Genomic DNA, 47,550 nt, shown 5'->3' on the forward strand with positions numbered 1-47,550 from the left:
TCATCGCCTCCATTCGACGGCCTTATCCCTGGTTGCGCCATCTATTCGCCGACGGCGGCTATGCCGGAGAAAAACTGTCGCAGGCACTGGCCAATCTCGGCACATGGACCATCGAAATCATCAAGCGCTCCGACGCGGCCAAGGGCTTTGAGGTGCTGCCACGACGATGGGTCCTCGAGCGAACTTTCGCCTGGCTGGGACGTTGTCGCCGGCTCGCCAAAGACTTCGAGGCGACCATCGCCAGCGCCGAGGCATGGATCTTCATCGCCTCGATCCGCCTCATGCTTCGCCGCATGGCAGCTCCACGTCGTGCGTCGAGTTTCGAGTCAGGCTCTTACAGGCATGCGCAGGACGCGCGAAGCCGCTCAAATCTCCCCAGATGGGTCAGCCATCGAAGACCGGCATCACTTGCCCGTTGAGCGGCTATACGATAATGCTCCGCGCTAAGCAGCAAGCGCCAAAAATTCGAGCGGCGACTTCATTCTCCTATTCAGGAAGGAACTATGAGGCGGCAGACGCGACCATTCACCGTGGAAGTCAAACAAAAGCGCAATTATCAAAAATCCGCACGTTCCATCTGGGGCAATTTCGACATCGCCGCGGCGATGGCCGAGACAACAAAGGAAGTCGAGCCGTTAAATCGTCAGCTTGTTGACTCTACTATAGTGGCCCTTGATGCTGAACCTTTGCAAAAACCGCGAGTGGAGCATTTCATGGCCAATCCCCTGGAAACCGAGTCAGCACTAGTTCCTAGCGCACCGGCAGACAAAGCGGAAACGCCAAAACCGAAGACGAGAGCGCGGCGGTCGAGGAAGCCAGAAGCTGAGGCGAGCGCGCCTGCCCGCAAGGAGGGCGCCAAGCCGATATCCGCGACCACTGAAGCACCGCCGTCAGCGCGAACAGGCCGAAAGAGCTACTCCGCGAAGGATCGTGCCCAGAAGCTGGCGCAGATCGAGACCTCGATCGGCGGCGGCGCTACTCTCAAGAGCGCGGTGAAGCAAGCCGGCATCTCGGAACAGACATATTATCTTTGGAAGAAGGCGGCGGCGCCGGCGGCGGACAGTGACGGGCTGAAGGATCTCGTCGCGCTCGAGGAAGAAAACAAGCGGCTAAAGAGCCTGCTTGCCGATCGTCTCCGCAAGGAGAATGCGGAACTGAAGAAAAGGCTCGGGCTGGATTAAGGAGGCTGGGCAGCTGGTTCTTGGCTCGCCACCTACAGCAATCCCACCTGCTCCGCCTCTCGGCGCAGATTTTGCCGTGGCCTTGGGCCGATTTGCTGGATGACCAGCCCGGCTGCCAGCGAGCCGAGATCGCCACAATCCTTGAGGCTGCGGCCTTGCGTGTAGCCGTAGAGGAAGCCGGCGGCATAGAGGTCGCCGGCGCCGGTGGTGTCGACCAGCTCGCGGATCCTGGTCGCATTGATGGTCACGGTCTCGTCGCCGCGCACGATCACCGAGCCCTTTTCCGAGCGGGTGACGGCGGCGATCTTGCAATCCTTGCGGATCTGGGCCAGCGCCTCGTCGAAGGACGCGGTCTGGTAGAGCGACTTGATCTCGTGGCTGTTGGCAACGACGATGTCGACCGTGCCCGAGCGCATCAGGTCGAGGAACTCGTCGCGGTAGCGGTCGACGCAGAACGAGTCCGACAATGTCATCGACACTTCGCGCCCGGCGGCGTGGGCGAGCTTAGCCGTCTGCCTGATCGCCTCCTTGGCGCGCGGCGGGTCCCACAGATAGCCCTCGAAATAGGTGACGGCGGCGCCCGACGCCTTGTCGGCCTCGACGTCCTCCGGGCCGAGCTCGACGCAGGCGCCGAGATAGGTGTTCATCGAGCGCTCGCCGTCCGGCGTGACGAAGATCATCGAGCGCGCTGTCGGCGGTTCGCCATTAAGCGGCCTGGTGTCGAAGGCGACGCCCTGGGCATGGATGTCATGCGCGTAGATTTCGCCGAGCGCGTCGTTGGAGACCTTGCCGAAGAAAGCGGCGCGACCGCCGAAGGAGGCGACGCCCGCCGCCGTGTTGCCGGCGCTGCCGCCCGAGGCTTCAATGGCCGGGCCCATGCGGCTGTAGAGCAGTTCGGCGCGCCTCGTGTCGATCAAATTCATCGCGCCCTTGATGATGCCGTTGGTCTCCAGGAACGCCTCGTCGCATTGGGCGATGATGTCGACGATGGCATTTCCGATACAAAGCACGTCATAGTCCGGCATCAATTCATGTCTCCGCCAAAAACCCACCGGCTTTCTGCCACGCCGGGCGCGGGCGGGTCTGGCCAGTGGGAATGGGCTTTGCGCTTGCCAATCCGTTCGGCGCCAGCCCTCACGGGGCGGCAAGTCCTGCCTCGCGACGCAATTCGTCGGCCCTGTCTGTCTTCTCCCAGGTGAAATCAGGCTCTTCACGGCCGAAATGGCCATAGGTCGCGGTCTTGCGGTATATAGGGCGTAAGAGATCAAGCATCTTGATAATGCCCTTCGGTCTGAGATCGAACAACTCAAGAATGAGGCGCTCGATCCTTCTTTCCTCAACCCTCGCTGTTCCGAACGTGTTGACCATGACAGAAACCGGACTGGCCACGCCGATTGCGTAAGCAAGCTGCACCTCGCAGACGTCCGCAAGTCCGCTAGCGACGATATTCTTTGCGACATACCGGGCCGCATAGGCAGCTGAGCGGTCAACCTTGGACGGGTCCTTGCCCGAAAAGGCGCCGCCGCCGTGACGACCCATCCCACCATAGGAATCGACGATGATCTTGCGTCCAGTGAGACCGCAGTCGCCGCGCGGCCCGCCGACTACGAACCTCCCCGTCGGGTTGACCAGAATTCTGATGCCTTCCGTCTCCAGGTGGGTCGGCAGGACAGGCTTTATGATTTCCTCAATGACGCCCTCGCGGACCGTCTCTTGCGAGACCTGCTCGTCATGTTGGGTCGATACGACGATCGTATCAAGGGCGACCGGGCGCAACCCCTCATAGCGCACTGAGACTTGGGATTTCATATCAGGACGCAACCAGCCAAGCTGTCGTGCTTTCCGGACATCTGCCTGTCGTTTCGTCAAGCGATGCGCGAGCTGGATCGGCAAAGGCATCAGGGTATCGGTTTCGCGGCATGCGTAGCCGAACATGAGGCCCTGATCTCCCGCTCCCTGCTGGAGGTCCTGCCCTCGTCCCTCGTCAACGCCCTGGCTAATGTCGGGCGATTGCTCGGTGAGTGCATGAACGACGGAGCAACGCCGGCCGTCAAAGCCGACAGCCTCATCGTCGTATCCAATATCGAGAATCGTATCGCGCGCAACTTGGCTATAATCCACCCGCGCATCGCTAGTAATCTCGCCAGCCACAACGACTATCCCTGATTTTACCAACGCTTCACAGGCGACGCGTGCCTTGGGATCGGTGCGGAGGATGGCGTCGAGGATGGCATCCGAGATGTTGTCGGCCAACTTATCCGGGTGTCCCGCGCCAACCGATTCGGAAGAGAACACGAACTGCCTAGCCATGAAATGCCTCGTTTCGGGTGTTGGAGTTGTATGGTGCATTTTGCTTAGCCCACCTTACCTGTTGGTGATGCCCGGGACCTCGAACGCAGCGCACAAATCGGCAACGTCTCTTCGCACGCAGGCATGGAGATCTTCGTCATCAGGCCGCCGGAGGACGCAGTCAATGAAGCCAGCAATTTGCACCATTTCCACATCGCGCATGCCCATTGACGTCACTGCTGGCGACCCCAGGCGAATTCCGCTTGTGACCGCCGGATCCCGCGGGTCGCCAGGCACCATATTAAAGTTTGTGATGATGCCTGCCTTTGCTAGCCGCTCGGCATAGGCCTTGCCCGATAGTGGTCGATCGCGCAGATCAAGGATCAGCATGTGATTGTCCGTCCCCCCGGTAACCAGGTCATACCCTCGCTCGATCAGTGCCTGTGCAAGAGCCTTGGCATTCTTGACGGTCTGTTGGCCGTAGCTTCGGAAGGACGGGTTCGCGGCTTCGTGCAAGGCAACTGCTAGCGCAGCGATGGCATTCATATGAGGCCCGCCTTGCAGGTGAGGAAAGACCGCCCGGTCTATTCGTCTGGCGAGATTGTATTTGCTCTTTGTATGATACAGGGCCTGATAGCGATCTTCGTTCCTGGACAAAATGAAACCACCGCGGGGACCGCGGATCGATTTGTGGGAGGTGCTGCTGACCACGTCGCAATGGCGCACGGGATTCGGGTGCGCTCCCGCGGCAATCAGTCCGCTGATGTGCGCAATGTCGGCTACGAGATAGGAGTTCGCTTCCAGGGCGATTTCTGCCATTGCCGCGTAGTCAAAGACACGCGGGTAAGCAGTTCCGCCGACCCAAATGAGCCGCGGCCGTTCCCGCTTGGCTGTCTCGCGCAAGCGGTCATAGTCAATCTGCTGTGTCTTTTCATCTAGTCCATAGGGGACGCGTTGATAGTCAGTTCCGGAAAAGTTGATGGCCCAACCATGAGTCAGATGGCCCCCTTCCGGGAGGGGCAAGCCCATGACTTTGTCACCGGGGCTCAAAAGCGCACGATAGACAGCCTGGTTGGCCGGCGAGCCGGAATAAGGCTGGACGTTGGCATGCTCGCTGCCAAATAGTGTTTTCAAGCGCTCAATGGCTAGATTCTCAAGCTCATCAACGATCTCATTTCCAGCGTAGTAGCGCGCACCGGGGTACCCCTCGGCGTACTTGTTCGTGAAAATCGAGCCGTTCGCTTCCAGCACGGCCGAGGACGCAAAGTTCTCTGAGGCGATGAGCTTAAGGGTCGTCCGCTCCTGCCGCTCCTGTCTCAGAAGCAGTTCGTGAACGCGGCAATCAACCGCGGCCAATCGAGACCGTCCGTAAGTGTCGCGCGGCGCGATGGCGCCGTCGGCGGAGTTGTACATGGTGGTTTCGCGCTCCAATTGGACTGATCTATTTCACGGTCAAGCATGCGATCCCCTTCGACGGCGCGTCTTGTGTGGCTTCGAGCCGTTGAAGGTCTCGTTTGTGATAGCCATCGCCGTGGGGCAGGAGATCAACCAACAATTGAACCAGCCCGCCGTCCTTACCTCCTGTTTTGAGATTGTACGAGCACCACGGACGTTGTTCGTTGCAGTAAAGAAAGTCGGCTCTGGCGAGCAGCCGGACGTGTCGTACAACGTGCTCACGACGCAGACCCAGAATCTCCGCTAGCTGGCAGACAGTTAGGTCCGCGTGCGCGCAAAGGCCTAGAATTCGAAGGCGATCTAAATGCGCTGCCGTCCGTAGGCGACTGACCAGTGTCAGCATTGGTCAGGACCAAGCCACTTGGAAAGCCTGGGCACTCGTCCTACTGAATTTGTCATTTCGCGTTCTCCACAGATGTTGCAGCTTTCGAACCAAATAATATGGTTGCTGGTCCACCGACCGGACAATCTCGGTGGCCGTGAAGATACTGTTTTGAGCCGATATGGCTGTGTCGAACAAACAAGATGGGCGCTCTTCTTGCCATTGCCTTTAGCCGAAATTGCACGCAGTTCGGCGGTCGGAGAATAAGCCACGGTTCGGACCCCACTGACTCAAACGTTGCAATAAGCCTACCATTCACAGCGAACCGGAGTTGCTAAGAGTCTATGAATTTCCTTGAAGGATCTGTTGCAACGTTTGCGCAGCCCGGTCTTGCTCCCGGCTTGCAGCGGTCAATCTCGTGCAGACTGACCGTGATGCAAAGATGACAAGGAAGGTTCGCTTTCAATCCGATCTTCTTCCTGGCCAAGTAGTTCGTAGTCTCATAACTGTGGCCTAGACAAAAGCTGGGCTAATCAGCGAGGTATGATGTCGTTAGCGTGGTTGGGCCACCAGCAGGTCGACGCCAAGATCGACACGCGCAATTTCCCGCGCTCCGAGAATGTCAGTGACTGCGCGCTCTTCCTCGGGCGGTCTGGCTGCGCCGTCTAGAATCTGAATGCGTCTCGCGCCGACCCGTTCAGCAATGAGCTGTTCGGCTTGCCGCATTGACGGCGAAGCAAGCTCAAGTACGTTTTCGCGCATCTCACGCGCCGCCTCGCCGACTTCCGCAAAACGCTTCTCGGCGAACTGCTCCTTAAAGAGCGCAGCGAGATCATCAAATGTTTGAACTTTGGTGGGCTTGGGTTTCGAGCAAAAATATCCAGTTGCCAGTCCAGGTTTATAGGCAAGGCTGTACGCTTTGTCGTCTGGCAAGGGCCCAATATCCCCTGGTGAGACGAAAATGGACTGCCGTGCTACGGTTGCTCCATTATAAGAGCGGTCGAAATCGCTGATGTTTGCAATACAAGGAGCCGCATAGAAGACGTTTGACGGATAGCGCGCCTCAAGCCGAAGAAGCAGTTCATGCTGACGCGACACATCCCTGCGCATCATCGCAATCCGAAAAAATGGTATCGACAAACCGGGACAATGTCCGCTCGCAATCTCAAACGCAGTTCCTCGCTTCATCAGCTCCGGAAGCTTGTACTGGAAAAACAGCGGAACCCCTGGGAAATTGATGCGGATGTCAAAGCCAGAATGCCCCTCCTGTATGAGGTTTGGAAAGACCGGCGCGCCTACAGGTGCGGCTGACGATGACCGGATAAGGTTTTCGGTGAAGGCATACCCAAATGAGAACTCCATGTAGCCAACCTTCATTCAATTCTGCTTTCGTGCTGAAGTTTATCCTGGATATTTGCCTGCAGCCGAGCAGACTCTATAACAAAAAAACTATGTATACTTGCGAGACAGTCTGAGCTTATCGATTCCTCGGATAGATATTTAAGAGCTCACCCACTCTTCTGGCTGCTAGAATGGGAATGGGAAGCTTCTGGTTGATCTGGGTCGAGTTCCAGTTGATTTTGGTAAGCGAAAAACCTCCTGCGCTATCTCAGCGATTCCCGGCCAGATCGCCGATAAGTTTCGGGCTTCGCGAACAGCGCCAGAGTGCGTAGCCGATATCATCAACCGGGGCGGCGGCTTCTCCCTCGCCAGTGCCGAGCGCGATCACATGCGTTGCGCATTCGGCCAGCGCGCCGTCAAGGCGCCCCGCTTCCGTCGCGCTGCCGTAAAGGTCCAGGAACCACGCCAGCGAATAAGACCAGTCGGCAGGCAAGTCCTGCCCATTGTGATCCCTTGCGACGACGGCCACGACGGCGTTGCGGCCTTCGGGCGTGCGGGGCTCTATCCCAAGGATCGGGTATAATTCGGGTGTCGGCTGCTGAAGGATACGCGCCGGCACGAGCGACAGTGCTTTCTCCAGCGAGGGAGGAAAATCCTCCAGTTCTTCGGCCAGTTCGGCAGCTTCTCTCCTTCGTCCCTCGCGGCGCGCTTCTACATATTCTGCCGCAACCACGGCAACGGTGCGCTGCGCCCGTTCAGCGGTGCCGGTGGCAATCAGCTCGGCCGGAATGTCACCATCCTTGATCGCCCAGTGCGTACGGTGCTGTTCGAACTGTTGAATGCCCAGCCGGTCCGCAATTCTCAACACCGCTGACCGGTCGAGAAAGGCATGTTCCGGATCGGGCTCGAAGGTGAAGGCCAGTTCGTGTCCGCGCCGAACGATATTGCGTATGCGGCCGTGCCGGACCACGCGCGCGTGCGGGCCTCCCGCCCCGACTTCGTACATCAACAGCGCCGGGATTTCCTCCAGCCGGCGCAATGTTTCAGGGCGCGCGAGGTCGATAGCCTCGGCCTCGGCGCCGCTATATTCCTTGAACCGGTCAATGGTTGACGTGAACGGCGGCGTTTCCCACCACTCGCCGTGGCCCGAGACAAGCAAGTTAAACATGGCACACCACCGACCTCACGCCGCCTTCTCCATAGACCACTTCACCCGTTCGGCGAGAAAGGCGGCGAACGTTTTCACATTCATATTGCCGCTCGCCTCCTCCAGCCCTGCGAGGTAGGCCTTCCGGTCATCGACTCTGACGACTGTCCAGGGGTAACCGCCTGAAGCCAGCATCGCGTTCATGAGGAACCGCGCCATTCGTCCGTTGCCGTCCGGATAGGGGTGCACATAGCCCACAAGCCAATGCCCCAGCACGGCACGCACGGAGGCCTCCTTCTCCGCCTCCAGCAGGTCGAACAGCTCATTCATACCATCGGCCACCGCTTCGGTACGCGGCGGCACGTGCTGCGAGCCGCGCAGGTACACAGGGTGATTGCGATATCCCGCAAGCGCGCTGGCTTTGAGGATGCCGGCGGTCACTGACGGCGCGAACAGCTCCCGGTACCACTCCCGGTGAGTGTCCCGCGTCAACGCGCCGGCTGGCTTGCCGTTGATGATCGCGGCAACAGAGTCTTTGACCTTCTGGAATGCGAGGTAGTAGCCACGCGCGGCAAGCGCATCTCGGTTCTTGCGGTCCTCTTCATCAATCTCCGGATTCCAGCTCCCCTCGCGCACCCGGTCGATGAGTTCCGGGGTGACGCTGTACCCTTCTATCGACAGCGAATGGTAGGCGTCGCTTTCGTAGATATCCTCGACGAACTTCATATAGGCGTCTTTGTCGGACGGCAGTCCGGGTGCCTTCGGGAATATCTCGATGATGGCTTCGCGCTGCGATTGCCAGATCGCGCGCAGGCGGGCGACCAACGGCGGTACGCCCGCCGCAATAGTTGTCACTCCAATTTGTCCCGCGAACGGATCGGATTCGCGCACGTCATAGCCGGCGGCTTTGAAGGCGGCCACGATTTCATCGGCAAAGGAGTCGCGTCCTACGCGACGGAAGGCCCCCGCAAGCCGTCCCGCCACGGCGGAATGGCCGCCATCAAGCAGCAGGGCCAGAACGGTTGATACGTCGCGCACCGACGCCATGGCGATCTGCATCTCGATAGGGGCGCGCTGGAAGAACGCTTCCGGCACCCGGGTAAGGGCGGCCTCGACAGTGAACACGCGCTGGCCGTTTTTCTCTGTCAGTTCGGCCGGCATCTCCTTGACCTTGAGGTCATAGAGCGAAGTGCCGAACAGCAGGTCGATTTTGTTATTCGTGCCTTTGGGGGTGTTCACCACCACCTGAGGCGGAATAGTGGGCGCTTCCGCGTGCAGAAGCAGCGACTGCTCCGGTGAGAGGAACCAGTCCTTGCCGAACCGGTCATTGCAGTAAAGGGAGCAGAACTCCCAGAAGCTCGCGTACCAAGGGGTGGTGTCTTGCTGCCGTGCCTGCGGGCCGGTCGACATGAGCCAGCCTTTGATAACATCGCGCAGGAACCCATTCTGCAGCAGCCGCTCCCGGTGGACGCGGGTCAGCTCATCTGATTTGAATATGCGCCGCCCACCCTCCTGCAGCTCTTTGAGGACGGCCAGTGATACAGCGAGTTTTTCATGGGGCTTGGCCATGGCCGTGCCTTTGCAAGTTTTTAGAGCTGTGCGATTACAAGTATATAGTGCTGATAGGCGACAAGTCAATGATGCTGTGGAGTTGCAAGTTTTTTTAGTCGTGCGATAACAAGTCTTTTATGCGATAATCGGCAAAATGCGATCGTTTCCATAGCCGCGCGAAGGATCGTTACCCGGATGGGCCGAGACCCAGCTCCCCCGCAGGCTACGCAGGGGCTCGGGGCGAGCCTAGAGCCTGGCCCTCCGAAGCGCTTCGAAGGAGGACGCGCCTCTTTGAAAAACTCGCCCGTTGTGCATCGTGGGTACCCGTAAACGCGAATTCTCAAATGAAAGACGCTCCTTACCTCTCCCTCCCGCCACGATCATCACGGCCGCGCCCGCGCTCACTACGCCGCGACGCCCGCGAGATCGCTGCACGCATCTGATCGGCCACCAGACCGGGTTGCAGATGAAGGATGTCCGTGACGCTGTCGTGTGTTTGCACCGTCACCGCAGTGACGGCAAGGCAGCTGCGCACGCCCATGGAGGAGAGCGTCTCGATATCGCGTGCGATTCCGGCGCCCCCACTGGAGTCCGATCCGCCGACGACAAGTACATGCGATGCCTGCCTCAGCGCCCTTTCATCCGTTAGAATGAGCGTTCGAAACGCAGGATTCCGCCGACACTGCTCTTCTTGTTGGCGTTGGTCCAATTCATGTTGGAAGCGCCGTCCACCTTGCCGACGGCGAAGTTACCGTATCGGCCATAGTCGAGTTCCGCCGTAACTGTGAAATCTGGAAGAAACGCATAGGCGACGTTTGCAGCGACACCATGGTTCTTGAGCTGATCACCGGAGAGCTGAAGGTTGAACGAAGTTGTCTCGTTGATCTTGTAAGTGGCGCCAGCCCAGAAAGCCCAGTTCCCGCCCCAACTCTTATAGAAGCCGCGACCATGAGCGTCGATGGCGTTCGTGGAGTCGTCGTTGAGCTTGCCGTTGGAACCGTAGCCGAGCATTCCGAACAGCAACAGTTCGTTGGTGACATTGATGTCGACACGGACCTTGGCGGCCACCGATTCGTAGTTGCTATCATAAGCGGCAACGCCGGTGATCGCGCCCCAGCCATGTGTGTATTTCAAGCCGCCGACTACGTGCGGTGCGTAGCTGTCGATTGTGCCGACCACGCCCGAGCCTTCTTCGAGCGAAACCACGGCCGAAAAGCCGTTCCCGGCGTCGAAGTAGTACTGAACCACATTGGTATCGAAAGCGCCGTACGGAACCGGCGTCTGGTTGAGTACGTCACCCGCGCCGCCAATAAACATGTCGAAGGCCGACCAGTCCTTACCAACTCGGAGGCCACCAAGCTGAATCCAGGCGAAAGTCAAGGTGCTGTCTCCGTTGAAGGCATAGGACCGAGAACTGTCCGAAACCGAAGTGTGGCGGTTGCCGAAGTTCATGCGGGTTTCGGTGTAGGTCTTCAACGTGCCGAGTTCGGTCTCCTGGCCGGTCCAAGTTTTCAATGTGAAGCGCGTGTTGTTTTGCCATGTGCCCTGATGCTCACCAGTCCTCACATCCGAGGTTCTTGCGTGATCAACCAATCCGACATGGCCCAAGCCGACGTCGTAACGGACATAGCCGCCGATGCGCACGCAGGTCTCAGTGCCTGAAATGTAGACGTAGCCCGAGCCGTAGACGTCGCAGACTTTAACGTACTCAGTCGGGTCAGGCTCGGCAACGGCGGTCACGGCGCGAGCGTCGGAAACGGCAATCAGTGCCGCAGTTGAGCCGAGGAGGAGGCTCCTAATGTTCATTGTTGATCTCCGTTCAAAGAGTAAAAGGAATGGACGTCAGTGATGAACTCTTGCTAAGGAAACAGTCGACAACGATGCGCATTGAGTTGAATTTGAGCAGTTTTGATGCGCTCGTCACGCCAGATATTCATCAGAAATTGAGAATATTATTGGGTGTTATTGTTACAAATATGCGATTGTTATTACAAATATAATAATCGCCGAAACGACGCCATCCAACATTTCTGTACAAATCATCCCCGTCATCTCCGCTAGTTGTGGGCGGGCCGTCACAAAGGCTTCTACTGCAAATGACGTGCCATCCTGACGACGCAGCTGCGGCTTGAAGCTCAAGTGTGCCGGCGGACCTTGGTTCGCTCTTCCTTCCTTTTTGCCTTGCGGATCAACCCAAGCACGAACGGCAAACGTTTCGGCTACGGTTCGTCTGTTCGCTTCGCGACAGTTTCGTTCAATGGCGACAGCTTTGTTTGCTGTGAGCCCCGACGTTGAGACATCATGCGGCGGCACCGCTCGGTACGACGCCGTCATTTTGGCGAGCGCGATGATCGGTAATCACGCGCTGAACGCGCAGCCTTGCCTCCACCACGGAGTCAGTAGGCGCGCCGGCCTTGGCATTGCGGCCGACCTGACGGTCGCGTCGAGCAGCCTCTCGTCCTGATAGACGGCGCGCCACAGCTAATGCTTCTTGCCAGCAATTCACACAACGAGCTCATCGAGATGCCAGAGATCACTATGGGGCTGCGCTAGCTGGCGAGCAAAGTCTGGTCCCAACGCCGTGTTATCTCGTTGGATGCGGCAGCCGCGCTCAGCAGAATCTACTCGACCAGGCGCAGGCTGAAGGGAAGGGATGGTGGACCCCAACGGTGCGCGTGAGGGTCGCGGCGGGAACAGCCATGGCCAGTCGCTGACCGTCCAGCCAAGACTGAACGGCCGCTATTGCTGAGAAATACAAGTTTCGAGCCCAAAGCGGAACGGACTGACATAGCGCAAAGACACAGGCGAGCGCAGCGGTAAGGTTGGCGGTTATCAGCATGGGACGGTAACTGTTGCAGACCACAAAATATCGCGAGGCCGGCCTGCCTTGGTACACTATCTATCCGACTGTGTCGGAGTTCTCTGGGGCGGTCGGCGCCGAGGCTTATGAGGAATGGCTCAGGAACCTGCCGGCTGACGATCCGGTGTCGCTCTATTTCCACGTCCCGTTCTGCCGATCAGCTTGCTGGTATTGTGGCTTCCCCACCACCATCACCCGCCATGATGCGCCGATCCTCAACTATCTGGCGGCCCTGCGTGACGAGATCCGTTTGGTCTCGGAGCGAGCGCCGCAGACGCTGCCCGTGAGCGACATGCATTTCGGCGGCGGAACGCCGTCTCTCATAGGACCAGCCGAGTTCCTGGCTCTGATGGAGTTCCTGCGAAGCCGCTTCGCTCTCACGAAAACAGCTACGGTTGCCGTCGAGATTGATCCGCGCACGTTCACGGCCGAGATGGCCGAGGCCTTAGGAGCAGCCGGCGTGAACCGTGTGAGTCTCGGCGTGCAGAGCTTCGATCCCATTGTTCAAAAAGCAATCAACCGGGTTCAGAGTGAGGCGCAGACGTCGGCTGCCGTGGAAATGCTGCGCCGGCATGGAGTAAGCCGCATCAACTTCGACCTCATCTTCGGTCTCCCGCATCAAACGGTGCAGTCCTGCGTCGAGACCGCGAGGGCGGCGGTCGCAATGCGCCCCGACCGGCTTGCGGTGTTCGGCTATGCGCACATCCCGTCGCTTATAAAGAATCAGCGCCTCATCGAGGAGGCAGTTCTTCCGGGCAGCGCTGCCCGCGCCGAACAGTATGCGGCCGTGGCCGCGACGCTGATTGCCGCCGGCTACCGCGAGATCGGGCTCGACCATTTCGCCTTGCCGGACGACGAGCTCGCGCTGGCACAGAAAACGGGTCGCCTGCGGCGTAACTCGCTGGGCTACTCGGCCACCACCTGCAGAACCCTGATCGGTTTCGGCGCGTCGGCTATCGGCCGCGTCGGCGAGGGGTACGTCCAAAACGAAGTTACACGGGATTCCTACATCCAGCACATCGCAGCTGGCCGTCTGGCGACGTCAAAGGGCTATCGCCTCACCGACGACGACCGCGTGCGAGCCGCAATTATCGAGCGACTAATGTGCGATCTCGAGGCCGATGTGCAGGCAATCTGTGCCGCCCACGGATCTGATCCGATCCGTCTTCTCGATTCAGCTGAACGCTTGGCGATGCTGGCCGAGGACGGGATAGTGGACTTCGAAAACGGTTTTGTCCGCGTACGGCGGGAGCATCGCTTTGTAATTCGCGCTGTCGCTGCCGCGTTCGATGCTTTTCTCGATCGGGATGGCCGTAAGCATAGTCACAGGTGAGGGCAAGCATCCAACCGGAAGCTAAACTCGACGCCCTTGGCCGAGGCCTGTCATGAAGCGCGCGTCAAGGATGCGAAAAGCAGAGCTGATCTGCCTATTTCATCTCATCTTCAATGAAAGACGCGCAAGGATCTTTTGCCGGAGACAACGAGGTCACCATCCTGCGGTGCCGCGTTGCGTCACAGTCGGCATGAGATGTGCAAAGTGGACCGTCGTCAAACGTCAAACAGAGGCGTTGGTGACTGGACTGAACGACCAGAACGGGCTGCTTGCGCCCTTTCGGACTTCACAAAGTTCGAAAATGGCGTCGTTTCAGGGCATAATCGCCGCTTGTCAAAATGTTTGCGACAAGTCCGGTGAAAGCCTACCGAGTATCTTGTGCTTGGGGGGCGGTTAGTTCCGATAAACTAAGCGGCATACACATGCTAATCTATTTGATTTACGGGCCGACCTGCAGCGGCAAAACAGACGCGGCAATCCAAATTGCACGAGAGACCGGATGGCCGGTCATTGCGCTGGATCGTGTACAATGCTGTCCTCAAATCGCCACCGGCAGCGGGCGTCCCTCGGATTCCGAACTGCAATCTACCCAGCGGATCTACTTGGATTCGCGCCCGCTAACCGCGGGCATAATCGACGCCGAGACCGCCCATCGTAAGCTGATAATGCAAGTGGATGAGCGTAGTTCCCAGCCGGGGCTCATCCTCGAAGGCGGTTCGATCTCCCTTCTCAATTTAATGGCGCGAAGTCAGCATTGGGATGGCGCTTTTCGGTGGCATGTAAGGCGGTTGCGGCTCGGCAACTCGGACGCCTTTCTGGAGAGAGCCAAGCGTCGGGTCACAGACATGTTTGTCACAAGAGAAGGACAACCTTCGTTGCTGCAGGAACTTGCGGATCAGTGGAAGGAAGATGCAGTCCGTCCCACTTTGGAAGACGTTGACGGATATCGTTGCGCCATTCGTTTTGCGAGAGAGCACAGCTTGGCAATCAGCGAAATGCCGTGCCTTCGCAAAGAGCTCCAACAAGATCTTGTAGAGGCGATTGCGAGAGAATATCTCGAATATGCGCGTTGGCAAGAACGCGACTTTCCAGAATGGCAAACTGAGTGAGCAAGCCTCCCCGGACCTCGCCTGCGGTGCGGGCACGGTAGCTCCTGAGAATTGCGCTAAGTGGTTTGCTGAAGCAAGCTAGTGCCAGGCGACATTAGGTCCGTGTGGCAGCGGAAGGATTGCTTTCGCCACGGTGACTGCGGAGGAGGCGACATGGCTGCACTGCTCATTTCAGGCATGGGACGGAATGTACCGATGACAAAGTGCTGCGCGCTTCGTAGCGACCGCTACCGTGGCTGACTCGCGAACTACTATCCGCCAGCCCAGTCTGTGGCGTCGTCTCGGCTTTCATCGCCACCGCCTTCGCCCAGGAAACGCCCGAGGCCGCAAGCGTCGCCGTGGCAGTGCGGCACCCGGCAAGATGGGTGGTCATCGGCCCTATCTGATCGACGGGGAGCACCGTGCTTTCGTCCTGGGCGAGGTTGAGCGAGATGCCAACATGACGCTTCATCAATTGACGGCGGCACTGGCTGAACGTGGTCTCCTGCGAGCGTCTGTCGCTTCCTGCACCGCGAGGGCAAGAGCTTCAAAAAAACCGTTCTGCCGGCCGAGCAGCTCAAGCCAAAGCTGATGCGCGGGTGTGCGCAATGGATGCGCTATCAGACCCGCATTGACCCTACGCGCCTGGTCTCCCTGGATGAAACATGGGTCAAGACCAACATGGCGCCGTTGCGCGGCTGGGGTGTGCGCGGCAAGCGGCTGATGGCCCACGCACCATATGGCCATTGGAAGACGATGACCTTCATCACCGCGCTGCGGCATGATCGGGTGGAGGCGCCTTGGGTCATTGACGGACCCATCAATACGCAGGCCTTTCGCGTCTATGTCGAAACCGAACTCAACAAAACACTGAAGCCGGGCGACATCGTCATTCTCGACAATCCCGGTTCTCACAAGGGCCAAGCCGTCCGCGACATCGTCAGGGCTGCTGGCGCAAGGCGGGTCAAGCCCGCGAGAGCGGCAATTTTGTTCCGGCTATCACCCTCTCGTCGAGAACGGCGTGACGGAAGCGATAAAGTTGCGCCGGCCGGCCGCCGGTTTCCGCGGTTGTCTCACCGGTCTCCTCGACCAGCTCCTGCTGCTCGATCAGTCGGCGAAAGTTCGGCTTACGCACGAGCCTGCCGGCAAGCGCCTCCACGGTGCGCTGCAGCTGCAAAAGCGTGAAGACCGGCGGCATCAGTTCGAATACGACCGGCCGATATTTGATCTTGGAGCGCAGCCGCGCAATGCCGGTCGCCAGGATGCGACGATGATCGGCGATCATCGATCTGCCCGAGACCCAGGTGGGCGCAGCGGAATGTCCGGCGCGTATTGCTTCCTCCACCAGGGCGGCTTCGTAGAGCAGCTCATAACGTTGAAGCGCGAGTTCCTCGTTCCAATGGCGGTCGTCAAAGCCGAAGGCGATCGCCGCCCGCCGTCGTCGGTCGAGGCGTGTCGTACTGTCGTCAGTGCCATCCGCCCATTCCATCAGGCGCGGCCGCAATTCGTCCAACACGACCGCCGGTGTGCCGGAGCGGTGATCCTCCCACGGGAAATAGTCGTACCAGCTTCCCCAGTGTCGCCCGGCCGGGTCGCCAGCTTCGTCTTGGTGGGTGAGCGCCAGATAGCTGATAGAGACCACGCGGTCGTCAGCGCCAACCCTGTCGCGATCGGCGAAGGTGTAGAGCTGTTCGATATAGCCGAGCGGCTGGCCGGTCTGTTGTTCCACCCATCCCCTGAGGCCCGACTGCAGCGAACGGTGAGCAAGCTCGAACGGGCCCGAGGGCAGGGCGTTTGCCTGCGGGATGGTCAGAACGCAGGGGGCGCTGCTGTCCATGGCGACCACAACGGCGATTAAGTCCGCATTGACGTCGTTGGCCTTGCCTCCAGCTCCGCCTTTCCTAATCCCTTTTGCGCGTTCGTCCATGGTCCCCGAGGTTGTTGAGCAGAGCCCTGCCGCGTAGGCCGCTGAACCGATTGAATTCCGTTTTTGTCTGATAATTGTCGGCGCGTCAACACCACCCGTCGTGGCGATTTTAGCTCTTCGCAGCTGCATAAAAAGTGCCAACGCGACATCCGTGCTTGGGGAAGGAGGCCCATTGAGTGCGCCGATTCAAAGCTCGTCGATCGACATTGCGACGTTGTTCTCGTCGGCGACAGCGCGGCATAGTTCTCCACGGCTTGGCTGTCGACGCTGGGCGTGACGCTGGAGATGATGATCATGCACGGTCAGACCTGCGCCGTAGCCTGGAGCCGGCGCAAATGGTCGTCGACCCGCCGTTCGGTTCCTTTTGAAGAAACCCGGAGCAGGCTTTCCGGAATGCCTGATAAAGCCCTTCCAGTGCGCCCGCGCCAGCATCATCGCACTCTCACTCCAACACAACCTATGCGAGTCAGTAAATCGACTCGGCGGCACTATTGTTTCAGGGGAAATGAATCTAGTTTCAAAGGGTTCGGCCGATAGGCCGGGCACAGCTGCGGTCTTCACGGCCTTTTTGACATAAACGCGTCGCCCGATTGAGATTATCTTGACGGTAGCGCAGTGCGCCATCCATGCCAGTCGAGATGATCATGGGCAAATATCGAGACCATCGCGAGCCACGCCGGCATCGCTATGACGATGACCCCGTTTCCTTTTCGGAACGGACTTCCGAGCCAAGCTATTTTCAGCGCCCGCCGACCGTGACGGCAGATCCTGTCGATGCGGAGGTATTGTGGTTCACAGTCAGCAAGGGTTTTGGCTTCGTCAAACTGTCGGACGGCACGGAGGCCTATCTGCACGTGCGAGTGTTAGAGGCGGCCGGAACCCGGGATGTTGCCGCGGGAACGCCTCTCAAGATCACGGTCGAAAAAAGTCCAAAAGGTCATCAAGTCGCGCAGGTGCTGGAGATCGGCGATCTCCGCGCGAAAACTCCGTCACATACGCGCGTCGCTGGAGGGACCTTCGTTGAAACCGGTGCGCAGCTGGAGAGCGGGGGCACGGTCAAGTGGTACAAACCCGAAAAGGGCTTCGGCTTCATTGCTCCTGACAACGGTGAGAAGGACGTCTTCGTTCATGCCAGCGCCCTGACGCGCTCAGGGCTCAGCGTGCTGGTGGCGGGACAGAAGGTGTTTGTCGAATGCGGGCAAGGCAAGAAAGGCTGGGAAGTCCGGAGCATTCGCCTTGCCTAGACGGCGATGCATTGCTCGCCTCGAAGGATGCCGGAGAGCGTCGGGCGGCCGCTCGAGCCCGCGTAGCAGAAACCGACATTGTCGAAGCGCAGCACGCCGTCGGTGACGACGAGATCCCTGGCGCCCGCCGCGTCCTCGATGTCAAGTTCGGCGTCGAGCAACTCGAACAGCCGCGTGCCGCAGGTCGAGGCGCGCGCGAACGAGTTGACCATCAATCCGAGCTAGCGCACGGCATCTGTAGAATGGTCATGAAGGTGAGCAACAGGGCCAGCGTGCCGACGCTGATTTGACCTGCGATCAGTTTCTGGCCACCGAACCAGAGCACCAGGCCCATGGCGGTCAGGAACGAGAAATTCATGGCGCTGGTGTTGCCGACACGGATGTCAACGCGCTCATTGGCGAGATCAAGGCGCGTCCTGCTTGGCGCGGTCGAACTTTTCCAGCTCGTGCGGCTGCGCGGCGAAGGCACGCACGACACGGATGCCGCCGAGATTCTCATCCATCACCCGGATCTTTAACGATCGCTGATGCCCAGATATGGGAAGGTCAGGCTTCAATGACGGGGAAGGTGAAGGATTGACTGGTCGGGTTTCCGGGCCGAGCTTGTCGGCCGCTCAATCGAAAGCGTCATTTGAGGCGCTTTCTCTCCCGCGTGTAACTGGAAGACACGCTCGTCCAGTTCCTTGTCTACTTCCGTGAGACGATGATTGAGGCGAAGGTAGTCGGTCCAGGTCGGCGTTCGGAACGTTTCTGTCCACTGCATAGGCTTCTGAAGGCTGCGCTGGAGCGTCCAGTTCCGAGCACCGACGCGGCTGTGTACATGACGCCGCTGCCGCATGAGGTCGAGGAAGGCCTCGACATTTCTCTCGGCTATCAGATATTCGATCTTGACCACGATCGGGCCGCTTCTCGGCTTCAAACTGAGAGCGACAGCTGGGGCGTCGAATTCCTCCAAAGGATCGGGCTCGGACTCGCGGCGCTCGCGAAGAGGAAACAGAACGCCGGCTGCAGCAACGAGCAGCAGGGCCGCAGCGGAACCCTCTAGCGCCCAGGTCAGCGAATGGTTCTGGGAAACGGTGCCCCACACCCAGCTGCCGGCCGCTATGCCGCCGTCTATCAATGCATAGTAGATGGAGATCGTGCGCCCCACGACCCAGCGCGGGCTTGCCAGCTGCACGCTCACGCCAACCCCGGACCAGGCAGTGACCCAGCCTGCGCCGCCCAAAGCAAGTGCAATTGCCGCCACGACGATCGAAGAGGTCAGCGCCAGGGAGAGGGAGCACGCCGCGCAGGCGACGCAGGAGAGCCTCATCAGCTGTTCTTGCGACAAGCTCCGTCTGAACAGGCTGTTGGAGAGGCCGGCGAAGACCGCGCCTGTTCCGAAACCTGCCATGAGCGTGCCATAGGCGAGCGGGCCTCCTCCCAACTGATCGCGGACAATCAGCGGCAGCAGCGCGAGTATGGCGATGCTCGCCAGGCCAAAGAGGGTTCCGCGTGCGATCGCCGCTTTGATTTCCGATGACATCGCCGTGAAGCGCAGCCCGTCATAGATGGCCCTCCTCATCGACTCGCGCGGAAGAGGCGACGAGCGGACCTTCCACTTGCAGCGCCATATGGTGGCCAAGGGTACCAAATAGGTGAGGGTGGTCACGGTAAAAGCGGCCAAAAGCCCGAAGGAGGCAACCACGATGCCGCCGAGCGCCGGGCCCACGGTCCGTACGGTGTTGAAGCCAACGGAAAGCAGGGTAACGGCAGCGGGAACATCGCGCCGGTCCACCATATCGCCAACCGACGCCTGCCAGGCGGGATCGTTGAGAGCGCCGCCGCATGCGATTAAAAAGCTGAAGCCGAGAATCATCCATGGGTCGACAAAGCCCAGCGCTACAACAGCGGTCAGCATCGCAGATGCTATCACCATAAGGCAGCGGCCGGCGAACATAACCCTGCGACGGCTGAAATTGTCAGCGAGAACCCCGGCGAACACGGACAAAATGAAAGCCGGCAGGTTCGATGAAGCCTGCACCAGCGCAACCATCAGATCGGAAGTCGAGATGGTAGCCATCAGCCAACTGATGGCAACAGTCTGCATCAACCAGCCGAGGCTCGAGACTTGCGTGGCGAGCCAGATCGACCGAAAGGTGGGCTGCAAAAGTGGCGCAAAGGTCGTTGGTGCAGCCAAATCTTCATTTGATCCAGCCACCCTACTCATTTTGCCAACCTTTGCTTTCCGTTATTGCCGTTTCCCATGTAATCTAGGCTGAACCGTGGCGGCTAGAAGAATAGAGAGAAACTGTTTGCCTTGCGGCACAGTTCCTCGTGATTAAGGGTTGCGGCCGAGACGCATGCCCGAGCCGGCTCACCCCGCCTTCGAAGACATCACCTGGGTGGAGCCCGGATTCTTGCTTGTAGTTTGACGCAGCATGCTTCATCAACGCGCACTTTGCCGAGCGATGCCTTTTCGCGAAACGCGACGATGTTCTTTCGTCGGAAACTCTCTCCAACGGCGTTCGATGCGCTGAGTCTGGCTTGGGGCGAGGTGAGGGCTTGCAGATCTTAGACAGGATTGATTCCTGATAGACGCAGACGGTTGCCGGGCCGCGATCGAAGAGGCGCGCGCCTTGCTGCTTCAGCTTGAACAAAAGTCTCACGCGCTCACACATGCCATCGACGACTTTCTGCTCGATCTGATGAGGCTGACTTTCATTGTTGAATGTTATGGACGCGGCTTTGAACTTTTGGCGCGAACGCTTGCCCGTAGAAGACTGGCAAAGGTCAGACTTTTTGTCGGGGGCGGTGGACTCCGCCAGGGGAGAAATGACACCCAAAGCCTGATGGCTGAAGCGACGGTCGCCCCGCGTTCCGCACAGTGGCGAAGGTAACGGCACGGCTCTTCGGCAAATGGCGCATCCTCATGGTAGCGTCTGGCCGTTCCCTCTGATGCCTCGGCCTCCCACACCTATCCGAACAGGCCCGATCCTGGAGGGTCCTCGAAGCGGGCATGAGGGCGATAGGCCGCGTGGTTGGGGTACCAAGCGTAGGCGCGGTATTGGGCTGGAAATTGGCGATGCGCGACGAAGAAGTCCGAGATCAACTCGTGCAATGGCAATTCCTAACACCGTGGACGTGTTGGAGCAGCCTCATCCTCCTAGTCAGGAACGTCATCAAGGTTATAGGATTGAAGGCGCGGCGAACCCTCGGAACTCAGGATCATGTTGACATCGCTGTTCGACAGAGCCGACTTGGCGCAAGGAAGCCACATCGTTTCGGAATTGCTTATCGCATGGTCTATCGTCGGCCTAGTCAAACCCTTGGCGCGGCGAGGAAGCGGCGGTCGTCGGCGTGATGCATGAGGGGAGTCGGCCGCGCCTCACCATAGGCGAAATGCAGGAACCAAAGGAAAGGACCACCTGCATGGAATTGCGAACCGCGTCCTCGGCGTCTGAGCCGCGACCCTTGCCAAGGATCATTCAACCCGCGACGTAGAGCTTCAAGCCAGCCTTGGACATGCGAACCGCGCTACCATCGTTGCAGAGGAGCCGTCCACCAGATGGTTCCATTTGTAGTCCGCACGCCTTTAGTCGACATAGCGGACTGGCTCTGGCCACCGGCAAGGTTGAAGAGTGTTCCGTTGTTGCAGTCGTACTTGGCCTACGTGAACCAGATGCCTGAGCACGCGGTCGCGTTTCAGGGTTGATCTACTCGTAAAAAGGAATTGTCTTAGGCGGAAGGCCGCACTTAATACCACTATCCTATTGGCGCCCCATCGGGTTCCCGGATTGAGCAAGTCCGGATCACTATTTTATGCCGCTGCCAGCGTTGTGTCCGCCATGTGCACGCGCGCTGCCGCTGCCAGCAGGTCGGTCTGGGTGATCAGCCCAATAATGCGTCGCTCGGCATCGACGATGACCACGGCATGGCTGCGGCCGTCGGTGAGGACCGGCAGCAGGCTCATCGCCGGCGTATCGGGAGAGGCGGTGCCAGCCTTCGACATCACAGCCCTCACCGCGTCGGTCGCCTTCGTCAGCTCGCGCAGGCCAACTACACCGACCAGCCCGCCGTCGGCGTCGGTCACCGGCAGCGTCCGGATGTTGTGATCGAGCAGCAAATGACGCGCCTGGTCGGCAGGCGCATGTTCATCGACCGAAATCACATCGCGCGACATGATGTCCTCGCACAGCAGGGTGCGGTGGGAGCGCACCATCGCCTGCAACTCGACCTGCCGCAGCAGCCGCTCAAGATCGTTGCGGTCGATATCGAAGGTTTCCTCCAGCGCGCCGAGCGCGGCATCGATATCCTCGGGCTGGAAGCCGACCCGCTCCCGCGCCGGCGGATCGATGGTTCCATGCGCGCTTTTAAGGGCGGGGGCCGCCACATGTGGATAGTTGCGCCGCGACAGTTTATGGATGCCGTAGCCGAGTGCGACCAGCACGATCGAGTTCAGCGCTACCGGAACGAAGGGAAACAGCAAGCCGGAACTGAAGACGGCCGGTCCGCCGAACACCGCAGTTAAGGCGGCGGCGCCACCCGGCGGATGCAGGCAGCGCGTAAACGACATGGCGGCGATGGCCAGCGCCACCGCAATGCCGGTAGCAAGAACGGGTTCACGCACGAAATGCGCCACGATCACCCCGACCAGCGCCGAAATCGTATTGCCACCGATAATCGACCAAGGTTGCGCCAGCGGGCTTGAAGGCACGGCAAAGAGCAGCACGGCCGATGCTCCCATTGGAGCAACTAGCAGTGCGACATGTGGGCCAGACCCGTTCGCCAGCGCACTGATCACGCCAGTCAATGCGATGCCGATCATGGCCCCGATGCAGGCGAGCAGCCGCTCGCGCAGCGTTGCACCGGCAAGGATCGGAACAAAGAGACGAAACGCCATGGCATACCCTTGGGCGAGTGGTCGGAACTCCGCGCTCCGCAATGCAGGCAAAGCCACAGATTTGGAAGTTAAGCCAATTCGGAAAGTCGGCTCACGGGGGAATACTTTTGCGCGAAACGGCCATTGCCAAATGGGTGCAGACATTTTGATCGGCTAGAGAAGGCAGACGGCACGCTGATCCGCTCGAGCGCAGCTAGAGGCCAAGGGCTGCCGTGCCGCGGGCAGCCGGAAATGGGGATGGTCGGAGGTCGAGCTGGGATGGACACTAAGGAATTCAGAGGCTTCGAAAAGCGTGCTGACAATGTGGCATGGCAAGACAAATCAGGCCCTTGTCGCTCCACTTCCGAGGCGAACTCCAGCGGAGTACAGCTTCTACGCGGTGCTTGGTCTGCCTGTCCTTGCCACCATCGGATTCGTTGGCGTCATGCTGAAACGTCCACCTGTAGCCGCTGAGAAGACGACTGCCGCCAGTGCCGTCGTGGAACCGCTATATGACGGCGGCTTGGTTACAGAGCCGGCTCGTGTCGATCGGGCGGGGGAGCCTGATGTGACGTACATGGTCCAGAAAGTGGCCAATGAAGGTGCTGGCATCGTCAACGTGATCAGGTCACGTAATAGCGGTAATACAACCGCGACCACGAGCCTCTCAGGCGTTCGATGAGGCGGGAAAATCCGATCACCAGACCAAACGCGTTTCCGCCACACTGCCACACACGAAACCGATCAGGTCACGTTCCAGGCTCGCCAGAAGATTGGAGCCAAGGCCACCTCGGCTGAACTCTGCCATGCCGCGGCCGCCACCTCTTCCAGCCGCGGTAGAAAACGTGGGTCAGCAGCGCCGGCATGGGCGAGCAACTCCCAAAATCGCGAGCAGCGCCATCGGCTCCGCAAGCGGCCGCAGATGTCGGCCGATGAAGCGGAAGGGCGGCGGTGCGATGGAAGTGCCGTGCGACAGCCTATCCCGACCTGTAATCGTGATCAGGCTCATCTGGGTCTCCGGACGCCAGCGTTGCAGATGGTTTTAGGCAAGCGTGAGCAGGCCGTGGGTCCCAATCCGGTCAGGCCGACCACGATCATGGCCGAAAGAACGAGTTCCAATTGAAAGAGCTGACGACCATAGGCGATCAGGTATCGGAGCCTTTCGAACGATGCGATGAGTTCTACCGCAACCAGGGTCTGCCAGCCGTTGGCAAGGCCTTCAGCCCTGTAAAGATCGACGGCACGGCGGAAGGCAGCACGAGTTTCGACCAGCGGCTGAACGAAAGGACACGGCCAGACCCCGTCTCACGACGACGCCGTTGCGCTTCGCCGCCATCAGGCTGGGTAGAGGACTTGCACGTCTAAAGCTGTCGATCATGCTCGGCACACAAAAAAGGGCGGCATTGCTGCCGCCCTTTCCGCTGTAGGTTGACAGGGGGCTGGATTAGAAATCCATACCGCCCATGCCGCCCATGCCACCGCCGGGCATACCAGCCGGCATGCCGCCGCCAGCCGACTCCTTCTTCGGAGCCTCCGCAATCATGGCTTCGGTGGTGACCAGCAGGCCGGCGACCGAGGCCGCGTCCTGCAGAGCCGTGCGCACAACCTTGACCGGATCGACGATACCAAAGGCGATCATGTCGCCATATTCGCCGGTCTGGGCGTTGTAGCCGAAGGTCGCGCCCTTGTTCTCAAGGATCTTGCCGGCAACGATCGATGCTTCCGCACCGGCGTTGGCCGCGATCTGACGGGCCGGAGCCTGCAGCGCGCGACGCACGATGCTGATGCCGGCGGTCTGGTCGGAGTTGGCGCCAGTGACGGTGATGGCCAGCGAAGCGCGCAGCAGGGCGACGCCGCCGCCGGGAACGATGCCTTCTTCGACGGCCGCGCGGGTCGCGTTGAGGGCGTCATCGACGCGGTCCTTCTTTTCCTTGACTTCGATCTCGGTCGCACCGCCGACGCGGATGACGGCAACGCCGCCCGCCAGCTTGGCGAGACGTTCCTGCAGCTTCTCCTTGTCGTAGTCCGAGGTGGTCTCCTCGATCTGCTGCTTGATCTGGGCGACGCGGCCCTGGATTTCTTCCTTCTTGCCGGCGCCGTCGACGATGGTGGTGTTCTCCTTGGAGATCGACACCTTCTTGGCGCGGCCGAGCATGTTGAGGCCGACATTCTCGAGCTTGATGCCGAGGTCTTCGGAGATGACCTGGCCACCGGTGAGAATGGCGATGTCTTCCAGCATGGCCTTGCGGCGATCACCGAAGCCCGGCGCCTTGACGGCAGCGATCTTCAGGCCGCCACGCAGCTTATTGACGACCAGCGTGGCCAGGGCCTCGCCTTCGACGTCTTCCGAGATGATGACCAGCGGCTTCGAGGTCTGCACGACAGCCTCGAGGATCGGCAGCATGGCCTGCAGGTTGGAGAGCTTCTTCTCGTGGAGCAGGATGTAGGCGTCTTCCAGATCCGCAACCATCTTCTCGGCGTTGGTGACGAAGTAGGGCGAGAGATAGCCGCGGTCGAACTGCATGCCTTCAACGACTTCAAGCTCGGTCTCGGCGGTCTTGGCTTCCTCGACGGTGATGACGCCCTCATTGCCGACCTTCTGCATCGCTTCCGCGATCATCGAGCCGACCGAAACATCGCCATTGCCGGCGATGGTGCCGACCTGGGCAACCTCTTCCGAGGTCTTGATCTTCTTGGCGTTCTTGATCAGCGTCGCGACGACGTCGGCGACGGCGAGGTCGATGCCGCGCTTGAGGTCCATCGGGTTCATGCCGGCGGCAACCGCCTTGTGGCCTTCCTGGACGATCGACTGTGCCAGAACGGTCGCGGTGGTGGTGCCGTCGCCGGCGATGTCGTTGGTCTTCGAAGCAACTTCGCGGACCATCTGCGCGCCCATGTTTTCGAACTTGTCCTCAAGCTCGATTTCCTTGGCGACGGTGACGCCGTCCTTGGTGATGCGCGGTGCGCCGAACGACTTGTCGATGACGACGTTGCGGCCCTTGGGGCCCAGCGTGACCTTCACCGCGTCGGCGAGGATGTTGACGCCGCGCAGCATGCGCTCACGAGCGTCACGGGAGAATTTTACGTCTTTGGCAGCCATTTTTTACTCCTGAGCATTTCGCCCGAAATTCAGATTGGATGGTGCGGATGAAAGGCGGCGGCGTGTCAGCCGATGACGCCCATGATGTCCGCTTCCTTCATGATCAGAAGGTCTTCGCCATTGAGCTTGACTTCGGTGCCCGACCACTTGCCGAACAGGATGCGGTCGCCGGCCTTGACGTCCAGCGGGACGAGCTTGCCGACCTCGTCACGGGCGCCGGAACCGATGGCGATGATCTCGCCTTCCTGCGGCTTTTCCTTCGCCGTATCGGGGATGATGATCCCGCCGGCGGTCTTCGCTTCGGACTCGACGCGGCGAACGACCACGCGGTCATGCAGCGGCCGGAAATTCGACTTTGCCATTTTTGGATTTCCCTGGTGCGGATGTTGAACGGTTCTCCGTTGCCGGAGCGTGGTTAGCACTCACCAGAAGCGAGTGCTAACGCGGCAGTGAGATAGGCCGTAGGCTCCTGCTAGTCAAGACGGAAGAGGGACGGGCGAAGAGCAAACGAGCGTGGAAGCACCGAGCCCTTTACGTGAAAGACGTCGGAGATCGGACATGGATGGGGCGGCTCACCATTTGTAACTGAAGGCTTTATTCATTTGGCACGATTGGTGCAGCGGATGATCCGCAAACGTTGCGCGCGACAAATATGAGAGGTGAACGCCATCAGGACTCTTGCGGTTAACGGGTCCACTCGGTGTTTACGGTGTTGGCCGCCGCGCGGGCGCCAGGACTCCGGCCATCCCGATAGTCACCAATCCAATCTGCGGAGAACAGGAGGCAAGATGAGAGCGACAGTCAGCATGAACTCGAATTTGAAATGTTTGGCCAAAGCAACTGCCATCGCCTTGCTCTGGACGGTCACGGCTACGTCGGCGGACGAAGGTATGTGGATGCCGGGCCAGACTGCGGAAGTGGGCGCGGCCATGCGGCCGTCTGGACGCTGACCCGCTCAACGCGATCGTATCACTGGGCGGATGCTCCGCCTCGTTCGTCAGTGCACAAGGGCTGGTCGCAACCAATCATCACTGCGTGTTCGAATCCATCCAATACCACAGCAAAGAGGGCCAGGACTATCTCACAGACGGCTTTCTGGCGAAGAGCCCTGGGTGAAGAATTGCCCGCGGCGCCAGGCAGCCGAATCCATGTGATCGAGGACATGCGGGATGTGACCGCCGAAATACTCAAGGGCGTCTCGGACAAGCTGAATGGGTTTGCCCGCTATGAGCGGCTCGCCACGAACCGCAAGGCCCTGATCGCCGCATGTGAAGGACAGCCCAATCGCCGCTGCGACGTAGGGGCCTATTATGGCGGCGCCTCCTACTATCTCCAGCAGAAGCTCGAAATCGAGGACGTGCGCCTTGTCTATGCGCCCGCGCTCGGCATCGGTAACTTCGGCGGCGAAACGGACAATTGGATGTGGCCGCGCCACACAGGCGACTTCGGCTTTTATCGCGCCTATGTCGCTCCTGATGGTTCCTCCCGGCCATATGCGCGCGACAATGTGCCTTACCGGCCGAAGAGTTGGCTACCCATGGCCTGTGCAGGCGTCAAGGAAGGCGACCTTGTGATGGTCGCCGGCTTTCCCGGCGCAACCCACCAGTTCCTGACGGCGGATGAAGTCCGGTTCAACTTCGCGCAATTCGAACCGCGGTTGCAGCGTTCGCTCTCGGATTATGCCGCCCAGATCAAAAGGCAACGGCAGGCAATCGCGAGGCGCAGATCCATTGACCGCCCGCTTCACAAATTGGCTCGGCCTAAAACGCATGGGAAAGCAGAAAAGGCAACAGATCGGCACCAGAATGAATATGGCCGCGCGAACTGACAGACGCGCCAACAATCGGCATCTCGCATGGTCGGTGGCACTGGACGTGGCTCCCACCCTGCCGGCGCGACTCCCCATCAGGTCGTCGGGGTTTCGCTGGCGAAAAAACTTCCGCGTGTCTCTGCGCGATCCATCCCGCTTGCGCGTGCCTAGTCAACCAAAAAACTGACCATCTGCAGGATCAGGATCAGCAAAAAAAAGCCAAAGGCAGACGCCAAAACAGCTGCCAGCAGGACGATGCGTTGTTTCTTCACCCACAGTTCCCCCCGGGAGAGAGTCTAATGATAATCCTTAAAAAAGGCGCCCTGAAACAGGGCGCCCTACGCTCATTTGTGCAAGTTTAAAGTTTAGCTTGCCTGCTTTATGTAATTAAAACGTTTCTTTTATGCGACACTTCTCCAAGTGTTACTTGCACAAATCGAACGTATCGCACATTTAGACGAACTGTACATTCGATGGCGACTTTGACGCATGCGTTTACTGGCGGTATACATCCTTCACCGTTGCCGCAAGGCATTGGCCCACTCGCGCGGCACCTCCTTCACGACAAAGGTTGAAAGCCCGTCCTCGGGCGTTTCATTTCCAAGATCACTTCGATCCACTCATACGGGCTTCCCGAGCGAGACCGTGGGTTCGGACGGTGCGAATGAATTTCTCGTTATAATCGAATTGATTATAAGGGTATATTTCTACGTTGAGTATAAAGGATGTCAAGCCCGCGCCAGCGGCAATTTTGTCCGGGCGACCGCCGTTTCGTCGAGGACATGGTGGCGGAAGCGATAAAGCTTCGCCGGCCGACCCCCGGTGTCAAAAGCACTTTCGCCGGTCTCCTCCACCAGTTCCTGCTGCTCAATCAACCGGCGAAAGTTCTGCTGAAGCGCCCCTGCCGATGTAGTCGTCAACGCCGTCCGCGTCAGCGCATTGCCATCGGCGAGAAGCCAACGACATTGTTGATGACGAACGTAACGATCCGCGGCTTCAGAGAGGAATGCGCGCTTCGTCCAGATGGATGGAGTGGGCTGGCAGGTCCGGGCGGCCGCGCCGTTGAGGATGCAGCATCGAGAGCCGCGCTCGCCGAGGATGACATAGGTCGAGATTCGCGCGCCGGAAGTCTTGCTCCATGTCTCCACGAATCCATTGGCAGGATCCCGGCTTCTTCGCAGTGGTCAGGGTCGAGCGTTATCGAACCGTGGTAGTTGAGGTTTGCTTCGGTGACGTGGATGCCGTGCAGCTTGCCGGCGACTATTTTTCGCATTGGTCCCGTTGTCCTATTCATCTCACAAAGTCAGTCCTGATGTTGAGCAGCTTCGCTGGGCTAAATCCCGACGACGAGCGCCCCGCCGCTGAGTCCCGCACCTGCCGCCGCCAGGAGTATTTTCTTGCCCGGCCGAAACGGCTCCGCTTGATTGGCGAGCGACAGTGAGAGCGGGATCGTCGCGGCCGAAGAGTTGCCGTATTCGGCAATCGTCTTGACAATTGCTTGATCCGCTATGCCGAGGTTACTCCCGACAGCATCGAAAATGCGAGCATTGGCCTGATGCGGCACGAACCGGTCGACATCCTGTGGTCGCACTCCGGCAGCGGCTAGCGCGCTTATCGAGCAATCGGTCATCATCTCGACGGCCTTTGCGAACACTTCGCGGCCGTCGGTCATCGTCATTCGGGTTTGCGCGAGGTCGAGGTCACCGTGGAACGGGATGTTGCTTCCTCCTGCGGGAATCTGGATCAGGCCGTATCGCGAGCCGTCCGAATCCACGGAGGCACCGAGAATCCCCCGACCAGTATCCTCGCACGGACCGATCACGACGGCGCCGGCGGCATCGGCAAACAGCACGGCGCTGGCGCGCTCAGAGGGATTGATGCGGCGGCTGAGGATATTGGCGGCGATAACAAGGCTCGCTTTGCCGTGCAGGCGGGTAAATCCGTCCGCAAACATCAGCGCATAGATGAAGCCGGCGCAGGCGCCGGTCAGATCGACAGCGCCGGCGCGGCCGAGCCCCAGCCGATGTGCGACCAGGGGCGCGCTGGGCGGCAGGAGGTGATCGGGCGTCGAGGTGGCAAGCAGCAGCAGACCGATGTCGTGGCGCGCAATGCCGGCGTTCGCCAGCGCCATGTCGCCAGCCTGCGTGGCAAGACCAGACAGCGTATCTTCATCCGTTGCCCAGAATCGCGAGCGAATTCCGGTGCGCCGCTCGATCCAGCCAGGTTCGAGCCCGAGATTGTTCTCGATCTCGGCATTCTCCACTTTGCGCCCAGGCGCATGATGGCCAAACCCGAGAATGCGCGACGACCTGGTCATGGCTTCGAACCGAAGCGTTCGCCGGCCTCCTCGATGGCGTCATAGAGCCCGTCCAGTTCCTCGCCGGTGATGCAATAGGGCGGCAGGAGATAAAGGACATTGCCGAGCGGGCGCACAAGCAGGCCGCGCTCGAGGAAAAAGGCCCGCAGCTTAGGTCCGATCTCGGCCAGATAGCCGGCAGAGCCGGCGCGCAGGTCGAGAGCCAGGATCGTGCCGATCGCGCGGCTGTCGGTGAAGTTGGCATTGTCGCGAAAGCGTCGAAACCCGGCGGCCTGTCTCTCGCTCAAGGCCGCGATCCGCTCGGCCACCGGCTCGTCACGCCAGATCTCGACATTGGCGAGTGCTGCCGCGCAGGCAATCGGATTGGCCGTGTAGGAACTCGAGTGGAAAAACGTCTTCTTGCGATCCGCTGAATAATGAGCCTGGAAGATCGCATCGGTGGCAAGCGTGGCCGCCAGCGGGATGGTGCCGCCGGTCAAGCCTTTGGAGGTGCACAGGATATCTGGAGAAATCGATGCCTGCTCGCAGGCGAACATGCTCCCGGTGCGGCCCCAGCCGGTCATCACCTCATCGGCGATCAGCAGCGTGCCGGAGGTCTCGGCGATCTTCTTCAATTCGGTGACAACCCAGGCCGGATACATCAGCATGCCGCCGGCGCCAAGCACCAGCGGCTCGACAATCAGGGCGGCGGCGCGCTGGTCGCGGCTGACGGCCTCGAACCGATCCAGTGTTTCCTGCTCGCGCCCGGCGGTCGGGAAGGGAATGGTGTCGACCTCGAACAGCAAGGGTTCGTAGGCGGCGTTAAACACGCCGCGGGCGCCGACGCTCATCGTGCCGATGGTGTCGCCATGATAGCTATGCTCCATGACGATGATGCGCGAACGCGGCGCGCCGATGTTGCGGAAATAGCCGAGCGCCATCTTCAGCGCGACTTCGACGGAGGTCGAGCCGCTGTCGGAATAGAACACCCAGTCGAGTCCGGAAGGAGTGAGACTGACAAGCGCCCTGGCCAACTGTTCGGCCGGCTCGTGCGTGAAGCCTGCGAAGATGATCTGGTCAAGGCTCGACGCGGTCGTCTCGATGGCCTTCATGATGCGGGGATGGCGATGGCCATGGGTGACGACCCACCAGGAGGAAATCGCGTCCAAGATGCGGGAGCCGTCGGCCGCGTGGAGATAGGCTCCCTCTGTCAGGACGATTTCAGGGATCGCCGGCTCGAGCGCGTGCTGGGTGAAGGGATGCCACACACGGGATTGCGGCATCATTCGCCTCCGGCAATCAGGGCGAGATCGAAGCCGGCAATCATCGCTTCCCGCAGCGTTTTGCCCGTCAGCGGATCAAGGTGCGGCAGCCTGCCGAGCTGTGGCACATCGGCGAATTCCGCGATTGTCCTTTGCGTGTCGGCCGCTTCGTCGCCGATGAAGGCGACGCCGATCAGCGGGATGGAGCGTGCCCGCAGGGCCTCGATCGACAGCAGGGTGTGGTTGATTGTGCCGAGCGCGGTGCGGGCGCACAGAATGACCGGCAGCTGCCATCGCTCGAATATGTCAATGAACCTTGTCTGTCGGCTGAGCGGCACCATCAGCCCGCCAGCACCTTCGATGATGAGCGGTGTCGGCAGGACCGGAAATGAAAGATCGGCAGCCTCGATCGAAACGTCCTCGATTTCGGCCGAACGATGCGGCGAAAGCGGGCTCTTCAAGCGGTAGGCTTCCGGCAGCACGCGCCCCGACGGAAGCCCCGCAAGCCGTGCAACCGCCTCGCTGTCGGTCTCGCCGTCGAGGCCCGATTGCACCGGCTTCCAGTAGAAACCGTCAAGCAGGCTGGCAAGCCCGGCCGAAAACACCGTCTTGCCAATTCCGGTGTCTGTTCCGGTGATGACGATGCGCTTGGTCATGTCGCCTCCGGTCATGTCTGAGCCAACACCTCGACGAGCGCCTCGACCATGGCGGAAATGTCGGCTTCGCCGATATTGAGCGTCAGTGAGATGCGCAGCCGCGACGTGCCCTCGGGCACGGTCGGCGGACGAATGCCGCGTATGTCGAAGCCGCGGGCCTGCAGGCGCGCCGCCACTGCCATGGTGCGCCTGACATCGCCGATCACCAAAGGCTGGATCTGAGAGCCACTTGGTATCACGCCGCAGCGATCGACCAATTGGCGGCCTGCGAGGGCGACGCGTTCATGCAGCTGAAAACGCCGCATAGGCTCGTCGGCGAGCATTGCGAGCGCTTCGCGCGCCGCGACCGCCATCAGCGGCGAGGGCGCGGTGGCGTAGATGAATGGCCGGCAACGGTTGATCAGATACTCGCACAGTGTCCTCGGCCCGGTCACGAGCCCACCAGATGCGCCGAGCGCCTTGCCGCAGGTGTGGAGCGCGACGATGTTGTCGCGGCCCTCGAAAGCGGCGGCCAGCCCCCGGCCGTCCGGTCCCCAGACGCCGGTCGCGTGCGCCTCGTCAATGACGATGAATGCGTTGTGCCGATAGGCAAGCGCGGCCAGGCTCTCCAAAGGCGCGCAGTCGCCATCCATGCTGTATAGGCTTTCCACCGCAATCCAGACGCATCCCATGCCGCCTTCGGCGCGCCAACGCTTGATCGCGTCCTCGACAGCATCGACGTCGTTGTGCGCGGCCAGCTTGAACTCGGCACGTCCGGCCTGTGCCCCCTCATGCATGCTGGCATGGGCGAGCTCATCGAGGACCAAAAGGTCGCCCTTCTGCGGCAGCGCAGTCAGCAAAGCGAAGTTGGCGATGTAGCCGCTGCCGAAGAACAGCGCGCGGTCGGCTCCAAAGAATGCCGCCGCGTCTGCCTCGAGCTGCTCGTGTTCCGGTGCATTGCCGCGCAACAGCCGCGACCCGGTGGCGCCAACCGACGTGCCCCGCGCAATCGCCGCCGCAACCGCTTCGCCAAGTCTTTTGGAGGCGGCAAGCCCGAGATAGTCGTTCGACGAGAAGTCGCGCCCGGCGCGCGGCTTCAGCGTCCGCAGCCGGTCCTTGCGCGCCAGTCCCTGCAAGGTCGCCTCATAGCGGGCAAGCGGTGCCCCGTTCATTGCGCCTCGAGTTCCATCGGCTCGATGCCAAGGCGCCGGAACAGCAGGGTATCCTTGTCCTCACCGGGATTGTCCGCCGTCAGCAGCGTGTCGCCGACGAAGATCGAGTTGGCGCCGGCAAAAAAGCACAGCGCCTGCATCTCGTCGGTCATGGCGGTGCGGCCGGCGGAAAGACGGATATGCGATTTCGGCATCATGATGCGCGCCAGCGCGATCACGCGCACGAATTCGATCGGCTCGATGGGCTTGGCGTCGGCAAGCGGGGTGCCGGCGATCGGGATCAGCATGTTGATCGGAACGCTTTGCGGATGTTCCGGCAGGTTGGCCAGCGTCACCAGCATGCCGATCCGGTCCACCGGCTCCTCGCCCATGCCGACAATGCCGCCGCAGCAGACCTTGATGCCGGATTGGCGAACGTGCTCGAGCGTCTCGAGCCGCTCGGCAAAGCTCCGCGTGCTGATGATCTCGCTGTAGTAGCGTTCCGACGTATCGATGTTGTGGTTGTAGTAGTCGAGGCCCGCCTGTTTCAGTCGAGCTGCCTGCTCAAGATCGAGCATGCCGAGCGTCATGCAGGTCTCCATGCCGAGCGCCTTGACGCCTTCGACCATGGCCACTACCGCATCCATGTCGCGCGCTTTGGGGTTTCGCCAGGCCGCACCCATGCAATAGCGGGTGGCGCCGGCGTCACGCGCTTTCTTCGCCTCGGCGATGACGCGCCGGACCTCCATCAGCTTCGACGCCTTCAGACCGGTTTCGTGCTGCGCCGACTGGCTGCAATAGCCACAATCCTCCGGACATCCGCCTGTCTTGATGCTGAGAAGCCGGCTGAGCTGGACCTTGTTGGGATCGAAATTCTGGCGGTGCACGGTTTGCGCGAGGAAGAGGAGATTGTTGAAGGGGGCATCGTGAAGTGCCCGAGCCTTCTCCAGGGTCCACGCTCCAGGGTCAGGGGATTGAGCCTGTGGCGATATCTGCGTTGGACTGGCTGTTTGCATGTCCATGCTGTTCCTCCGGTTCTGCCTTGCTTTGCTGTCTGATTGATGACGATCGGAAAGGACAGTTGATTCGATCCTGTCCGTTCCTCAGGCAATCATGAGCCCCAATAGTCGAGGCCGATATCCAGGATCGGCGCGCTGTGGGTCAGTCGGCCGACTGAAATCAGATCAACGCCGGTCGCGGCAATCGCTCGCGCTGTATCGGATGCGATCCCGCCAGAAGCCTCGGTGATAGCACGGCCGCCAACGATTGCGACGGCGCGGCGAAGATCGGCGAGGGACATGTTGTCGAGCAGAACCGCATCGGGAGCGAAGCCAAGTACCTCCTCCAACTGGGCCAGCGTATCGACCTCGACTTCGATCTTGACGAGATGACCGGCCCGTCTTCGTGCTCGCTCGAGCGCCGGGCGAACGCCGCCTGCGATGGCGATGTGGTTGTCCTTGATCAGAATTGCGTCGTCGAGGCCGAAGCGGTGATTGGATCCGCCACCTGCGCGCACGGCGTATTTTTCGACTGCCCGCAATCCGGGCGTCGTCTTGCGCGTGCAGACGATCTTCGCGCCATATCCACGAACCGCAGCGACGATCGATGCCGTTGCTGTAGCGATGCCGCTCAGATGGCACAAAAAATTGAGTGCCGTCCGTTCGGCTGTGAGAATGGCCCGGGCAGGGCCAACCACTGATGCAATGACCTCTCCATCCATGACATTGCAGCCGTCTGCCCGCTCCACCGAAATTTCGACATCAGGATCAATCAAGCGGAAAGCGAGCATCGCCAGATCGAGGCCGGCGACAACTCCGGACTGGCGCGCCGCCAGCACGGTTCCCGCTTGGTGTGCCTTCGGCACGATGGCCTCCGTGGTCAAGTCGCCGGCTCTGCCAAGGTCTTCAAGAAGAGCTGCCCTTACAAGCGGCTCAAGCATGACCGTGGGAAGCGGTGAGAGCGTCATCACTTTGCCCCTTCGAGGCTTGGCGAGTGTCCGAGTTCCCGCGCAGCGGCCAAGGCGGCTTCGAGGGTGATTTCGGACCGTCGGGCGACAGTCGCATGATGAGGAAAGTCTGTCCGGTAATGAGCGCCGCGGCTTTCTTCGCGCAACAGGGCGGCAACCGCGATCATTAGCCCGACAGCCGCCGGATCCGAGGCCGCGTCCTTGCTTTCGGCGAGCGGCAACAAGGCATATGCGGCTGCTTTCAAACCTTCACCATCCCGGACGATGCCGAGTGCGCGCGACAGGAAAACACGCACGGGTGCCGGCGCGGGCGATGGGTAAACGTCCGCAAACGCAGGCTTTGTTCTGCGAGCAGGCGTTCCGGCGACACTTTCAGCGACCCAGCGCGCGCACACGACGGCCTCGGTCAAGGAATTGCTGGCGAGCCTGTTGGCGCCATGCAGTCCTGTCGAAGCGACTTCGCCGCAGGCCCACAGCCCCTTGACGGAGGTCCTACCGGAGCCGTCCACGGCAACGCCACCCATGTGGTAGTGTTGGGCCGGACGAATGGGGATGAGATCGCGCGCGGGATTGATGCCGGCTCCACGACAGGCTGATGCGATTGTCGGGAAGTGTCGAGCAAATTCCGGGCCAGGCCGTTGCCGCGCGTCGAGAAAAACACGGTGGCCGTTGGCAAGATGGTTCCAGACGGCGCGCGCCAAGACATCACGAGGCGCGAGTTCCGCCCCTGGTACGCTCTGGAGAAAAGCTTGGCCGGTTTCGTCGATCAGGGCAGCACCTTCGCCGCGGACGGCCTCGCTGAGCAGCACCATAGGGCGTTCCGGGCCGTCAAGCGCGGTCGGGTGGAACTGGATGAACTCGAGGTCGGCAAGGACAGCTCCAGCGCGGGCCGCAAGCGCCAGGCCCTGTCCACAACTGCCCGAAGGATTCGTGGTGTCGAGAAACAGTCCCCCGATCCCACCGGTGGCGAGGACGACCCGCCGTGAGCCGAAGAAGACAGGTCCTATCGAACCGCTCGCCCAGACGCCTCGGATCGCATTCTCTCGCACCGCCAGCCGGCGCGCTTCCACGCCCTCCACGACAACAATCGAGGGAGTGGAACGCACAGCCGCGATCAGGGCACGCATGATCTCACGCCCGGTGCCGTCACCATGCGCATGAACGATGCGACGTCGGCTGTGTGCGGCCTCCAATCCGAGGCACAGTGATCCTTTCGGCGTACGGTCGAAGGGAACCCCAAAGCCCGCAAGCCCCTCTATCGCCTTGGGCGCGGCTTGGAGGATGCGGCTCGCCACGTCTCTGTCGCAGAGACCATCCCCGGCGGCAAGCGTATCGGCCAGGTGCAGTGCCGGATCGTCGTCTTCGCCGAAACTTGCAGCCAGACCACCCTGTGCCCACGTGCTCGAATTGTCAGCTCCCAGCAGCGTCCTGGACAGAAGCAGCACCGGCTCCGGCGCCAGTTGAAGCGCGGTCATCAGTCCGGCGATGCCGCCGCCGATGATGATGGGCCGCCCGAAGATGCTGCGGACATCGGCGCTCAAATTGCCAGCATCCGTTCGACCGCAAGCCGCGCGCGCCCGGCGATCCCGGGTTCGATGGTTACGATATGGTGGTTCTGCTCGAGCGCCATGCGGATGTTGGCAAGCGTGATCCGCTTCATGTGCGGGCACAAATTGCAGGGCCGGATGAACTCGACCTCTGGGTGCGCTAACGCGACGTTGTCGCTCATCGAACATTCCGTCATCAGCACGACACGTGCCGGCCTTTGCCTTTCGACATAGTCGGACATGGCAGCGGTCGAGCCGGAAAAATCTGCTTCAGCCACGACGTCGGGCGGGCATTCGGGATGCGCGAGCACGATCACGCCGGGATGGCTTTCGCGCAACTCGCGGATGTCGGCCGGTGTAAAGCGCTCATGCACCTCGCAATGCCCTTTCCAGGCGATGATCTGCACATCGGTCTGGGCGGCGATATTCTGGGCCAGATATTCGTCCGGCAACATGATCACCTGGGGAACGCCAAGGGATTGGACGACCGCCTTGGCGTTGCCGGATGTACAGCAGATATCCGACTCGGCTTTCACTTCGGCCGACGTGTTGACATAAGTGATGATCGGCACGCCGGGATAACGCTGGCGCATCAAGCGCACGTCTTCTGCCGTGATCGATTCCGCCAACGAACAGCCTGCCCGCAGGTCGGGAATGAGCACCGTCTTTTGCGGATTGAGCAGCTTGGCCGTTTCGGCCATGAAATGTACGCCGGCCAGCACGATGACTTGCGCCTCGATCGTCGCAGCCGTGCGGGCCAGTGCCAAGCTGTCGCCGACGATGTCGGCCACGCAATGGAAGATCTCGGGGGTCTGATAGTTGTGCGCCAGGATGATGGCGTTGCGCTCGCGCTTCAGTGCAAGGATCGCCTCGATATCCTCGACGAAAGCCGGCCATTCGATCGGCGGGATCACTCGTCGGACGCGCTCGTAGAGAAACGCGGTCGCAGGCAGCACGGCGCTCATCGACCCCTCCAGCTTATACTCTAGGTGAAAATAACCAGCATATACTTGCTGTGAGTATAAGCGATGTCAACCCCGCGCCAGCGGCAATTTTGTCCCGGCGATGACCCTCTCGTCGAGAACGGCGTGGCGGAACCGGTAAAGCTTCGCTGGCCGGCCGCCGGTCTCCGCGGTTGCCTCTCCGGTCTCTTCGACCAGCTCCTGCTGCTCGATCAGCCGGCGAAAGTTCGGCTTACGCACGAGCCTGCCGGCAAGCGCCTCCACGGTTCGCTGCAGCTGCAAAAGCGTGAAGACCGGCGGCATCAGCTCAAATACGACCGGCCGGTATTTGATCTTGGAGCGCAGCCGCGCAATGCCGGTCGCCACGATGCGGCGATGATCGGCGACCATAGACTTGCTGGGCACCAGCGGAGGCAGCGTCGCGTCCCGTCCGCTTCCGGCCTCTTGGACCAGGCCTGCTTCGTAGACTAACTCATAGCGTTGAAGCGTGAGTTCCTCGTTCCAAAGGCGGTCGTCGAAGCCGAAGGCTATCGTCGCCCGCTGCCAGCGTTCACGTCGCGTGGCCGCGTCGCTGACGCCGTCTGCCCATTCAATCAGGCGCGGTCGCAGAACGTCCAGCACGACCGGAGGCGTGCCGGAGCGGTGGTCCTCCCATGGAAAATATTCATACCAGCTCTGCCAGCCGCACTTGGGCGAGCCAGCTGCCTGTTCCTTGCGGGTCAATGCGAGATAGCTGATGGAGATGACGCGCTGCTGGCGCTCGGCGCCGATGCGATCCCGATCCGCGAAGGTGTAGAGTTGCTCAATATACCCCAGCGGATGGCCGGTCTGCTGCTCGACCCACCCCCTCAAACCGGATTGCAGCGATCGGTGCTCAAGCGCAAATGGTCCGGAGGGAAGGGTGTCCGCCTGGCCGATGGTGAGGACACAGGGTTCACTGTCGTTTACGGCGACGACAAAGGCGATCAGGTCCACTTTGACTTCGTCGGCCTTGACGGCGGCTCTGTCTTTCCTGGGTCCTTTTGCCTGATCGTCCATGTTCGCGAAAGTGGTTGGCCAGCTCGGGGGCGCCTGAATCGATTTAAGTGTAAGCGCGCCTGTCCGCACGTCAACACCGCACAGCTGCACGGCCATTTTTAGCTCTTCGCACTTGCACAAAAATGTGGCAAACGCGACACCCGCGGTTGGTAACGTTGGGGAAGGAGGGTCCATTGAGTGCGTTTGGTGATACCAAGGCGATCACACCGCCGGATATTCGTTCGCGCAAAGGTGGGACGCCGCTCGTCTGCCTTACCGCCTACACGACGCCAGTCGCCCGGCTTGTCGATCCCCATTGCGATGTGGTGCTGGTCGGCGACAGCGTCGGCATGGTTCTCCACGGCCTGCCCTCGACGCTCGGTGTGACGCTGGAGATGATGATCACGCACGGCCAGGCCGTGCGCCGTGGCCTCGAGCAGGCGCTGATGGTCGTCGACCTGCCGTTCGGTTCCTTCGAGGAAAGCCCCGAGCAGGCTTTCCACAATGCCGCGCGCGTCATGGCTGAGACCGGCTGCGCGGCCGTCAAGCTCGAAGGCGGCGAAACGATGGCAGAGACGATCGGCTTCCTCGCCGCGCGCGGCGTGCCGGTCATGGCCCATGTTGGCTTGACGCCGCAGGCGATCAACACCATCGGTGGCTACCGCGTGCAGGGCAGAGGCGGGGATGCCGAGCGCATCAGGCGCGACGCGCTTGCGGTGAGCGAAGCGGGCGCCTTTGCGGTCGTGCTGGAGAAGGTTCCCGAGGCGCTCGCCCGCCGGATCACCGGGGAGGTGGCGACCCCGACCATTGGCATCGGTGCCTCGGCAGCCTGTGACGGCCAGATTCTCGTCGTCGACGACATGCTGGGCCTCTTCGGCGACTTCCGGCCCAAATTCGTCAAGCGCTATGCTGAAATGGGGGAGGCCGCTGCGGCTGCGATCGCGGCCTATGCGCGGGAAGTGAAGGAGCGCCAGTTTCCGGCCGCCGAGCACGTGTTTGCCGATGCGCGCAAGCCCGCCGACGCGGACGCCACCAAGAGCGGAGAAGCAGCGTGAGCGTGCCGATTGTCAGGAGCGTTGCCCAGCTTCGCGAAATTGTCGCCGCATGGCGCCGCGAGAGCGTGAGGATTGCCGTGGTGCCAACGATGGGCGTCCTGCATGAGGGCCATCTCAGCCTGGTGCGCGCGGCACTCGAGAAGGCCGACCGGGTGATCGTGACGCTCTTCGTCAACCCGAAGCAATTCAACAGCCAGGCCGATCTCGCCGCGTATCCGAGCACCGAGGACGAGGATGCCGCCAAGCTGGCACCGCTTGGCGCGCACCTGCTTTATGCGCCGGATGCAGAGGAAATGTATCCGGCGGCCTTCGCCACGACCGTTTCGGTGTCCGGTGTCAGCGAGGGCCTGTGCGGTGCCTTCCGGCCGGGACATTTTGATGGCGTGGCGACCGTCGTCGCCAAGCTCTTCCTGCAGACCAGCGCTGACTTCGGCTTCTTTGGCGAAAAGGACTTTCAGCAGCTTCAGCTAGTCAGGCGTATGGCCCGGGACCTGGATATTCCAATCACCATTGTTCCTTGTCCGACAGTCCGCGAAGCCGACGGTCTTGCACTATCATCGCGCAATGTCCGGCTCTCGCCAGCAGAGCGTGCTGTTGCCCCCGAGCTATCATCGGTCTTGCTCGAGACGGCTGAGCGGCTTGCCCGCGACTCGCCCGTCCTGCCAACGCTTGCCGAAGCGCGCGCAGCAATTCTGGCTGCGGGCTATCGCGAGGTCGAATACCTGGAACTTCGCGACGAAACAGATCTGCGACCCATGACAAGCCTTGACCGACCTGCACGCTTGCTTGTGGCGGCCTGGCTCGGCGGCACACGGCTCATAGACAACGTCAGAATATCACGGGTTTCAACAGATTAACGGGGTTCTCGGCACGCGCTGTATCCGTCCGGGATCGTTTAAAACAAGGTCTCTGCCTGGCATCGAGCGATCACGGAGGTTACGCAAAGCGCAAATGCATCGCGTGTTTGAGAACTTCGTCGAGCAACTGTCTGCAAGTGTTGATGCTGCCGATCTCCGTGAGGCAATGGCATCCGCTGCAGCCGGCTTCGATTTTCCGCTATTCGCCTATTTCACTTACCCGTCGGCCTCCGGCGACGCCCCGCAATTGATCTCAAACTATCCTTCATCCTGGACATCACGTTATCTGCAACAGCGATACCACAGTCTTGATCCGGTCATCCTGCGCGGGCTGCAAGGCTGGGATACCTTCGATTGGGGGGTGGATCGCGCTCGGCACTGTCTGCCGAATTCGCAGCAACAAATTCTGGAGAGTGCGGCTGAGTTTGGCATCCGCGGCGGCCTGACGATGTCCATGCATGATCATCGCGGCCGGTTTGCTGCCCTGACCTTTGCTTCCGACGAGTCCCGTCCGCCTCTGTTGCGGTCACTGACACGTTACGAAAAAGCATTGCAGCTGGTGGCCATCAACTTTCATATCCATGCCCGGCGCAGGCTCGCCGACGATCGCGTGGTGGATGGTGTAACGCTCACCCCGCGGGAGTTCGAGTGCCTGAAATGGGCGGCGCGCGGCAAGTCGGCTTGGGTTATCAGCCAGCTTCTCGGCGTCTCAAAGCGCACCGTGACCTTTCATCTGGAAAACGCCAAGGCAAAGCTTGGCGTTCGAACGATCAACCAGGCCGTTGCACGACTGGCTGCCTCCGGCCAGGCGAGATCCTGATTCGTCGGCCACGATAGCTGTAAACCTCTACAGGCTGCATCGCTGCCGGCTTTGCCCTTCGATGGCGGGAACACATCCCGCACGGAGGCGACCATGATGCAGCTGATAACACCAGACCTTTACGACGAGTTCGCAAGCGAGCTCAAAGAGATGCACGGGCTCAGGTTTCGGGTGTTCAAGGAAAGGCTCGATTGGGAAGTTGATACCGAAGACCAGATGGAAACAGACCCGTTTGATGGTCTGAAGCCTGTCTATCTGCTCCTCAAGGGATCCGACTGGCGAATTCGCGGTTGCGTGCGTCTTTTGCCCAGCACCGGACCCACAATGTTGCGCGACACGTTCCCGGTGCTGCTGGGTGCTGACGTCGTGCCCTCGACCTCCGACATATGGGAGAGCAGTCGTTTCGCGCTCGATCTTCCTCCGTCGGCGCCCAAGGCAGCGGGCGGACTGGCCCAGGCAACCTACGAGCTCTTCGCGGGCATGATCGAGTTCGGCTTGGCCAAGGATCTGACCCGGATAGTAACGGTGACGGACACGCGCATGGAACGGATCCTTCGCCTCGCGACGTGGCCATTGTCGCGCATCGGACAACCCAAGTCCGTCGGCAAAACGGAGGCGGTGGCCGGGTTTCTCGAGATTTCCCGCGCGAGCCTTTTGCGCATCCGCAGCAGGGGACGTCTGAGCGGACCGGTACTGTGGCAACCGGTTCTAGGCCCGTCGGCATAGCGCCATTGTGGACACCTGAGCCGTGAAGGATGCTGGTCTGCCCAAGGAAGCGACGGTCGGTCTTGTATGCTGGCCGGACTGGCGTCGTCACGAAGCTTACCACTACGCCAGACGATTGCCACGCACTGCCTGGGCCTGGGAGTTTCTTCGGCGCAATCCACAATTTCAGCGCGACCACGCCAAAATGGCACCGTCCGCCTACATTGTCGGAGCCCAGGCCGACATGAAGATAATCGAGTTGACGACAGGATCATCTTTCCTAAGCCAATGGAGCCTCCTTTTTCGCGGACGCGCCACAGTCGGACGCTACGTCGGCAAGGGTCTTTTGGGATCCGCGCGACTGCGCCCGTATTCTACGAGCGGCCGCGGAGCCGGTTGGGCTCGACCACGATTTTGAACCGCTTGATCTCCCTTCGCTCTCATGCTGCAAGGACATCCTGCTGACACCTGCCGGCGTGCAGCACGTGCTGCTGAGGGAGGACTGCCGGAGTCTGCAGATCGCCCTTTCCGGTGCATCCGTTCTCCGCCCGTTGCGGCTATATGTCGACGCGATCGTGCAGCCGCAGCACCTGAAGTTCCATGTCGCTGCCCTTCAGTTCCTGAACGACATCAATGGTTGCGGCCGCCTGGCAGCTGCTTGCTTTCCGCCGGAACCCCGCGGAGCGCGTCTGCGTATCGTGCTCCAGGCTTTGGATGGCTCGCTTGCGGGAGCATCTCATCAGGAGATCGCCATTGCCCTGTTCGGGAGACGCCGTGTCGAAGAAGATTGGTCTCATCCAGGTAGCCATCTTCGCGATCAGGTGCGTCGCGCCATCCAACGTGGCCGCTACCTGATGGGCGGCGGCTATAGACAGTTCCTGATGTAATTCGGGTGACAGCTTGGTGATTGTCTTATTCGAAAACGCGCAGGCATCAATCTCCATTTCTCACTGCTATTGTGCCTTGTACAAGACGTGACACGCGCCTCTTCCGCTGCGGGAATCGGGTTTGAGTAATACGGACCAAGCACTGAGAACCAACGTTTTCGTGATAGTGCATTCATGCCCCGAGAATCCTGATGACCGTTACGAACCCCGACAAAGCCGGCGCTGACTGAAACGGTCGCTGAACGTGCTCTGTGGCCTGCGCCGCCTGACTCTCGGTTTCGGCCATGCCGACTAACAGCGTATTGATAGGCCATCGCGGGCTAAGCTCTACCGGCGAAAGCCGCGTCAAAGCGGCAGGCAATCAGAAACTAGATCGGCGGCGACGATGATTATGATCAACGTGACGAACACGTGAACCATGCCGACGGCGCCGACGTTGCCGATGATGATGATGCCGACCATGCGTCGCTGATGCTGCCTAACTACAGTGCTGTGTGATCATGCCGATCACCGCGTGACCACGAGCGGCGGCGGTTCGTGGTCAGGTGCGTGGCCGGGATGATCGCGCATGGCCGATTGTTCCTTCGTGCCGCGGGTGTGGGCTTGCGTTCGGTCATGAGGACGTCAGGCGCAACGAAGAAGTTAGATCAGGGCCCCAAACGCGGCTTATCCATGGGGTGGATGATAGCTATCCCTACAATCAATTATACCAATATTACCCAATACTACTAGAAGATCCCCCAATGAAAGCGGCCGGATGGGTATCCGTCTCGCGTAGGCTGAAGCTGCCGGCAAGAATGGGAAGACGAACATGTGCGGGATTGTTGGCATCGTTGGGCAACAGCCGGTGTCGGATCGGTTGGTCGACGCATTGAAGCGTTTGGAATATCGCGGCTATGATTCCGCCGGCGTTGCGACGATCACCGAAGGTGCCTTGCACCGCCGGCGCGCCGAGGGCAAGCTCGTCAATCTCGAGAGGAGACTGAAGGAAGAGCCGCTGAGCGGGAACATCGGCATCGGCCACACGCGTTGGGCAACCCATGGGGCCTCGACGGAACGCAATGCGCACCCGCACTTTGCCGACGGTGTCGCCGTCGTCCATAACGGCATCATCGAGAATTTCACCGAGCTGAAGGACGAATTGGCGGCGGCTGGCGCCGAGTTCCAGACCGACACCGACACCGAGGTCATCGCGCATCTCTTGGCAAGACACCGCCGGGAGGGCATGAGGCGGCAAGAGGCGATGCGTGCCATGCTGAAACGCGTCAGGGGCGCCTATGCGCTTGCCGTCCTCTTCGAAGATGATCCCTCGACCATCATGGCGGCGCGCAACGGACCACCGCTGGCGATCGGTCACGGCGACGGCGAGATGTTCCTGGGCTCCGACGCGATCGCGCTTGCTCCCTTCACCAATGAAATTACCTATCTCATCGAGGGCGACTGGGCCATTGTCGGCAATTCGGGCGCCCATATCTTCGATTTCGACGGCCATCCCGTCGAGCGTCCGCGCCATACCTCCACGGCCGCGGCCGATCTGGCCAGCAAGGGCAATCATCGCCACTTCATGGAGAAGGAAATCTACGAGCAGCCCGAAGTCATCGCCCATGCTCTCCGTCACTATAGCAACATCATAGAGAATCGCGCCGACATGGTTTCTGGCATCGATTTCGCCAGGATCCCGAGCTTGGCGATCTCGGCCTGCGGGACCGCCTATCTCGCCGGACTGATCGGAAAATACTGGTTCGAGCGCTATGCGCGCCTGACGGTTGAAATCGACGTTGCGTCCGAATTCCGTTACCGCGAGATCCCGTTGTCGCCGCAGTCGGCGGCTCTTTTCATTTCGCAGTCCGGCGAAACCGCCGATACGCTCGCATCGTTGAGGTACTGCAAGGAGCGTGGGCTGAAAATTGGCGCTATCGTCAATGCCTGCGAATCGACCATCGCTCGGGAGGCCGATGCGGTCTTCCCGATCCTTGCCGGACCGGAGATCGGCGTCGCCTCCACCAAGGCGTTTACCTGCCAGCTTGCCGTTCTAGCCGCACTCGCCATCGGCGCCGCCAGAGCCCGCGGGACCGTAACCGAAGACGAGCTGCAGGCGCTCGTCAGGAGCCTCGCCGAAGTGCCGCGCGTCATGGGCCAGGTACTCAACAGCATCCAGCCGGAGATCGAGTTCCTGTCGCGCGAACTGTCAAAGTGTCGTGACGTCCTGTATCTCGGCCGTGGCACCAGTTTCCCGCTAGCGATGGAAGGTGCGCTGAAGCTCAAGGAGATTTCCTACATCCATGCCGAGGGCTATGCGGCGGGTGAATTGAAGCACGGTCCGATCGCATTGATAGACGACAACATGCCAGTGATCGTCATCGCGCCCCATGATCGCTTTTTCGACAAGACCGTCTCCAACATGCAGGAAGTGGCTGCCCGTGGAGGGCGGATTATCCTCATCACCGATGAAAAAGGGGCAGCCGCATCGAAAATCGACACCATGCACACGCTCGTGCTGCCGGCTGTCGACGAGATTATCGCGCCGATGATCTTCTCGCTGCCGATACAGCTTCTTGCCTACCACACGGCGCTCTTCATGGGCACAGATGTAGACCAGCCGCGCAATCTCGCAAAATCGGTCACGGTCGAATGATTGTGAACCTTTATAGGTGGCGATGCTTGTCCATCTTCGCTGCATCGGCGGTGGAAATTGGTCGAAGGTATCAGCGTCCGCGAGGCTGGGTGGACGGTGCCGCGAATAGCCACTGGAGGCGTCAGTGAGAGTTCGAGTTGCTGTTCAAGAAAGCCATCGGGGAGAATGAGTCGTGTAGGATCGCAGGTCGAATGCGCTACAGCCGATCAGGCCATCTCATGGCGGGCAGGTTCTTAGAACTTGATCAGTAGCAGGTGAGCCGCCATATTCCGACCCGGCTGCCAATTTCAAGTGGCCCATTCCATGGATGAGGCCGGTCCGGCCGAATGGACGTCCATTTTTTGATTTGCTGGGTGTGCGCCAGGGTCGGGGAGGAAATCTCCCGATTTGTCAGGCGCTCCCATCTTCTTGGAGATGTTTATGAAGGATTCGCGCATTCCCGAGCCAGTCTTGACGGCTATGTCGCAGGGGACCCACATCATCCGCGCTTATCGTGAGCACCTTGGGTATTCAATCGAGGACCTCGCGGTCGCGTGCGGGCTTGCCGCTCAGGAAATCCAAAACATCGAGCGGGGTCTAAAGTACAATAAGGGCTATCGGAATCGGATAGCGAGATCGCTGTCCATACCTGTGGGAATTCTTGAGGCAGAGTCGGACATATCGGACGCCGCCTGATCAGTCGGATAATCTGCAATGGGTGGAAGACCGTTCTTGTGATGTGACGTTTGCGGCTGATAGTCGTCGCTTGATTCCGTTGGACGCGAATGCCTTCTGGCGCAGTACCGCCAAGAGAATTCTCGTCCACTGTCCGAGTCAGGAACTGCACACGGGCTCGCCGAACAGGAAGTTGGAACGCTTCGTCATGCTGTCTTAGGCGATATAGCCGCCCGGAGTGCTGCGACACGTGCACGATAGCATCGGCTCGCGAGGATGGATTGCTAACGGCGAACCCATGCTGGTCGGCAAGGCGATATTGGCTGGAGCATCAACTCGGCCGACGAGAGTGGCCCCCCATCCTAGGCAGGATCGGCCGACATGGCCGGCATCGCGAGCCGCTCTGAAAAGAGCACAGCGGGCATCCAGACGCTGCCGGGTTGACTATTGGTGTCGGAACCGCAAAAAGGGGCCGCTCTTCATGAGTGGCGTGCGCCGGCAGTCTAACCCCAAGCCCCCCGCCAGGCTGCCGGCGCGCTTCTAGCCGCCTTGATGCACGGCGATAAGCTTTTGACGGCCTGAAGCGACGTTGTGGTCGCCGTTGCGGTGCTTTTCCACGCGCCTCGTCAGGCGCCGGGATTGCTCCGTCGTGATGGCAGGCGGGGGTTTGCAGGTTGCGGTCGACGGGTTCGTTTCGGGGCGTCTGCCCCCATCGTTATGTCGCGAGTTGGGGGATGCGATCGAGGACGATGCGCAGGATGCGCTGGTCGGGGCACGATGTCGGCAGGTGCAGGCGGATTTGCGATTTCATCTCGACCACCCGCGCAGCGATTTTGATGAGGCGCAATCGCAGCGTGTCGAATTGGGCGACGGCAAAGCTCGAGCGCCTCGGCATCGCGGCCCGCAAGCCCCACATCAACCAGTAAGCACCGGCATGCAGGAATAGCCGGAACTGGTTGGCCGTCGCTCTTGTGCAGGACGTTCGGTCGGCGGCGAGATGCGTCTTCCACGACTTGATGTGGTTCTCGGCCGCGCCGCGCCGGCAGTAGACATCCTCGTAGAGCGCCTTGGCCTTCCCACCGGCAAGGTTGGTGACGACGAAGCGGATATCGCCACCTTGGGCGCCGACCTCGACCCGCGCGATGATGCGCTCGACGCGGCTCCAACTAGCGGCGCCGTCAACGAACTCCTTGAACCTGCGGACCTTGCCTGTCTTGGCCGATGCTTCGAAGCGCGCCGTCGTCCTGGCCTCCAGATCCGCAACATGCTTGCGCAGGGTCGTGGTGGGCGCGAGGCCAAAGATGAAGTCGACGTCGTTGGCGCGGCACCGGTCGATGACCTGCGGGTTGCAATAATGGCTATCGCCGCGGAGCAGGATTCGAATGTTCGGCCAGTTGATCCGGATCGCCCGCACCAGACGGCGCAGGTGGGGGCGGATCTCAGCCCCACTCGGCCGCTTGGCCGGTCGCAGGATCGCGCTGACGAACCGTCCCGCACCATCGAACACGACGATCGGCTGGAAGCCGTACTCGTCATGGTGGGCATTGAACAGGCGAAGCTGTTGGCCTCCGTGCACAGCGTCGAAGGTGTCG

The 47,550-nt window shown here is 60.5% G+C and carries 39 protein-coding genes and 6 pseudogenes; 16 read left to right on the forward strand and 29 right to left on the reverse strand.

Going from position 1 to position 47,550, the window contains the following annotated elements:
• Together NKI39_RS28565 and NKI39_RS28570 are read left to right on the forward strand one after the other, a co-directional pair.
• A pseudogene (locus NKI39_RS28565) lies at positions 1 to 299 on the forward strand (transposase); the annotation flags it as partial.
• Between the two features lie 204 nt (positions 300 to 503).
• On the forward strand, positions 504 to 1,181 hold the full coding sequence (locus NKI39_RS28570; protein WP_352836033.1) for a transposase: 678 nt from the start codon (positions 504 to 506) through the stop codon (positions 1,179 to 1,181).
• Positions 1,182 to 1,213: 32 nt separating this feature from the next.
• On the opposite strand, the gene NKI39_RS28575 is transcribed toward NKI39_RS28570, so the two are convergent.
• The 9 genes and pseudogenes from NKI39_RS28575 to NKI39_RS28615 form a co-directional block, all read right to left on the reverse strand.
• Complete coding sequence (locus tag NKI39_RS28575) at positions 1,214 to 2,206, reverse strand: adenosine kinase (protein WP_352836035.1); 993 nt, start codon at positions 2,204 to 2,206, stop codon at positions 1,214 to 1,216.
• Between the two features lie 109 nt (positions 2,207 to 2,315).
• The gene (gene metK / locus NKI39_RS28580) at positions 2,316 to 3,491 is read right to left on the reverse strand and encodes a methionine adenosyltransferase (protein WP_023679684.1); all 1,176 of its coding nucleotides are present in this window, start codon (positions 3,489 to 3,491) and stop codon (positions 2,316 to 2,318) included.
• Positions 3,492 to 3,545: 54 nt separating this feature from the next.
• Entirely contained in the window at positions 3,546 to 4,883 is a 1,338-nt protein-coding gene (glyA, locus tag NKI39_RS28585; RefSeq protein ID WP_352778775.1) for a serine hydroxymethyltransferase, read from the reverse strand.
• Between the two features lie 916 nt (positions 4,884 to 5,799).
• Entirely contained in the window at positions 5,800 to 6,624 is an 825-nt protein-coding gene (locus NKI39_RS28590) for a hypothetical protein (RefSeq protein ID WP_352836038.1), read from the reverse strand.
• A 232-nt stretch (positions 6,625 to 6,856) separates the two neighbouring features.
• Positions 6,857 to 7,756: a hypothetical protein gene (locus tag NKI39_RS28595; protein ID WP_352836041.1), complete on the reverse strand. Its 900-nt coding sequence runs from the start codon at positions 7,754 to 7,756 to the stop codon at positions 6,857 to 6,859.
• A 15-nt stretch (positions 7,757 to 7,771) separates the two neighbouring features.
• Positions 7,772 to 9,304 carry a Fic family protein gene (locus tag NKI39_RS28600; protein WP_352836044.1) on the reverse strand — a complete coding sequence of 511 codons (1,533 nt, stop codon included), beginning with the start codon at positions 9,302 to 9,304 and terminating at the stop codon, positions 7,772 to 7,774.
• 403 nt (positions 9,305 to 9,707) lie between these two features.
• Positions 9,708 to 9,917, reverse strand: a pseudogene (locus NKI39_RS28605) (bifunctional hydroxymethylpyrimidine kinase/phosphomethylpyrimidine kinase); the annotation flags it as partial.
• Between the two features lie 14 nt (positions 9,918 to 9,931).
• Entirely contained in the window at positions 9,932 to 11,092 is a 1,161-nt protein-coding gene (locus NKI39_RS28610) for a porin (RefSeq protein WP_352836047.1), read from the reverse strand.
• Positions 11,093 to 11,254: 162 nt separating this feature from the next.
• Positions 11,255 to 11,620: a hypothetical protein gene (locus NKI39_RS28615; protein ID WP_352474850.1), complete on the reverse strand. Its 366-nt coding sequence runs from the start codon at positions 11,618 to 11,620 to the stop codon at positions 11,255 to 11,257.
• A 518-nt stretch (positions 11,621 to 12,138) separates the two neighbouring features.
• Between NKI39_RS28615 and hemN the strand changes: the two genes are divergently transcribed.
• Together hemN and NKI39_RS28625 are read left to right on the forward strand one after the other, a co-directional pair.
• Positions 12,139 to 13,479, forward strand: a complete 1,341-nt coding sequence (gene hemN, locus NKI39_RS28620; protein WP_352836050.1) for an oxygen-independent coproporphyrinogen III oxidase — start codon at positions 12,139 to 12,141, stop codon at positions 13,477 to 13,479.
• A gap of 422 nt (positions 13,480 to 13,901) precedes the next feature.
• Complete coding sequence (locus NKI39_RS28625; RefSeq protein WP_352515927.1) at positions 13,902 to 14,588, forward strand: isopentenyl transferase family protein; 687 nt, start codon at positions 13,902 to 13,904, stop codon at positions 14,586 to 14,588.
• Positions 14,589 to 14,754: 166 nt separating this feature from the next.
• Here the strand turns inward: NKI39_RS28625 and NKI39_RS28630 are convergent, their stop codons facing one another.
• Positions 14,755 to 15,039: a hypothetical protein gene (locus tag NKI39_RS28630; protein ID WP_352452632.1), complete on the reverse strand. Its 285-nt coding sequence runs from the start codon at positions 15,037 to 15,039 to the stop codon at positions 14,755 to 14,757.
• A 140-nt stretch (positions 15,040 to 15,179) separates the two neighbouring features.
• On the opposite strand from NKI39_RS28630, the pseudogene NKI39_RS28635 reads away from it, so the two are divergent.
• A pseudogene (locus NKI39_RS28635) lies at positions 15,180 to 15,506 on the forward strand (transposase); the annotation flags it as partial.
• 25 nt (positions 15,507 to 15,531) lie between these two features.
• Here the strand turns inward: NKI39_RS28635 and NKI39_RS28640 are convergent.
• On the reverse strand, positions 15,532 to 16,494 hold the full coding sequence (locus tag NKI39_RS28640) for an NUDIX hydrolase (protein ID WP_352452634.1): 963 nt from the start codon (positions 16,492 to 16,494) through the stop codon (positions 15,532 to 15,534).
• A 626-nt stretch (positions 16,495 to 17,120) separates the two neighbouring features.
• Here NKI39_RS28640 and NKI39_RS28645 point away from each other — a divergent pair.
• Positions 17,121 to 17,738, forward strand: a complete 618-nt coding sequence (locus tag NKI39_RS28645) for a cold-shock protein (RefSeq protein ID WP_352452635.1) — start codon at positions 17,121 to 17,123, stop codon at positions 17,736 to 17,738.
• Positions 17,739 to 17,764: 26 nt separating this feature from the next.
• Here NKI39_RS28645 and NKI39_RS28650 read toward each other — a convergent pair.
• The 6 genes and pseudogenes from NKI39_RS28650 to groES form a co-directional block, all read right to left on the reverse strand.
• A pseudogene (locus NKI39_RS28650) lies at positions 17,765 to 18,259 on the reverse strand (ABC transporter transmembrane domain-containing protein); the annotation flags it as partial.
• Positions 18,260 to 18,291: 32 nt separating this feature from the next.
• Entirely contained in the window at positions 18,292 to 19,947 is a 1,656-nt protein-coding gene (locus NKI39_RS28655) for an MFS transporter (RefSeq protein ID WP_352836053.1), read from the reverse strand.
• 1,590 nt (positions 19,948 to 21,537) lie between these two features.
• On the reverse strand, positions 21,538 to 22,620 hold the full coding sequence (locus NKI39_RS28660) for an HPP family protein (protein ID WP_352452638.1): 1,083 nt from the start codon (positions 22,618 to 22,620) through the stop codon (positions 21,538 to 21,540).
• Between the two features lie 829 nt (positions 22,621 to 23,449).
• Complete coding sequence (locus NKI39_RS28665) at positions 23,450 to 23,608, reverse strand: hypothetical protein (RefSeq protein ID WP_352836056.1); 159 nt, start codon at positions 23,606 to 23,608, stop codon at positions 23,450 to 23,452.
• A 435-nt stretch (positions 23,609 to 24,043) separates the two neighbouring features.
• Positions 24,044 to 25,699: a chaperonin GroEL gene (groL, locus tag NKI39_RS28670; RefSeq protein WP_352836058.1), complete on the reverse strand. Its 1,656-nt coding sequence runs from the start codon at positions 25,697 to 25,699 to the stop codon at positions 24,044 to 24,046.
• A 65-nt stretch (positions 25,700 to 25,764) separates the two neighbouring features.
• The gene (gene groES / locus NKI39_RS28675) at positions 25,765 to 26,061 is read right to left on the reverse strand and encodes a co-chaperone GroES (RefSeq protein ID WP_352453535.1); all 297 of its coding nucleotides are present in this window, start codon (positions 26,059 to 26,061) and stop codon (positions 25,765 to 25,767) included.
• Positions 26,062 to 26,539: 478 nt separating this feature from the next.
• Here groES and NKI39_RS28680 point away from each other — a divergent pair, with 478 nt between their 5' ends.
• Together NKI39_RS28680 and NKI39_RS28685 are read left to right on the forward strand one after the other, a co-directional pair.
• Positions 26,540 to 26,815, forward strand: a complete 276-nt coding sequence (locus tag NKI39_RS28680) for a S46 family peptidase (RefSeq protein WP_352836092.1) — start codon at positions 26,540 to 26,542, stop codon at positions 26,813 to 26,815.
• The gene (locus tag NKI39_RS28685; RefSeq protein WP_352836095.1) at positions 26,700 to 27,527 is read left to right on the forward strand and encodes a S46 family peptidase; all 828 of its coding nucleotides are present in this window, start codon (positions 26,700 to 26,702) and stop codon (positions 27,525 to 27,527) included. Before NKI39_RS28680 ends, NKI39_RS28685 begins: the two co-directional genes overlap by 116 nt.
• 710 nt (positions 27,528 to 28,237) lie before the next feature.
• On the opposite strand, the pseudogene NKI39_RS34360 reads toward NKI39_RS28685, so the two are convergent.
• The 11 genes and pseudogenes from NKI39_RS34360 to NKI39_RS28735 form a co-directional block, all read right to left on the reverse strand.
• Positions 28,238 to 28,444, reverse strand: a pseudogene (locus tag NKI39_RS34360) (NrtR DNA-binding winged helix domain-containing protein); the annotation flags it as partial.
• A 29-nt stretch (positions 28,445 to 28,473) separates the two neighbouring features.
• Positions 28,474 to 28,782 (reverse strand): annotated as a pseudogene (locus tag NKI39_RS28690) (aspartate 1-decarboxylase); the annotation flags it as partial.
• 60 nt (positions 28,783 to 28,842) lie between these two features.
• Positions 28,843 to 29,826: a 3-oxopimeloyl-[acyl-carrier-protein] synthase BioZ gene (gene bioZ / locus NKI39_RS28695; RefSeq protein WP_352836061.1), complete on the reverse strand. Its 984-nt coding sequence runs from the start codon at positions 29,824 to 29,826 to the stop codon at positions 28,843 to 28,845.
• Positions 29,823 to 31,088, reverse strand: a complete 1,266-nt coding sequence (locus NKI39_RS28700; RefSeq protein ID WP_352836064.1) for an adenosylmethionine--8-amino-7-oxononanoate transaminase — start codon at positions 31,086 to 31,088, stop codon at positions 29,823 to 29,825. Before NKI39_RS28700 ends, bioZ begins: the two co-directional genes overlap by 4 nt.
• Complete coding sequence (bioD, locus tag NKI39_RS28705) at positions 31,088 to 31,723, reverse strand: dethiobiotin synthase (protein ID WP_352836067.1); 636 nt, start codon at positions 31,721 to 31,723, stop codon at positions 31,088 to 31,090. The genes NKI39_RS28700 and bioD overlap by 1 nt, the downstream gene beginning before the upstream one ends.
• A gap of 11 nt (positions 31,724 to 31,734) precedes the next feature.
• On the reverse strand, positions 31,735 to 32,874 hold the full coding sequence (locus tag NKI39_RS28710) for an 8-amino-7-oxononanoate synthase (RefSeq protein ID WP_352836070.1): 1,140 nt from the start codon (positions 32,872 to 32,874) through the stop codon (positions 31,735 to 31,737).
• Positions 32,871 to 33,869 carry a biotin synthase BioB gene (bioB, locus tag NKI39_RS28715; protein ID WP_352836097.1) on the reverse strand — a complete coding sequence of 333 codons (999 nt, stop codon included), beginning with the start codon at positions 33,867 to 33,869 and terminating at the stop codon, positions 32,871 to 32,873. The genes NKI39_RS28710 and bioB overlap by 4 nt, the downstream gene beginning before the upstream one ends.
• A 95-nt stretch (positions 33,870 to 33,964) precedes the next feature.
• Positions 33,965 to 34,819, reverse strand: coding sequence for a carboxylating nicotinate-nucleotide diphosphorylase (nadC, locus tag NKI39_RS28720; protein WP_352458523.1), 855 nt, complete (start codon positions 34,817 to 34,819; stop codon positions 33,965 to 33,967).
• Entirely contained in the window at positions 34,819 to 36,360 is a 1,542-nt protein-coding gene (locus tag NKI39_RS28725) for an L-aspartate oxidase (protein ID WP_352836073.1), read from the reverse strand. Before NKI39_RS28725 ends, nadC begins: the two co-directional genes overlap by 1 nt.
• A complete protein-coding gene (gene nadA, locus NKI39_RS28730) occupies positions 36,357 to 37,331 on the reverse strand; it encodes a quinolinate synthase NadA (RefSeq protein WP_352610560.1) in 975 nt (324 codons plus the stop codon). Before nadA ends, NKI39_RS28725 begins: the two co-directional genes overlap by 4 nt.
• A 66-nt stretch (positions 37,332 to 37,397) precedes the next feature.
• Positions 37,398 to 38,366 (reverse strand): NUDIX hydrolase, encoded by a 969-nt coding sequence (locus NKI39_RS28735; RefSeq protein WP_023722073.1) that lies wholly within the window; start codon positions 38,364 to 38,366, stop codon positions 37,398 to 37,400.
• Positions 38,367 to 38,539: 173 nt separating this feature from the next.
• Here NKI39_RS28735 and panB point away from each other — a divergent pair, with 173 nt between their 5' ends.
• The 8 genes from panB (at position 38,540) to NKI39_RS28775 (ending at position 45,979) form a co-directional block, all read left to right on the forward strand.
• Positions 38,540 to 39,400, forward strand: coding sequence for a 3-methyl-2-oxobutanoate hydroxymethyltransferase (gene panB / locus NKI39_RS28740; RefSeq protein WP_352836076.1), 861 nt, complete (start codon positions 38,540 to 38,542; stop codon positions 39,398 to 39,400).
• Positions 39,397 to 40,257, forward strand: a complete 861-nt coding sequence (gene panC / locus NKI39_RS28745; protein ID WP_352836078.1) for a pantoate--beta-alanine ligase — start codon at positions 39,397 to 39,399, stop codon at positions 40,255 to 40,257. The genes panB and panC overlap by 4 nt, the downstream gene beginning before the upstream one ends.
• A gap of 94 nt (positions 40,258 to 40,351) precedes the next feature.
• Positions 40,352 to 41,077, forward strand: a complete 726-nt coding sequence (locus NKI39_RS28750) for a LuxR family transcriptional regulator (protein ID WP_352836082.1) — start codon at positions 40,352 to 40,354, stop codon at positions 41,075 to 41,077.
• Positions 41,078 to 41,170: 93 nt separating this feature from the next.
• Positions 41,171 to 41,803, forward strand: a complete 633-nt coding sequence (locus NKI39_RS28755; protein WP_352496585.1) for an acyl-homoserine-lactone synthase — start codon at positions 41,171 to 41,173, stop codon at positions 41,801 to 41,803.
• A gap of 22 nt (positions 41,804 to 41,825) precedes the next feature.
• Positions 41,826 to 42,200 (forward strand): transcriptional regulator domain-containing protein, encoded by a 375-nt coding sequence (locus NKI39_RS28760; protein ID WP_352836084.1) that lies wholly within the window; start codon positions 41,826 to 41,828, stop codon positions 42,198 to 42,200.
• A 157-nt stretch (positions 42,201 to 42,357) separates the two neighbouring features.
• Positions 42,358 to 42,669 (forward strand): DUF2285 domain-containing protein, encoded by a 312-nt coding sequence (locus NKI39_RS28765; RefSeq protein WP_245278728.1) that lies wholly within the window; start codon positions 42,358 to 42,360, stop codon positions 42,667 to 42,669.
• A gap of 811 nt (positions 42,670 to 43,480) precedes the next feature.
• Positions 43,481 to 45,304, forward strand: coding sequence for a glutamine--fructose-6-phosphate transaminase (isomerizing) (gene glmS, locus NKI39_RS28770; protein ID WP_352836087.1), 1,824 nt, complete (start codon positions 43,481 to 43,483; stop codon positions 45,302 to 45,304).
• Positions 45,305 to 45,763: 459 nt separating this feature from the next.
• On the forward strand, positions 45,764 to 45,979 hold the full coding sequence (locus NKI39_RS28775) for a helix-turn-helix domain-containing protein (RefSeq protein WP_352453550.1): 216 nt from the start codon (positions 45,764 to 45,766) through the stop codon (positions 45,977 to 45,979).
• Positions 45,980 to 46,673: 694 nt separating this feature from the next.
• On the opposite strand, the gene NKI39_RS28780 is transcribed toward NKI39_RS28775, so the two are convergent.
• A partial coding sequence (locus NKI39_RS28780) for an IS1380 family transposase (protein ID WP_352836089.1) occupies positions 46,674 to 47,550 on the reverse strand: 877 nt, incomplete at its 5' end.

Source organism: Mesorhizobium sp. M0664 (assembly GCF_040320565.1).
In the GTDB taxonomy this organism is placed as follows: Bacteria; Pseudomonadota; Alphaproteobacteria; order Rhizobiales; family Rhizobiaceae; genus Mesorhizobium.

What these genes read in the sequence shown, in the direction of transcription:
- NKI39_RS28700 (WP_352836064.1), bottom strand. Translation starts at nt 31,088, where the DNA reads ATGCCGCAATCCCGTGTGTGGCATCCCTTCACCCAGCACGCGCTCGAG.
- NKI39_RS28755 (WP_352496585.1), top strand. Translation starts at nt 41,171, where the DNA reads ATGATGCAGCTGATAACACCAGACCTTTACGACGAGTTCGCAAGCGAG.
- bioD (WP_352836067.1), bottom strand. Translation starts at nt 31,723, where the DNA reads ATGACCAAGCGCATCGTCATCACCGGAACAGACACCGGAATTGGCAAG.
- bioB (WP_352836097.1), bottom strand. Translation starts at nt 33,869, where the DNA reads ATGCAAACAGCCAGTCCAACGCAGATATCGCCACAGGCTCAATCCCCT.
- NKI39_RS28600 (WP_352836044.1), bottom strand. Translation starts at nt 9,304, where the DNA reads ATGGCCAAGCCCCATGAAAAACTCGCTGTATCACTGGCCGTCCTCAAA.
- NKI39_RS28750 (WP_352836082.1), top strand. Translation starts at nt 40,352, where the DNA reads ATGCATCGCGTGTTTGAGAACTTCGTCGAGCAACTGTCTGCAAGTGTT.
- NKI39_RS28625 (WP_352515927.1), top strand. Translation starts at nt 13,902, where the DNA reads ATGCTAATCTATTTGATTTACGGGCCGACCTGCAGCGGCAAAACAGAC.
- bioZ (WP_352836061.1), bottom strand. Translation starts at nt 29,826, where the DNA reads ATGACCAGGTCGTCGCGCATTCTCGGGTTTGGCCATCATGCGCCTGGG.
- NKI39_RS28655 (WP_352836053.1), bottom strand. Translation starts at nt 19,947, where the DNA reads ATGAGTAGGGTGGCTGGATCAAATGAAGATTTGGCTGCACCAACGACC.
- NKI39_RS28735 (WP_023722073.1), bottom strand. Translation starts at nt 38,366, where the DNA reads ATGGACGATCAGGCAAAAGGACCCAGGAAAGACAGAGCCGCCGTCAAG.
- nadC (WP_352458523.1), bottom strand. Translation starts at nt 34,819, where the DNA reads ATGACGCTCTCACCGCTTCCCACGGTCATGCTTGAGCCGCTTGTAAGG.
- NKI39_RS28640 (WP_352452634.1), bottom strand. Translation starts at nt 16,494, where the DNA reads ATGGACGAACGCGCAAAAGGGATTAGGAAAGGCGGAGCTGGAGGCAAG.
- NKI39_RS28645 (WP_352452635.1), top strand. Translation starts at nt 17,121, where the DNA reads ATGCCAGTCGAGATGATCATGGGCAAATATCGAGACCATCGCGAGCCA.
- NKI39_RS28710 (WP_352836070.1), bottom strand. Translation starts at nt 32,874, where the DNA reads ATGAACGGGGCACCGCTTGCCCGCTATGAGGCGACCTTGCAGGGACTG.
- NKI39_RS28610 (WP_352836047.1), bottom strand. Translation starts at nt 11,092, where the DNA reads ATGAACATTAGGAGCCTCCTCCTCGGCTCAACTGCGGCACTGATTGCC.
- NKI39_RS28775 (WP_352453550.1), top strand. Translation starts at nt 45,764, where the DNA reads ATGTCGCAGGGGACCCACATCATCCGCGCTTATCGTGAGCACCTTGGG.
- NKI39_RS28570 (WP_352836033.1), top strand. Translation starts at nt 504, where the DNA reads ATGAGGCGGCAGACGCGACCATTCACCGTGGAAGTCAAACAAAAGCGC.
- NKI39_RS28630 (WP_352452632.1), bottom strand. Translation starts at nt 15,039, where the DNA reads ATGAAGCGTCATGTTGGCATCTCGCTCAACCTCGCCCAGGACGAAAGC.
- NKI39_RS28615 (WP_352474850.1), bottom strand. Translation starts at nt 11,620, where the DNA reads ATGACGGCGTCGTACCGAGCGGTGCCGCCGCATGATGTCTCAACGTCG.
- glmS (WP_352836087.1), top strand. Translation starts at nt 43,481, where the DNA reads ATGTGCGGGATTGTTGGCATCGTTGGGCAACAGCCGGTGTCGGATCGG.
- metK (WP_023679684.1), bottom strand. Translation starts at nt 3,491, where the DNA reads ATGGCTAGGCAGTTCGTGTTCTCTTCCGAATCGGTTGGCGCGGGACAC.
- glyA (WP_352778775.1), bottom strand. Translation starts at nt 4,883, where the DNA reads ATGTACAACTCCGCCGACGGCGCCATCGCGCCGCGCGACACTTACGGA.
- groL (WP_352836058.1), bottom strand. Translation starts at nt 25,699, where the DNA reads ATGGCTGCCAAAGACGTAAAATTCTCCCGTGACGCTCGTGAGCGCATG.
- NKI39_RS28575 (WP_352836035.1), bottom strand. Translation starts at nt 2,206, where the DNA reads ATGCCGGACTATGACGTGCTTTGTATCGGAAATGCCATCGTCGACATC.
- NKI39_RS28595 (WP_352836041.1), bottom strand. Translation starts at nt 7,756, where the DNA reads ATGTTTAACTTGCTTGTCTCGGGCCACGGCGAGTGGTGGGAAACGCCG.
- NKI39_RS28665 (WP_352836056.1), bottom strand. Translation starts at nt 23,608, where the DNA reads ATGAGCCTGATCACGATTACAGGTCGGGATAGGCTGTCGCACGGCACT.
- NKI39_RS28590 (WP_352836038.1), bottom strand. Translation starts at nt 6,624, where the DNA reads ATGAAGGTTGGCTACATGGAGTTCTCATTTGGGTATGCCTTCACCGAA.
- groES (WP_352453535.1), bottom strand. Translation starts at nt 26,061, where the DNA reads ATGGCAAAGTCGAATTTCCGGCCGCTGCATGACCGCGTGGTCGTTCGC.
- nadA (WP_352610560.1), bottom strand. Translation starts at nt 37,331, where the DNA reads ATGAGCGCCGTGCTGCCTGCGACCGCGTTTCTCTACGAGCGCGTCCGA.
- NKI39_RS28660 (WP_352452638.1), bottom strand. Translation starts at nt 22,620, where the DNA reads ATGGCGTTTCGTCTCTTTGTTCCGATCCTTGCCGGTGCAACGCTGCGC.